This window comes from Streptomyces endophytica (genome assembly GCF_026153355.1).
In the GTDB taxonomy this organism is placed as follows: Bacteria; Actinomycetota; Actinomycetes; order Streptomycetales; family Streptomycetaceae; genus Streptomyces; species Streptomyces endophytica.
In genome coordinates this window covers 634,387-692,057 of record NZ_CP110636.1, presented here as the reverse complement: position 1 = coordinate 692,057, position 57,671 = coordinate 634,387, and the positions used below count along the sequence as shown (strand labels likewise).

The following is a 57,671-nucleotide window of genomic DNA, read 5'->3' as shown; positions in this document are numbered from 1 at the left end:
GTGGCGAACACCCCCCGCACCGAACCGGCTGCGGCCGCCCCGCCCGGGCCGTCGGCCGAGCCGCTGCCGGATTTCGCGGCGGTCGATGTGGGTGCGTTGTCCGAGCTGACGTCCCATCCGGTGCTCCGGGAAGTGGCGGGCCTGCTGCTCCGCAATTGGCTGCCGGAGGACGAGGCGGTGGCCTATTACGACGACGGCCCTTCCCATGTGGGCCTGCGGCGCTCTCCCCGCAACGATTGATTCTGGGCAATAGGTTAAAGAATTCAGCCAGTTATCGATCGGAATTGATTGCTTTTTCCGGGCTGAGCCAGACATGGAGCAGCGGGCGTCGACGGGTGTCCAGGGAACCGCGACCCAGGCAGGGGGGCGGCGTCGTGGTGCGCAGAACCGACCGGGGCACCGCGGCCCCCTTCCGGCAATTCGTGCTCAAGCTGCACAGCCGGTGCAATCTGGCCTGCACGTACTGCTACCTCTACACCGGTCCGGACCGCAGCTGGCAGAGCCGGCCGCTGACCGTCCGGCCGGACACCGTGCGCCAGACCGCCCACCGGATCGCCGAACACGTCAGCGCCCACCACCTCCCCGACATCCGCATCGATCTGCACGGTGGGGAGCCGCTGCTCACCGGGCCGGGCCCGCTCCTGGAACAGGCGCAGGCCATCCGCGCGGCGGTGCCCGCGTACTGCGCGGTGAGCTTCGGTGTCCAGACCAACGGCACCCTCCTCACCGCCGCCGGCCTGAACACCCTGGCCGACGCGGGATTCCTGGTCGGGCTCAGCCTGGACGGCGGCACCGCCGGGCTGAACCACCGCCGGGTCGACCACGCGGGCCGGCCCTCCTGGCCCGCAGCCGCCCGTGCGGCCCGGCTGCTGGCCGCCCGGCCCGACGCGTTCGCCGGCATCCTCTGCACCATCGACCCCGCCACCGACCCCGGGCAGGTCCACCGGAGCCTTCGCGCCCTGTCCCCGCCGATGCTCGACTTCCTGCTGCCGCACGCCAACTGGTCCAGCCCGCCGGCCCCGCCGCCCCGCCCCGCGGGCCCCACACCGTACGGTGACTGGCTCTGCACGGTCTTCGACCTGTGGTGGGACGAGCCGGCGCCCGGGCCCCGGATACGGCTCTTCACCGAGATCATCGGGCTGCTCCTGGGGCGGCCCAGCTCCACCGAGGCGGTCGGACTGTCGCCCGTGGTCGCCCTGGTGGTGGACACCGACGGCGCCATCGAGCAGGTGGACTCGCTCAAGTCCGCGTACGACGGCGCCGCCGCCACCGGTCTGGACGTCTTCCGGCACAGCTTCGACCAGGCCCTCGCCCACCCCGGTCTGGCGGCCCGGCAACAGGGCCTGGCCGGCCTCGGCGAGCAGTGCCGGGCCTGCCCGCTGGTGACGGTCTGCGGGGGCGGCAACTACGCCCACCGCTACCGCGACGCCGACAGCGGCTTCCGCAACCCGTCCGTCTACTGCGCCGACCTGGAGCGGCTGATCCGCCACGTCGCAAGCCGGATGAACGCCGCGCTGACACCCAACTGGCGGCGTGCCGACATGACCTGACGCACAGTCGGCGAATCGGTGCACACTTGGGTTATCGTGCCAGCCAGCTCGCGCATGCTCGACGCACCGCTTATCGCAGGGAGACGGTCGCATGGCTGATCAGACCGGTTCCGCCGGCTCCGCAGACCACGTCACGATCAGTTATGCGGGCTTCGCCAGGCCCTGGGCCGCCTGGCTCTCGCACCAGCTGGAGCAGCTGAACTACCGCACGACCCTGCTGCGCTGGGACCCCCGGGCGGACACCGCGCTGGCCGAGGAACTGTCCGGCCTGCTGCAGGCCGAGGGCCGGCTCCTGATGGTGCTGGACGACTGGTACTTCCGGCTGGGCCCCAAGACCCAGGACGAATGGACCACCGCACTGCGCGAGGTGGTGCAGCCGCACGCCGACCGGTTCGCGGCGGTGAGCGTCGCGACCCAGAGCCTGCCCGCCACGGCCTCCCTGCTGCGGCCCGCCGACCTCCGGGACCTCGACGCCCGCGAGGCCAACCGCCGGGTACTGAACCGGCTCGGCGTCACCGCCACGCTCCCGCCGGGGCACGAGCCGGGCCCCGGAGCACCGCGCTTCCCGAACGACCCGCCCGAGGTCTGGAACATTCCCCGCCGCAACAACCGCTTCACCGGCCGGGACAACGTCCTCGAAGAACTCCACAACAGGCTGGCCGGCTCCGGAGCCGCCGGTTCCGACCCGCCGCAGGAGACCCGGATCGCGCTGTACGGCATCTCCGGCGTCGGCAAGAGCCAGATCGCGGCCGAGTACGCGCACCGGTTCGGCAACGACTACGACGTGGTGTGGTGGATCAGCGCCACCCACCGCGGCGCGGCGCGCGAGCAGCTCGCCGAGCTGGCCTCCCGGCTCGGCCTGCCGGTCGGCCAGGAGATCGGCGACCGGATCAGGGCGGTGCACGAGGCACTGCGCACCGGACGCCCCTACCGCCGCTGGCTGCTGATCTTCGACAGCGCCGACGACATGGAGCAGATCGAGGACCTCGTCCCGGACGGCCGGGGCCATGTCCTGATCACCACGCTCACCCGTGACTGGTCCGGCTCCGGCAGCGCCCAGGAGATCGAGGTGCTGCCCTTCACCCGGGTCGAGAGCGTCGCCTACGCCCGGCGCCGCGCCCCGCGGCTGACGCCCAGGGACGCCGACGACCTGGCGGACGCGGTGCAGGACCTGCCCCTGCTGCTGGCGCAGACCGCGGCCTGGCTGGACGCCAACCCGATGCCGCCCAGGGAGTACATCGAACTGATCCGGCGGGGCGAGCCCAGTCTCGTCGGGATCCGCATCTCCACCGACTACCCGATGGCCTTCCAGACCAGTTGGGCCATAACCCTCAACACCCTCCGGGAACGCAGCCCGGCCGCGGTCGAACTCCTCAAACTGTTCGCCTTCTTCGCGCCGGACGCCATCCCGGTGCCCAAACTGGCCAAGGCCCGCCGCGGCGACCTGCCCGAGCACCTGGCCGATCTCGCCGCCGAACCGATCAGCTGGAACACCGCGCTCCGCCGGCTGACCGAGTCCACCGCGGTACGCCTCGACTACCAGAACTCCCAGGACTCCGACCCGGCCGTCGAAACCGCGCAGATGCACCGGCTCTACCACCGCTTCCTGCGCAGCGACATGTCCGAGGACGAACGCGACAAGCTGTCCGCGACGGCCTGCCGGGTGCTGGTCTCGGCCGATCCCCAGAACCCGTTCGACACCCGCGAGTGGGACCGCTACGCCGAGCTCATCCCGCACCTGGAGCCGGCCGGCGCGCTGGACAGCGCCGAACCCGCGGTCCAGGGCCTGGTCATCAACTGCGTCGAATACCTCCGGGTGCGCGGCGAGTACCGCATGGGCCTGCGGCTGTGCGAACAGTTCATGTTCCGCTGGAAGAACCGGCTCGCGCCCACCCACCGCACCATGCTCGTGCTGACCCACCAGCACGCCAACATGCTGCGCCGGCTGGGCCGGTACCGCGAGGCGGAGGCGGTCGGCAGCGCGATCGTGGACGAGCTGGAGACCGAACGCGGCGAGGCCGATGCCGATCTGCTGCGGGCCAAGGACGGCCTGGCCGGCACGCTGATGACCCTCGGCGCCTACGAACGGGCCTGCGCCCTCTTCGAGGAGGTCGCCGGCCGGTACACCGAGTTGCTCGGCCCGGAAGCACCGCGCGCGGTCGCCTCCCGCAACAACCTCGCCATCGCCCTGGGCCTGCTCGGGCGCTACGAGAAGGCGCTGGTCCTGCTCCGCGAGGTGGTCACGATCCGCGAGCGCGAGCTGCGCGCCCGCCACCACCTCACGCTCGGCACCGGCACCCTCTACGCCCGGATGCTGCGGCTGACCGGACGGTACCGCGACGCCCTCTCCCGCCAGGAGCTGAACGCCCGGCTGCACCGCCAGGTCATGGGACGCCACACCCCGCAGAGCCTCCGGGCCGAGCACAACCTCGCCCTGTGCATGCGCCGTATGGGCGAGACCGCGCAGGCCGAGGCACTGCTGCCGGACGTGGTCGAACGCAGCAAGCGGGTCCTGGGCGCACGGCACCCGGACACCCTCATGATGATGGCCGATCACGCCACGTTCCTGCGCGAACACGGCGACCTCGGACGGGCCCGGGACCTGGCCGAGGAGGTGGCCGAACGCTACCGCGCCCTGGTCGGGGCCAGCACCCGTACGCCCTGGGCACGCTGGGCAACGTCGGGCTCGTCCGGTCGGAATTCGGCGAGCACGCCCAGGCCCTGGCCCTCGCGGCGGAAGCGCTCGCCGGGATGACCGCGGCGGTGGGCCCGGACCACCCCTGGACCCTGGGATGCGCCCTGAACGCGGCCGCGGCCCGCAACCGCGCCGACGACGAGGAAGGCGCCGTCGAGCTCGGCCAGGACATCGTGCGGCGGGCCACGGAAGTGCTCGGCGACACCCATCCGCTGACCCTGTCCGCCAAGACCGCGCTCGCCGACGACCTGCGGGCCCTGCGCCGCGCCAGGGACGCCGCGAAACTGGAGCAGGAGGCCGTCCAGCAGCTCATCGAGACCCTGGGCGCCGAACACCCCCACACCGTCTCGGCCCGGCGCCGGCGCCGGCCGTACTGGGACTTCGAGCCCCAGCCCGTCTGACCGGAGCAGGCGGAAGGGCCCGCCCCCGAGGGGACGGGCCCTTCCGCTGCTGCCTGTCGGTCCGGTGACGCCTACGCGTCGAAGACCTCCGCGACCAGCTGGGCCTGCTCGGCCTGGTGGCGCTTGGCGGAGCCGACGGCCGGGGACGAGGAGTGCGGGCGCGAGATGCGCCGCAGCCGCTCGCCGTGCGGGACGTCGGCACCGACCGCCAGGTCGAGGTGGTCGATCAGGTTGAGGCCGAGGAACGGCCAGGCACCCTGGTTCGCCGGCTCTTCCTGCGCCCACAGGTACTTCTCGGCGTTCGGGAACTTGGCGATCTCCGCCTGGAGCTCCTTGCCGGGCAGCGGGTAGAGCCGCTCGATGCGGACGATCGCGGTGTCGTCCGCGCCCCGCTTCTGCCGCTCGGCGTCCAGGTCGTAGTAGACCTTGCCGGAGCAGAAGACGACCTTGCGGACGTTCTCGGGCTTGACCGTGGAGTCGCCGATCACCGGACGGAAGCCGCCCGAGGTGAACTCCTCCGTCTTCGACGCCGCGGCCTTCAGACGCAGCATCGACTTCGGGGTGAAGACGATGAGCGGCTTGTGGTGCGGGTTGTGCACCTGCCAGCGCAGCAGGTGGAAGTAGTTGGAGGGCAGCGTCGGCATCGCCACGGTCATGTTGTTCTGCGCGCAGAGCTGCAGGAACCGCTCGATCCGGGCCGAGGAGTGGTCCGGGCCCTGGCCCTCGTAGCCGTGCGGCAGGAGGAGGGTGACGCCGGAGGTCTGGCCCCACTTCTGCTCGGCCGAGGAGATGAACTCGTCGACGACGGTCTGCGCGCCGTTGACGAAGTCACCGAACTGGGCCTCCCACATGACCAGCGCCTCGGGGCGGGCCAGCGAGTAGCCGTACTCGAAGCCCATCGCCGCGTACTCGCTCAGCAGCGAGTCGTAGACGTTGAAGCGGGCCTGGTCCTCGGAGAGGTAGAGCAGCGGGGTGTAGTCCTCGCCGGTCTCGCGGTCGATGAGCACCGCGTGCCGCTGGCCGAACGTGCCGCGGCGGGAGTCCTGGCCGGCGAGCCGGACCGGGGTGCCCTCCATCAGCAGCGAACCGACGGCGAGGGTCTCGCCCATGCCCCAGTCGATCGCGTTGTCCTCGACCTGGGCCGCGCGGCGCTGCAGCTGGGGCAGCAGACGCGGGTGCACGGTGATGTGCTCGGGGATGTTGACCTGCGACTCGGCGATCCGCTTGACGACCTCCTGGGAGATCGCGGTGTCGACGAAGACCGGGAACTCCGCCTTGGGCTGCGGCACCTCGGGGGCGGCCGGAGCCGTCGTGGCGTCGCGGACCTCGGTGAAGACCTTCTCCAGCTGTCCCTGGAAGTCCTGGAGCGCCTGCTCCGCCTCTTCGAGGGTGATGTCGCCACGGCCGATCAGCGACTCGGTGTAGAGCTTGCGCACCGAGCGCTTCTTGTCGATCAGGTCGTACATCAGCGGCTGGGTGAAGGCCGGGTTGTCCGACTCGTTGTGGCCGCGGCGGCGGTAGCAGATGAGGTCGATGACCACGTCCTTGTTGAACGCCTGGCGGAACTCGAAGGCCAGACGGGCGACGCGGACGACGGCCTCGGGGTCGTCACCGTTCACGTGGAAGATCGGCGCCTCGATCATGCGGGCCACGTCGGTGGCGTACATGGAGGAGCGCGACGACTCCGGGGCGGCGGTGAAGCCGACCTGGTTGTTGATGACGACGTGCACCGTGCCGCCGGTGCGGTAGCCGCGCAGCTGCGACATGTTCAGCGTCTCGGCGACCACGCCCTGGCCGGCGAACGCCGCGTCACCGTGCAGCTGGATCGGCAGGACGGTGAAGTCCGTGCCGCCCTTGTTGATGATGTCCTGCTTGGCGCGCGCGACACCCTCGACGACCGGGTCCACGGCCTCCAGGTGGGAGGGGTTGGCGGTCAGCGAGACCTTGATCTGCTCGCCGTCCAGGCCGGTGAAGGTGCCCTCGGCGCCCAGGTGGTACTTCACGTCGCCGGAGCCGTGCATCGACTTCGGGTCGAGGTTGCCCTCGAACTCGCGGAAGATCTGCGCGTAGGACTTGCCGACGATGTTGGCGAGGACGTTGAGGCGGCCGCGGTGGGCCATGCCGATGACGACCTCGTCCAGCCGCGACTCGGCCGCGGAGTCGATGACCGCGTCCAGCAGCGGGATGACGGACTCGCCGCCCTCCAGCGAGAAGCGCTTCTGGCCGACGTACTTGGTCTGCAGGAACGTCTCGAACGCCTCGGCGGAGTTCAGCCGGCGCAGGATGCGCAGCTGCTCCTCGCGCTCGGGCGACTTGTGCTGACGCTCGACCCGGTCCTGGATCCACTTGCGCTGCTTGGGGTCCTGGATGTGCATGAACTCGATGCCGGTGGTGCGGCAGTACGAGTCGCGCAGCACGCCCAGGATGTCGCGCAGCTTCATCATGGACTTGCCGGAGAAGCCGCCGACCGCGAACTCCCGCTCCAGGTCCCACAGGGTGAGGCCGTGCTCGGTGATGTCCAGGTCGGGGTGCTTGCGCTGGTGGTACTCCAGCGGGTCGGTGTCGGCCATGACGTGGCCGCGGACCCGGTAGGAGTGGATCAGCTCGAAGACCCGTGCGGCCTTGGTGACGTCGTCGTCGTGCGACGCGTCGATGTCGCGCATCCAGCGGATCGGCTCGTACGGGATCCGCAGCGACTTGAAGATCTCGTCGTAGAAGTCGTTCTCGCCGAGCAGCAGCTGGCTCATGATGCGCAGGAACTCGCCGGAGGCGGCGCCCTGGATCACGCGGTGGTCATAGGTGCTGGTCAGCGTCATGACCTTGGAGATGCCCATCTTGTTCAGGGCGTCCTGCGAGGTGCCCTGGAACTCGGCGGGGTAGTCCATCGCGCCGACGCCCATGATCATCGACTGGCCGGGCATCAGGCGCGGCACGGAGTGGACCGTACCGATGCCGCCGGGGTTGGTCAGCGACGCGGTGACTCCGGTGAAGTCGTCCATCGTCAGCTTGTTGTCCCGGGCCCGGCGGACGATGTCCTCGTAGGCCTGCCAGAACTCGAAGAACGAGAGCGTCTCGGCCTTCTTGATGGCGGCGACGACCAGCTGGCGCTCGCCGTTCGGCTTCACCAGGTCGATGGCCAGGCCGAGGTTGACGTGCTCGGGCTTGACCAGGGTCGGCTTGCCGTCCTTCTGCGCGAAGGAGTAGTTCATCGACGGCATGGCCTTGAGGGCCTGCACCATCGCGTACCCGATGAGGTGGGTGAAGGAGACCTTCCCGCCCCGGGCGCGCTTGAGGTGGTTGTTGATGACGATGCGGTTGTCGAAGAGCAGCTTCACCGGGACCGCGCGGACGGACGTGGCCGTCGGCAGCTCCAGGGAGGCGTTCATGTTCTTCGCAACGGCGGCCGACGGGCCGCGCAGGGTGACGAACTCGGGACCGGCGGCCGGGGCCTCGCCGTCGGCCGCCACAGTGCGCGCGGCGCCAGCCGCTCCGGTGGAGCCGGTGCTTGCACCGGACGGCTTCGGCGCGGGCTTCGCGGCGGCGGCCTTGGCCTCGGCGGCCTTGGCCGGCGCGGGCTTGGCGGGGGCCGGGGCGCTCGCGGCCGGGGTGGCCGGCGCGGCGGCGGGCTTCGGCCCGTCCGCGGCCGGGGCCGCGGGGGACGACTGGGCCGGGGCGGCCCCGGCGGGGGCGGGGGCCTCCGCCGGCGTGCTCGGCGCGGTGGCGCCGCCCGGCTTGTAGTCGGCGAAGAAGTCCCACCAGGCTCGGTCTACCGAGTTCGGGTCCTGGAGGTACTGCTGGTAGATCTCATCGACGAGCCACTCATTGGGGCCGAAGGCAGCAGCAGGGCTCTTGCCCTGCCCCGCTTGATCGGCCTCGTTAGAGATGCTCGAAGTGTTGGGGGACTGTAGCGACACGGCGGCAACCGCCCTCTTCCGCTTCCTAAGGTGGTGGACAGCGGGAATAAAGGCTACGCCTCTTGTGACCTTTGGTGCAGTCCGGGAGGGCCACTCGTCGCGCACGTCACATTCACCGAAGGGTTTCAGGGCATGACTTGGCGGGAAACACACGAAGTTTGCCCGCGTGCGGGTAGCACTCACCGGCGTCGCACCCACGGGGTGAGTGCTCCTACCACCGACCCTACGCCAGCGACCGTCCGTACGGTCGTCAGCTCCGTGATGACTCCTGCCCCGGAAGAGTGACCCGGATTCGGCAACCCCGTGCCGATTCGGCCACGCCGATCCGGCCGCCGTGCAGGTCCACCGCCCAGCGGGCGATCGCCAGGCCCAGGCCCGTACCGCCGTCCGTCCCCGGGCCCGAGGGGCCGGGACCGCCGCGGTTGAAGCGCTCGAAGACCCGGTAGCGCTCCGACTCCGGGATGCCGGGGCCCTCGTCCTGCACCTCCAGCTCCAGGCCCCCCGGGCTCTCGCCGCGCCGGGCACGCACGGTGACCCGGCCGTGCCGGGGACTGTGCTTGATCGCGTTGTCGATGAGATTCGCCACGACCTGGTGCAGCCGCTCCGCGTCCGCGTACGCGGTCAGCTCCGGCGGCGAGACGTCGAGGTGCAGATGGACGTCCGTACGGGTGTGGGTGCCGGAGCCGGTCACCCCGGAGAGGGTGGAGGCGCCGCGGCTCATGTTGGCCTCCTTGAGCACCCCGGACAGATACGGCCAGACCTCGAAGCGCCGGGTGTGCAGCGGCACCACGCCGTTGTCCAGCCGCGACAGGTCGAGGAGGTGCTCGACCAGGCGGCCCAGCCGCTCGGTCTGCTTCAGGGCGGTCCGCATCGTCTCGGGGTCGGGCTCGCAGACGCCGTCGACGACGTTCTCCAGCACGGCCCGCAGCGCGGCGATCGGCGTGCGCAGCTCGTGCGAGACATTGGCCACCAGCTCCTTGCGGTGGGTGTCCACCGCTTCGAGGTCGGCCGCCATCCGGTTGAAGGCGTCGGCCAGGTCGCCGAACTCGTCGCGGCGGTCCGCGCGCACCCGGCGGGTGTAGTCACCGTGCGCCATCGCGCGGGTGACGTCCGTCATCTCGCCGAGCGGGGCGGTCAGGCTGTTCGCCACGAACTGGGTGATCAGCAGCGAGGCGATGATCGAGAAGATCGTGATCACCCGCAGCTCGGTCGCCGAGTGCATCGCGACGAACACGAGCAGGGTGGTGATGATCACCGAGACGCTGACCAGTGCGCCGAGCGCGGCCTTGACGGAGCGGTACGGGTCCAGCGGGCGCAGCGCCTCCCAGACCCGTTTTCCCAGCTCACGGACGGGGGTCCGCCACCACCGGCGTTTCGGCAGCGGCCAGGAACGCAGGCGCCAGGGGCTCATGCCGGCGGGGTCTCCAGGGCGTAGCCGACGCCGTGGACCGTACGGATCCGCTCGGCGCCGATCTTGCGGCGGAGTGCCTTGATGTGGCTGTCGACCGTACGGGTCCCGGAGGCGTCCGCCCAGTCCCACACCTCGGCCAGCAGCTGCTCGCGGGAGAGCACCGCGCGCGGGGTGTTCGCCAGGCAGACCAGCAGGTCGAACTCGGTCGGGGTCAGATGGACGTCGCTCCCGCGGACCCGGACCCGGCGCTGGGCGTGGTCGATCTCCAGCTCACCCAGTCGGAGGATGCCGCTGCGCGGGGTGTGCGCGGCCAGCGCGGCGCGCTCGACCCGGCGGAGCAGGACGTGCACCCGGGCGGCCAGCTCGCGCATGGAGAACGGCTTGGTCATGTAGTCGTCGGCGCCGACGCCGAGGCCGACCAGCATGTCCGTCTCGTCGTCCCGGGCGGTGAGCATCATCACCGGAACGGGGCGCTGGGCCTGGACCCGGCGGCAGACCTCCAGGCCGTCGAAGCCCGGCAGCATCACGTCCAGGACCAGCAGGTCGGGCTGCCAGGCCTCGGCGGTGTCCACCGCGGCCGGGCCGTCGGTGGCCGTCTGCACCTGGAAGCCCTCGGCGCGCAGTCTGGCCGCGATGGCTTCGACGATCGTGGGGTCGTCCTCCACCACCAGCACCCGGCGCTGGGCGCCCGGTGTGGCAGCGGCGGCGCCGCCCTGCGTTTGTCTGAGTCTGGTCCATCGCCCGCCCCTGCATGTTCCTGCGTGGTCGCGTCTTGCTGGGCAGCAGCGTACGGGCATGGTGTGACTGTCGGCTACGCACCCTTCCGAGCGAGGTGGACCACGTCGGGGACTCCTCGGACAACCGGGATCTCTTCCGTACGCACCCCCTGGAAACCGGCATTTCGCAACGCTTCCTCGAACGCCGGGGAGGGCTGCGCGGACCAGACGGCGAGTACCCCGCCCGGGGTGAGCCGGTCCCGGCAGGCGGCGAGGCCGGCGGGGGAGTAGAGGCCGTTGTTGTCCTCGGTGACGGTCCAGTCGGGGCCGTTGTCGATGTCGAGGCAGAGGGCGTCGTAGCGGACGGTATCGGCGCCGGCGGCGGAGGTCGGGTCGGTCCCCGTCCGGTCGGGGGACGCTTCGTCGGCGGGCGTCCCTTGGGCGTGCGGGCCGGCGGGGGTGCGGAGGTGGGCGACGAGGTCGGTGTGCAGGATCTCGCTGCGCGGGTCGGCCAGCGCCGCGGCCGAGATCGCGGACAGCGGGCCGGTCCGGTGCCAGTCGATGACCGCGGCCTCGCGTTCGACGACCGTGATCCGGCCCCAGCGCGGCTGCTCGGCCGCCCGGGCCAGCGAGAAGCCGACGCCCAGGCCGCCGATGAGGACGGCGGGCCGCTGCCGGCCGGCCGGCAGCTCGTGCAGCGCGGCGTCGACCAGCAGGCGCTCGGAGCGGCCGTCGGAGGTGTCCATCAGGAAGCAGCCGTTGGCGATGATCTCGTGGACGACGGGCGGGCCGCCCGGGGACCCGGCCCGTTCCCGCAGGACCACCTCGCCGTACGGGCCCTCGCGGCGGTCGAGCGTGCGTGGCGGCCCGGGGAGGTCGGACGGGGTCTGCGGCGGGGTAACGGGAGCAGCCATGCGGCCATGGTGGCCAAGAGGGGGCGTGGTGGTCCAACGGCTTATGGGGAGTCGTGGGGGCGAGGGAACGCGGCGTACGGGCGGGGTGGGGCGGCGGTCCGCGGTGGTCCCGGGGGCGGTGGCGCGGGTGGGTGGAGCGAGGCCCGATCGGGACCGGAGCGTCCCGTGACGGTTGCCTCGTGTGAGGCATCTCACTCTCACAGCTTCTTCATGGGTTGAGCGTGCAGGCTGGTCCGCGACGTTGTGCAGGGCGAGCGGACGTTGTGCACGGCGGAGCACTCACGCACGGCCCAGGAACCCCGGGCGTGGCTCGGTGGATGCGTCAGGACGGAAGGGGCCTCGGACCGTGAGCAGGCTGGGAACCGTCGGGGGAATGCAGGGGGAGCGGACGTCGGGCGGCCGGGCACCGGCCGGGAGCACCGGAGCGGACGGACCACCCGCCCTCCTGCCGGGCATCCCACGGCAGGGCACCGGCCGGGACACCGCGGCACCCGTGACCGTGGCGGATCCGGAGCCGGAGCCCGCTCCGCCGCGCGCCCGCCCGCGGCCCTGGCGGCTGCTGCTCGGCACCCCCTTCTCCGTCGGCTACGGCCTGCTGCTCGTGGCCACCTCGCTCTTCGCCGAGCACGCCGACCCGACCCTGGTCTCCCAGCTGCTCCAGGGCTCCAGCACGGACGTGGTGCACCTCGCGCAGGCCCCGCTGCTGGTGCTGGTCGCCAGCGCGCTCTGGGTCGCCGGCGGCCTGACCTCCGGTTACGCCCTCGGATTCCTGGTCGTACTGCCCGCGCTGGAACGGCGGATCGGGGGGCTGCGCACCGCCGCGGTCTTCTTCGGCGGGCATGCGCTGGCCACCCTCGCCACGGAGGTGCCGGTCGCCTTCACCGTCGCCGCCGGCGGGCTGCCGGAGAGCTCGCTGCACCGCCTCGACTACGGCATCAGCTTCGGCGTGATGACCTGCATCGGCGCGCTGGCCGGGGTGTTGCCGGCCTGGCTGCGCTGGCCGCTGCTGGGCGGCGCCGGCTGGCTCGCCGGCACCGCCCTGCTCGCCTACACCGACCCGATGACGGACTGGGGCCATCTGCTCTCGCTCCTCCTGGGCGTGGCGAGCTGGCCAGTGCTCCGCCGCTGGCTGGTCGTCCGGACCGGCCCCACCCCGCTCCTCGGCGACCTGGGCCACCCGGCCCTGCGGGCACATCCTGAACCGCGGGGAGTGTCCACGCCCTGAACGGCGGGGCGTGCCCGCACCCCGAATCGCGGGGCGCGGGCACCGCACCCTGAGCCGCGGTGCCCGCGCCCGCGCCGCACTCCGGGAGTGCGCGTCCGCGCCGAAGGAGATACGCCGCCTGCCGGGGCGCGCCTACGCACCGGCGCGCCGTGCGGCTACGGCACCGCCTGCCGCGCGGGCCCGGCCCGCCGTGGGCCAACTACGGCCGTACGGTGGACCGGTAGGTCTGCGCGATGGCGTAGGCGCAGCCGCCCAGCAGGGCGACGCCGGACAGGACGCCGCTGACGAACGGCACCCACACCACCGCGCGGGTCGCGGCCATTCCGAGTCCGGCCACGCCGAGCGCGGTGAGCGCCGTGCCCGGGACGGCGACCGAGCGCCGCTGCCAGACCGCGGCCAGCGCCATGAAGTGCAGCCCGACGATGAGCGCGATCCAGGCCACGGAGGTCTCGTCGGGGGCGCCCGCCCCGCGCAGCGCGACCCGGCCGCCGATCAGCAGCACCGCCTCGGCCGCCACCACGACCCCGAACTTCCCGCGGAACCAGTCCGCCCGGGGAGCCCCGTCCGCGTCCACCACGGGCCCGCCCCGGCGGCCCGCCAGCAGCGCCAGCGCCAGCAGGCCCGCGAAGGTGAGCACCGCGACCACGCGCAGGGTGACGCCGACGGCGGGGCTCAGTGGAGCGTGCGCGTTGGCGACCACGAAGACCGTCCCGAACAGTGCACCGATGAACACCCCGGACATCCGCTGCAACATGCCGCGAACCTAGCAGTCCTGACGTTTCGTGAGGAGCGTCCGGGCCGGCGGCGAGAGGCCGTTGCGGTGGCCGTGGCTGCTGGTCCGGTCGCGGCCGGCCCGGCCGTCGCGGCGGCGAACTGCCGCCCTACCCCAGCCACATGAGCATCGCGTCCCCCTTCTCCGCCGCCGCGCCGAAGAACGGCCGCAGGAGTGCGTAGTAATCGGTGACGTAGTCCAGCGACTCCCCCGCTCCCACACGATCGTCGGGTAGACCTCCGCCTTGGCCAGGTCCTCCGGGCCGACGCCGGCCGTCAGGCTCGACGCGGGTATCTCCGCGAGCGCCTCGGCCGCGGCCCGCACCCGCTCGGGGGTGAGGTAGCGCGGCGGGCCGTAGCCCCAGTCCTCGGCGTCCGGGACGGCTTCCTCGCCGTGCACGACGTCCACCGGGAATCCCGCGCGGCGCAGCAGGAATCCCAGCGCGTCCCAGCTCTTGTCGACGTCCAGGCAGCGCGCCCGCTCCGGCTCCGGCGCCGCCGCGGCCTCCGCCTCGCGCCGCCGGGCGACGAGCGCCAGCCCCCACTCCGGATCGCCGAGGACACGGGTGAGTTCGGCAGGTGTCACACGTGCGTACTCTCCGATCATGCTCATGTGACCGAGGCTACGGGCGACCACTGACAACGCCCCCGGCCTCGCCGCCCGGCAGAGCCCGGACCGCGGCCTGGAAGAATGGAGTCCCTTTCCGGGCGCCGCCGCGTACCGCGCCCGCCGGCCGCAGGAGTACCCGCATCGTGTCCCGAGACCGCACCGCCCGCCCGCTGCCCGACCCCGTCGCACCCGGCCGACAGAGCGCCGACCTGGGCCTGACGGCCGCCGACCGCGGCCTGACCGCCGACTGCGGCAGCTGCTTCGGGCTCTGCTGCGTCGCGCTGCCGTTCGCGCGCTCGGCGGACTTCGCGATCGACAAGGACGCCGGCCGGCCGTGCCCCAACCTCCAGGGCGACTTCCGCTGCGGCATCCACCGCGACCTGCGAAACCGCGGCTTCTCCGGCTGCACCGTCTTCGACTGCTTCGGCGCCGGGCAGAAGGTCTCCCAGGTCACCTTCGGCGGCGAGGACTGGCGGCAGGCGCCCGGTACGGCGCGGCAGATGTTCGACGTCTTCCCCGTCATGCGGCAGCTGCACGAACTCCTCTGGTACCTGTCCGAGGCGCTGACCCTGCCTGCGGCCCGCCCGGTCCACGACGACCTGCGCGCCGCGCTGGAGAAGACCGAGGCCCTCACCCGCGGCAGCGCGGAGGAGCTCGGCGCGCTGGACATGCCCGCCCACCGGGCCGAGGTCAACGTCCTGCTGCTGCGCACCAGCGAGCTCGTCCGGGCCCGGGTGCCCGGCCGGAAGAAGGAGCGGCGCGGCGCCGACCTGATGGGTGCCCGCCTCAGGGGTGCGGGGCTCCAGGGCGCCAACCTCCGCGGGGCGTACCTGATCGCCGCCGACCTCACCGGGGCGGACCTGCGGCGGGCCGACCTGATCGGCGCCGACCTGCGGGACGCCGACCTCAGCGGCGCCGATCTGACGGACGCCCTCTTCCTGACCCAGTCCCAACTGAACGCGGCCAAGGGCGATGCCGCCACCAAGCTCCCGTCCGGCCTGACCCGCCCCGGCCACTGGCGGCCCGCCGTCTGATCGCTCACAGCGAACGCGCGACGGGGAACATCTCCCCGACTCCCGGCATTGAGTGGGTAAAGCTCAACTTGCTTGCCGAAGGGGAGATCATGGCTTCGACGTCCACACCGCTCACTCTGCCCGTGCTGCCCCTCGATGACGAGGTCGTGCTCCCCGGAATGGTGGTGCCCCTGGACCTGTCCGACACGGAGGTGCGCGCCGCGGTCGAGGCCGCGCAGGCCGCCGCCTCCTCGGGCAACAAACCGCGGGTGCTCCTTGTGCCCCGGGTCGACGGGAACTACGCCGGCATCGGCACGCTCGGGCGGATCGAGCAGGTCGGGCGGCTGTCCGACGGCGATCCCGGCGCGCTGATCCGGGGCCTTGGCCGGGTGCGCATCGGCTCCGGCACGACCGGCCCCGGTGCCGCGCTGTGGGTGGAGGGCACCGCGGTGGAGGAGCAGGTTCCTGATCCGCTGCCAGGTGCCGTCACCGAACTCGTCACGGAATACAAGGCGCTGGCCACCAGCTGGCTGCGCAAGCGCGGTGCCTGGCAGGTCGTCGACCGGGTCCAGGGCATCGAGGACGTCGGGACGCTGGCGGACAACTCCGGCTACTCGCCGTTCCTGACCGTCGAGCAGAAGGTCCACCTGCTGGAGACCACCGACCCGGTCGCCCGGCTGAAGCTCGCCACCGAGGCGCTGCGCGACCACCTCGCCGAGCAGGACGTCGCCGAGTCCATCGCCAAGGACGTCCAGGAGGGCGTCGACAAGCAGCAGCGGGAATTCCTGCTGCGGCGCCAGCTGGAGGCGGTCCGCAAGGAGCTCGCCGAGCTCAACGGCGACCCCGAGGACGAGGGCGACGACTACCGCGCCCGGGTCGAGGCCGCCGATCTGCCCGAGGACGTCCGCAAGGCCGCCCTCAAGGAGGTCGACAAGCTGGAGCGGGCCAGCGACCAGAGCCCCGAGGGCTCCTGGATCCGCACCTGGCTCGACACCGTCCTCGAACTGCCCTGGAACGAACGGACCGAGGACGCCTACGACATCGCCGGCGCCAAGGAGGTCCTGGACGCCGACCACGCGGGCCTGGCGGACGTGAAGGAACGGATCACGGAATACCTGGCCGTCAGGAAGCGGCGGGCCGAGCGGGGGCTCGGCCTGATAGGCGGGCGGCGCGGCGGCGCCGTCCTCGCGCTGGTCGGGCCGCCCGGTGTCGGCAAGACCTCGTTGGGCGAGTCCGTGGCGCGCGCCATGGGCCGCAAGTTCGTCCGGGTCGCGCTCGGCGGCGTCCGGGACGAGGCGGAGATCCGCGGCCACCGCCGTACGTACGTCGGCGCGCTGCCGGGCCGGATCGTCCGGGCGATCAAGGAAGCCGGTTCGATGAACCCGGTCGTCCTGCTCGACGAGATCGACAAGGTGGGCTCCGACTTCCGGGGCGACCCGGCCGCCGCCCTCCTGGAGGTCCTGGACCCGGCGCAGAACCACACCTTCCGCGACCACTACCTGGAGGTCGAACTCGACCTGAGCGACGTGGTCTTCCTGGCCACCGCCAACGTCCTGGAAGCCATCCCCGAGCCGCTGCTCGACCGCATGGAGCTGGTCCGGCTCGACGGCTACACCGAGGACGAGAAGGTCGTCATCGCCCGGGACCACCTGCTGCCGCGCCAGCTGGAACGGGCCGGTCTGGAGCCCGGCGAGGTGACGCTGGAGGAGGACGCGCTGCGCAAGCTGGCGGGCGAGTACACCCGCGAGGCGGGCGTGCGGAATCTGGAGCGGTCGATCGCCCGGCTGCTCCGCAAGATCGCCGCCCAGCACGAACTCGGCGCGCAGGAGCTGCCGTTCGGCGTCGGCGCGGACCAGCTGCGCCCGCTGATCGGACGGCCGCACCACACCCCCGAGTCGGCCCAGGACCCGGCCGAGCGGCGGACGGCCGTGCCGGGCGTGGTGACTGGTCTCGCGGTCACCGGTGCGGGCGGTGACGTCCTCTACGTGGAGGCGTCGCTGGCCGATCCGGAAACCGGGGCCTCCGGTCTGACGCTGACCGGCCAGCTCGGTGACGTGATGAAGGAGTCCGCGCACATCGCGCTGTCGTTCCTGCGGTCGCACGGCGCGGAGTTGGAGCTTCCGGTCGGTGACCTGAAGGAGCGAGGGGTGCATCTGCACGTACCGGCCGGTGCCGTTCCCAAGGACGGGCCGAGCGCGGGCGTGACGATGACGACGGCGCTGGCCTCGCTGCTGTCGGGCCGGCAGGTCCGGCCGGACGTGGCGATGACCGGTGAGGTCTCGCTGACCGGGCGGGTGCTGCCGATCGGCGGCGTCAAGCAGAAGCTGCTCGCGGCGCACCGCGCGGGGATCACCACCGTGATCATCCCCAAGCGCAACGAGCCGGACCTGGACGACGTGCCCGCCGAGGTCCTGGCGGCCCTGGAGGTCCACCCGGTCTCGGACGTCCGCCAGGTGCTGGAGCTCGCCCTGACCCCGGCCCACAACGGCGCGGCACCGGAGGTTCCGGTCGCGGCGTGACGGAGGCGACCGGAGCGCAAGACCCCTCCCGCGGTAGGCGGGAGGGGTCCCGGGCGCGGGCGGGCGCGTCCGCCCGCCGGGCCACCGGCGGCCGCGCTAGCCGTTGGCCAGTGCCTGCAGCCGGTCCATCGCGCCGTTGAAGCGGTTGTGGTCACCGACCGTGGGGCCGGTCGAGGTGTACTGCCAGATGGTGTGGAAGCCCCAGCCGGCCGGGAGTTCGCCGACCGAGGAGCCGTAGCGCGGGACCCACAGCGGGTTGATCGCGCCGAAGGCGGACGAATTGCCGGTGCACTGCTTCCACCAGCTGGTGGAGGTGTAGATGACCGCGTCCCGGCCGGTGCGCGCCTTGTAGGTGGCGAACCAGTCCTTCATCCAGTTGACCAGGCCGGCCGCGCTGAGTCCGTAACAGGTCGCGCCGTAGGGGTTGTACTCCATGTCCAGCGCGCCGGGCAGCGTCTTGCCGTCCTTGGACCAGCCGCCGCCGTGGTCGACGAAGTAGTTGGCCTGGGCGGCGCCGCTGGAGGTGTTGGGCGTCGCGAAGTGGTAGCCGCCGCGGATCATGCCGGCGTTGTAGGAGCCGTTGTACTGCTGCGCGAAGTACGGATTGGTGTAGCTGGTGGACTCCGTCGCCTTGACATAGGCGAACCGGACGCCGCTGTTCCAGAGCGTCGACCAGGCGACGTTGCCGTTGTGGCTGCTGACGTCCACCCCCTCGACGGACGACGCGAGCGAGCCGGCCGGCGGGGTGCCGATGCCGGCCGCGGTGCCCTCGTGCTTGGCGATCTGCGAGCCGGCCCAGTCCTGGCCGGGGTGGGCCGGCTCGGGCGCGCGCCGCACGGCCGTGGCGCCGGCCGTGGCGGGCAGTGCCAGGAGCAGGGCGAGGAGGGTGAGGAGGGCCCCGGTCACGGTCGCGAGCGAGCGTGCGGGGCGATGGGGGGAGCCGGATCTGAGCACGGACATACGTGTCTCCGGAGATCTCGGTGTGACCTGAGGGGGGATGGGTGCGGATCTGAGGGGGGTGATCTGCCGGCATGGCGTGGGCGCGGCTGACACGGAGGTGCGGCGTGCGGGACGCGCGGCGGAACCTTTGGCGAACGGCCCGCCGTTTGGTGTGGCCATGCCATAAATGACGATACGCGCGTAGACCGGCGTGACAAAAGAGGGTCCCTGGGCTGCCGTTGGTCTAATCCTGCGAAATACTGGCCGAGCTGCGGCTTCGGCCGACGGGGGCGGAAACTTTCAGACCAGGAAATGCGGGAAGGGGCGCTGACGTGCACAACACCGGGGCCGACGGAGCGACGACGGACGGCGAGCCGGTCGGTGTGGACCACGTATTCCTCGCCCTGGAGCGCGAATTGGCGGTGTTCCTCCGCCGGGCCCGGGCCTCGTCCGGCGAACTGGCCCGGGAGGTGCACCCCGACCTGGAGCCGTCCGCCTACGGCCTGCTGGTCCGGCTGGCCGACGCCGGCGCGCAGCGGGCCACCGATCTCGCCGGCTTCTTCGGCGTCGGCAAGGCCACGATGAGCCGTCAGCTGCACGCCCTGGAACAGCTGGGCCTGGTCGCCCGGGCGCCGGACCCGGCCGACGGCCGCGCCGTCCTGGTGCGCCTCACCGACGAGGGCCGGGAGCGCTTCACCCGCGTCCGCAACGCCCGCCGTGCCCAGTACGCCCGGCGCCTCGCCGCCTGGGACCGCCACGAGGTGGCTGAACTCGCCCGGCTGCTGCACCGCTTGAACGCGGAGCAAGAGGGCGAGGAGGGGTGAAAGCCGCGTCGTGACCGGGGGCACCGCGAAAGGGTGATGCCGAAAGGTCCCGGACCGGCAGGAGTTGTCACGGCATGACGAAAACCACCGCGGCGTCGTCCCGGGCCTTGCCCCGCGGGTGGGCCGCGCACTCCGGATCCGCTGCCTCCGCGGCCCGCACCCGGTCGATGAGGGCCTGCGGCCCCTCCGTGCCCACCAGGCCCGCGCAGTCCGCCCAGGAGCCCGCCCCGAAGACCTCGACCCAGCGGCCCGCGCCGTCACTGAGGGCGGTCAGTGAACGCACCGCGGCCCGCGGGGTGGTGCCGGTGACCGCGCGGGCCGCCACCGCCGGATCCGCGGCCGCCGTGAAGAAACCGCCCTCCGCGTTGCGCAGCGCCTCGACGGCACGCACGTACTCCCGGCCCGCCGCGGCCCGTTCCGCCGACCCGCGGGGCAGTGCCCGTACGGCGGCGCGCCGGGCCTTGACCGCAGGTGGCAGTTGGTCCAGCCGCGGGTCCAGTACGGGGCGCACCGACCCGTCGGCGTGCTCCAGGAGGAGCACCGAATCGGACAGCACGAGGTGCTCGACGGTGTCCGCGGACCACCTTGCGGCCACGACAGTTGCCTGCGGAGTGCGGGCGTGAGAAAGGTCACAGGTGCCCCGGTGAACGGCGGCCGTCCGGGAGATGGCCTCAGCGAGCGCCTCAGCGAGCGTCATATCCCGGTGTGAAACCGACAGTTCGAGCATTGCGCCGCCGAGCCGCGCGGTGAACCACGGCACCGTGTGACGGCATCCGTAGTCCTCGTCGGGCGGGGTCACGCCGTCCAGCAGGACCAGGACTCCGCCCTGGCCGGAGGCCGGCAGGGCTACCGACGCGTAGTCCTCGTTGGGGCGTTGGGGGTCGCCCGGCTCGGTGGCGAGTTCGATGCGCATGCCGGTCAGTCTGCCGGAGGGTGCGGATTTCGCCGGGTGACCGGTCACGCGGCGCGACGGATGGCGTACGGGCAGGTCAGAGCCGTGCGGAAGGTACGGACCGGCGCTCCGGAGGCGTGCGGGCGCGCATCCTGCCAGGACGGGGACGCATCTCCAAACCCGTCCGGGGGTTGCGCGGGGTTGCGGCGAAAATCGTTGCCGCGCGGAAGTTGATGGTCAAACTCCGATTGATGTTCACTCGTTCAGGTGGCCGGGCATGTGTTGCCGAGCCACTGCGCGGGGCCGGTGGAATGGTCATTGCCCGGATCACGGGGGGCCAGGACATTCGTCGCGACGCGCAGAGCCGGACTGTTCCCCCTCGCGGAAGTATGCGCTGCTGCGGAGTGCGCGCAGGTCCGCCCGCGAGCGGAGAGCGAGCCGGGTCCGCGACGCCACACGGCGTGGGCAGGCGAGACAGGAATGCGAGCAGCGGTGCGGAAGATGCGGCTTCGGGGCGGCGCAGGGAAGCCGGGTTCACCGGCCGGTTCGGTCTCCGGACCGGTGACGGGTTCGGGTCCTGGCAAGAGCTCCGGTTCCGGTAAGGGACCGGGCGCGGCCGGCGGTGACGACCTCGCGGGGCAGCGTCCCGCACGGGTGCGCAACCGGCTGGTCGGAGCGGTGGCCGTGGTCGCCGTCGCGGTCCTCGGGGCCGGCGCCCCCGGTCTGCTCGGCACGGCGGACGACGCCAACAACAGCCAGCACCTGGTCGACCTGGCCGAACTCAACGCCCGCGCCATCGCACTGGCGCACTCCCTCGCCGACGAGCGCGACGGGATGACCGGCTACGCCGCCGCGGGCCACAACGGCCGTACGGGCACGGGCGACAACGGCACGGGCACGGGTTCCGGAAACGGCACCGTCAACGGGACCGGCAACGGCGCGGGCACCGGCACGGTCAACGGCACCGGCACCGGCGGCACGACCGGAACCGGCGGAACCGCCTCAACCGGCGGAACCGGCACGACCGGTGGAAGCGGAACAAACGGCACCACCACGGCCGGAACCGGCACCGGAAGCGGAACCGGCACCCACCTCCCCGGCGTCAACGGCACCCGGGCCCACACCGCCGCGGCCGGCGCCGCCGTCACCAGCGGCCCCGGCGCCGACAACGCCGCCGTCGCCCGCCCCCAGCGCGCCCGCGTGGACCGGCAGATCGACGACCTGCGCACCGAGGCGCAGGACGCCTCGGGCGACAGCGCGGTCTACGTGACCGCCGCCAAACTGCTCAAGACCCTCCCGCAAACCCGTCAAAAGGCGCTGGCCCGGACGGAATCGGCCGAGCAGGTCTACCGCGCGTACACCGACATCATCCAGGCACTCGGGGCGATCAGCGACGACATCGCCCGCGGGCTGCCCGCCCGGGCGGACTCCGGCGACGCCGACACCCGGGCGCTGCCCGCGCTCGCCCGCGCCACCGACCAGGCCGCCGCCACCCGCGCCCTGCTGCTCGCCGGGCTCAACGCGGGCGGCAGCCAGCCCACGCTGACCGGTCTCGCACAGGTCGCCCGGGTCCGTGAGCAGGGCGCGCTGGGCGACTTCCGGGAGAGTGCGGGCCAGGGCGCCCGGGACCGCTACGACCGCACGGTCAACGGCACGGACGTCAGCACCGCCGAGCGCTACCTGACCCGGCTCACCGACCAGCCGCGCCTGGACGCCGCCGATCTGCGGCTCAGCCGCCAGCGGGTGGAGAACGCCCTCACCACCCGGATCGGGCTGATGCGGGGCGTCGAATCGGCCATGGCCACCGCCGACGTCCAGCGTCTCGGCCAGCTGCGCGACGACGACGTCACCGAGCTGGAGATCCGGATCGGCCTGGAGGGCCTCTGCCTGCTGCTGGCCGTCGGCGCCGGCATCTGGGCCGCGCGCTCGATGACCCAGCCGCTGGCCGCGCTGCGGATCGGCGCCCGCCGGGTCGCCGCCGACCCGGCGCACGAGGACCCCATCACGTACAAGGGCCGCAACGACGAATTCGCCGCCGCCGTACGGTCGGTGAACGCGCTGCACACCCAGGTGGGCGAGCTGTCGCGGCGCACCACCGAACTGGAGGGCGAGCGCAAGCGGCTGATAAGCGGCCGGCAGCGGCTGGTCGCCGAGCGCGAGGTGCTCCAGGAGCAGGGCGAGGCCCTCAAGGAGGAGATCGCCGACCTCACCGAGCGGCTCAAGGCCGCCCACACCGGCGTACAGGGCCGGTTCGTCAACCTCGCGCTGCGCACCCTGGGCCTGGTGGAGCGCCAGCTCGGGGTCATCGAGGGGCTGGAGGAGACCGAGCAGGACCCGGAGCGGCTGGACACCCTCTTCAAGCTGGACCACTTCGCCGCGCGGATGCGCCGCAACAGCGAGAACCTCCTGGTCCTGGCGGGCGCCGAACAGCACGGCAACAACCACCCGGGCCCGGTCCCGCTGCTGGACGTGCTGCGCGCCGCGGTCAGTGAGATCGAACGCTACGAGCGGGTGCGCATCCAGTCGCTGCCGCCGCACTGCCAGGTCGCCGGCTTCGCCGCGGACGACCTGAGCCACCTGGTCGCCGAACTCCTGGAGAACGCCACCGCCTTCTCGCCGCCGGACGCCCATGTCGAGCTGTCCGGCTGGCTGCTGGAGAGCGGCGAGGTGATGCTCTCGGTCCAGGACGAGGGCATCGGGATGACCGCGGAGCGGATGGCCGAGCTCAACGAGCGGCTGACGGACGCGGAGGCGGCCTCGACCGCCGAGAACATCGACGAGGCGCTGGGCCTCGGGCTCTACGTGGTCGTACGGCTGGCCGCCCGGCACGGTGTCCGGGTCCAGCTGCGGGACGCCAAGCAGGGCGGGGTCACCGCCGTCATCGTGCTGCCCGGCTCGATCCTGCCGACCCGGCCCGGCCCGGCGTCCGCGCTGTCCGTCCCGCACGACGCGCACGGCCCGGGGCTGCCCGGCTCGGTGGCCGAGGCGAACTCCAACGCCCTTCAGACGCGGGTGGCGCGGGTGGACCCGGCGGTGGGCCGCGGCGGGGCGGCGGCCGTGCCGGCACCGGAACCGGCCGCCGATCCGGCACCCGGCCAGGACGGTCCGGCCGGCGGCCCGCAGGGCGACCTGTTCGTCGCTGCCGCGGAGCGCGCGCTCGACGCGGCCGGGATACCGGTCGGCGGAACCGCCGAGCACGCCCGGCCGCCGGAGGACGCGCCGGCCGGGCCCGCGCCGGCCGCCGCCCCGGCCGCGGAGGACCCGTACGCCATCGGCCCGGACCAGCACGCCCGCGCCGAGGCGGCCACCCCGGCCACGGACCCGGCGCCCACGAACGCCGCACCCGCGGAGGAGGCGCCTTCCCGCGCGGCGTCCGAGGACCCGGCGCCGGCGGCCGCCCCGGAGAAGCAGCGGACCAGCTTGGGGCTGCCCAAGCGCACGCCCAAGATCGTGGCGCAGCAGCAGGCGCCCACCGCCCCGCGCAAGAGCGGTGCGGCCAACGCCGAGGCGCTGCGGCGCCGGCTCGGTGGATTCCAGCAGGGGGCGCGGACCGGCCGGCGTGACGTGGCGGCCGAACTCGCGGAAGGCACGACCGAACAGACCAGCCCACAGAACGACACCGACGGAGCGGGGGCCCCGGAAGAGAGCCACATTGTCGAGGAGGCACGCGAGTGAAGGCGCAAGCGCCCACTGCTTACGGACAAGGACTGAGCAGCCAGGCCCGCAATCTCCACTGGTTGCTGAGCAACTTGGTGGAGGAGGTGCCGGGCATCGGCTCGGTCGCGGTGGTCTCCTCCGACGGCCTGCTGCTGCTCAGCTCCGACCCTGACCGGGCGGACGAGACCGCACGCCCCGGCGACGCCGGTGGGCCCCGCGGGTCCAGCGCCGACCTGGCCACCATCGTGTCCGGACTCGGCAGCCTCACCCAGGGTGCCGCGAAGCTGATGAACGGCGGGTCCGTCAAGCAGACGATGATCACGATGGACGAGGCCAGCGTGTTCGTGATGTCGATCAGCGACGGTTCGCTGCTCGGCGTGCACGCCGCACCGGACTGCGACATGAGCGCCATCGCCTATCACATGGCGCTGTTCGTCGGCCGGGCCGGCCACGTCCTCACCCCCGAACTCCGCACCGAACTCCGCAAGTCGATGGAGAGCGCCCAGTGAGTAAGTCCCCCAAACTCCCCGTGCGCGGCGGGGATCGCAAACCCTCGCGCGTGCGGCCGTATTCGCTCACCGGCGGCCGGACGCGATTCGGCCACGTGCTGCTCGTCGAGACCTTCGTGGCCGCGCTGGAAGCCCCCGAAGAGCGGCGCGAGCTCACGTCCGGCGGCTGGGGCGACCGGGTGATGCCGGAGATGCGGGCGATCGTCGAGCTCTGCCGCCGGATGCGCTCGGTGGCGGAGATCTCCGCCCTCCTCAAGATGCCGCTGGGCGTGGTCCGCGTCCTGCTCAGCGACCTCGCCGACCAGGGAAAGATTCGCGTCTACGGCACCGGGCACGGCACCGGCCGGCCCGACCGCGCGCTGCTCGAAAGGGTGCTGAGTGGACTTCACAGGCTCTGACACGATATCGGCCGGGCCGACGACGACCGCCGGTTCCGTGGGTCAGGCCGGCCCGGTGGCCACGGCCGCCGACGCGGGGCTGCAGAGCTGGCAGACGGACCGGTCGCGGGCGCCGATCGCCACCAAGATCGTGGTGGCCGGCGGCTTCGGTGTCGGCAAGACCACGTTCGTCGGTTCGGTCTCGGAGATCACCCCGCTGCAGACCGAGGCGGTGATGACCCAGGCCAGCGAGGGCACCGACGACCTGACCGCCACCCCGGAGAAGACCACGACCACGGTCGCGATGGACTTCGGGCGGATCACCCTCGACCAGGAACTGGTCCTGTACCTGTTCGGCACGCCCGGACAGCAGCGGTTCTGGTTCATGTGGGACGACCTGGTGCGCGGCGCGATCGGCGCGATCGTGATGGCCGACACCCGGCGGCTGGAGGACTGCTTCCCGGCGCTGGACTACTTCGAGAGCTGCGGACTGCCCTACATCGTCGCGGTCAACCACTTCGAGGGCACCGACAGCTACCAGGCCGAGGACGTGCGCGAGGCGCTGACCGTACCGGAACAGGTACCGATCGTGATCATGGACGCGCGCCAGCGGACCACCGTGATCCAGTCGCTGCTCGCCCTGGTCGGCCACGCCCTGGAAGCCACGCCGGAGTAACGGCCGGTCCTCCCACGGACCGGTTCTCCCACGGACCGGTTCTCCTACGGGCCCGCCCCCACGGGCCCGTCCCCTGAGGGGCCACCCCTCGTACGACCCCCACCCCTCACCCCGAACATCGCAGTAGCAGAGAAGAGCGCCGCCATGCGGAAGATACTCATCATCGGAGCCGGCCAGTCCGGTCTCCAGCTCGCCCTTGGCCTGCAGTCCAAGGGCTACGAGGTCACCCTCATGTCCAACCGCACCGCCGACGAGATCCGCTCCGGCCGGGTCATGTCGACGCAGTGCATGTTCCACACCGCCCTCCAGCACGAGCGCGACCTCGGCATCAACTTCTGGGAGAGCCAGGCCCCGCGCATCGAGGGCCTCGGCGTCTCCGTCGCCGCCCCCGGCAGCCACGAGGGACCCGACGGCACCCAGCGCGCCATCGACTGGGTCGGCACGCTCGACGGCTACGCCCAGTCCGTCGACCAGCGGGTGAAGATGGCCGGCTGGATGGAGACCTTCGCGCAGCGCGGCGGCCAGCTCGTCATCCACGGCGCCGCCGTCTCCGACCTGGACTTCTTCGCGAGCCGCTACGACCTGACGATGGTCTCGGCCGGCAAGGGCGAGCTGGTGTCCATGTTCGGCCGGGACGCCTCCCGTTCGCCGTACGACACCCCGCAGCGGGCACTGGCCGTCGCCTACGTGCACGGCATGGGCCCCCGCCCCGAGCACCCCGACTTCGAGGCGGTGCGCTGCAACGTCGTCCCCGGTGTCGGCGAGCTCTTCGTGATGCCGACGCTCACCACCTCCGGCCGCGCCGACATCCTCTTCTGGGAGGGCATCCCCGGCGGCCCGCTGGACGTCTTCGGGCAGGTCAAGGACCCCGCCGAGCACCTGGCCGTCACGCTGGACCTGATGAAGACGTTCCTGCCGTGGGAGTACGACCGCTGCACCAAGGTCGAACTGACCGACGCCAACGGCACGCTGGCCGGCCGCTACGCGCCCACCGTGCGCAACCCGATCGGCCGGCTGCCCTCCGGCGGCCTGGTCCTGGGCGTCGCCGACGTGGTCGTCGCCAACGACCCGATCACCGGCCAGGGCTCCAACTCGGCCTCCAAGTGCGCCGCCGCCTACCTCTCCTCCATCGTGGAGCGCGGTGCGGAGCCGTTCGACGAGGCGTGGATGCAGGCCACGTTCGACCGCTACTGGGACACCGCCCAGCACGTCACCAAGTGGACCAACGCGATGCTGGCCCCGCCGCCGGAGCACGTCCTGAACATCCTCGGCGCGGCCGGCCAGCTCCAGCCCGTCGCCGACCGCTTCGCCAACGGCTTCAACGACCCGTCCGACTTCGAGAACTTCTTCTTCGAACCGGACAAGGCCGCGGCGTATCTCGCTTCGCTCGGCTGATTCCCACGTTCCGCTGCGCTTTGCGGCGCCTCCCACGTACCTGTCTGTCCCGCCGCGGTTGTTGTTCGCCGTTGCGCCTGCGGCGGGCTGGGTGGTTGGTGGGTGCGGTGACGGGCCTCCGGGGCCGGTTGTGTGGACTGCTGACGCTTTACGTCCACACACCAGGCCCCTCCGGCCCGTCCCCTCCCGTGAGGGGGAAAGTTGAGGACGGTGGGGGTGCACGTAATGCCCACGTACGCGCGGGCAACGGATTACGCCCGCCCCCGACCAGCTAAGAACTCCCCCTCACGGGAGGGGCTGGACCGGAGGACGAAGTCTGGAGGGCCGGCACCGCACCCGACAACACCACGCCCGCCGCCAGGCGCAACGGCGAGACGACCCGCGGCGGGAGAGACGGGTACGTGCGGGGCGCCGCAAAGCGCGCAACGGCGACCAAGCCCCGCGGCGGGACGGCGAGGTACGTGCGGGGCGCCGCAAAGCGCGCAACGGCGAGACGACCCGCGGCGGGACGGCCAGGTACGTAGGAGGCGCGGCAAAGCGCAGCGGAACGTGGGAGGCTTACCCCTTGCTCCAGGGCCACTTGAGGCCCCTGGGCGTCACCTCGCCCTCCGAGACGTATTCGTATTTCCACCCCCGTGGCAAGCCCAGGCGCCCCACCCGTCCCGGGACCCGTCGATAGACATGCACCGTCGGGGCCGTCCGTCGTCGTTCGGCACCGGGACCTCGTAGGTCTTCGGGGGCTGGCCGGTCATGCCGACCAGGACGGGCAGCACCCGGCCGTCCAGGGCCCGCCCACGAAGGGCGTGTTCTCGCTTCGCACGCCCCCAGTCTCACATCACGGGGATCGCCGTGCAGGTCACAGCAGGTGGGTGGCGTCACTCACGACCGGCAGGATGCGGCGGGCCAGGTCGCCGACCGGGCCTTCGGAGGACTCCATCCGCAGCGCTCCCCGGGTCACCCGTGCGGTCTGCGGGTCGCGTGCCGCGGTCGCGGTGAGCAGGGCGACGAAGTGGTCGACCAGCCAGTCGCGCAGCTCGTCGAGCGGCGGCCGCTTGCCCTCGTCGAGCCAGATCAGCGAGGCGCCCTCGACGGCGGTGATCCACATCCGGACCGTCATCCGCAGCCGCAGGCCCGGTTCCGGCTCGCCCAGGTGGCGCAGGATCTGGTCGGCCGCGGCGCGCCGCACCTCGTCCACGATCGCGCTCGTACGGGAGGTCTCCACGACGCTGCCGCCCTGGAGCAGCGCGCTGAAGCCGGCGTCGTGCTCGTCGACGAACGCCAGATAGCGGTCCAGCGCACGGGACAGCCGCTGGGTGAGCGGCCCGGTCTCCGGCTCGGCGAAGCAGCGCTCCAGGATGTCCGCGGCACTGCGCAGCGCGGCCTCGTACAACTGCTGCTTGCCGCCGGGGAAGTAGCGGTAGACGAGCGGCCGCGAGACCTGGGCTGCGGTGGCCACGTCGTCCAGCGACACGTCCTCCGGCGCGTGCTGCGCGAACAGCCCGAGGGCCGCCGCGAGCAGTTGGCTGCGGCGCTGCTCGACGCTCAGCCTGCGGTAGGCGGGTCGGGGTACTGCTGGGGCGGTGCCGCTGCCGTTCATGGGCAGCAGCGTAACCGCCCCGGATTTCCACTCGTACAGGTGCTCGCCCCCGACGGTCGCCGCGGGCGGCCGCTTCAGGCCAGCAGGCCCGAGCTGCGCCACAGCCGGCGGCCCACGCCGCGCAGTACGCCGATCTCGTCGAGGAAGTCGGTCAGCCGCTGCGCGCCGGACTGCATCACCTCGCGGCGGTGGCCGCTGGCCTTCACCTGGGCCACCGCCTCCCGCTTGTCCAGCCCGACATTGCGGTACACGTCCGGATTGACGAAGGCGACGGAGAACACCCGGGCCGCCTCGCCGCAGCTGAGGCGGGTCAACTCCCGCTCCCAGCGGGGTGCGGTGGCCATCTGGCGGCGCAGTTCCTCGCGGGCGTAGCGGACGTGCCGGGCCTCCTCGACGACGTGGATCCGGGTCACCCCGCGCACCAGGCTCTGCACCCGCTCGTCCGGGAAGGTCAGCCGCTGCATCCAGTCCAGGATCTCCTCGCCGAGCAGGGTGCAGGCGAACGAACCCGGGGTGGTGGAGACCGTCTTGAGGATGCGGGCGAGGTTGTGGTTGAGCCGCGAGACCGGGTACGTGGGCGCCCCGCCGTGCTGGATCATGCGCGCGAACATCTTGGAGTGCCGGCACTCGTCGGCGATCTCGGTGAGGGCGTAGCGGACGTGGGCGCTGGTCACCGGCTTGTCGTAGATGTGCCGGACCAGCAGCTGCATCAGGATGATCTCGAACCAGATGCCCAGGGAGGCGAGCGAGGCGGCCTCGTGGCGGGCGAGGTCCTGCTGCTGCTCCAGCGACATCTTCTTCCACAGGGGCGTGCCGTAGAGCGAGACCAGCTCCGGCGGCCAGAACCACTTGCCCTCTTCGAGTGGCGCGTCCCAGTCGAGTTCGGTGTCGGGGTCGAAGGAGTGCTTGGCCGAGGAGTCGAGCAGTCGCTCGGCGACCTGTTCCCGGTCCTTGAGCAGACCGAGGGCGTCGCGGAGGACTTCGGTGTCCGTCACGGTCGGTGCGGTGGGCGCGCTCGTCATGGCTGTGGCTACCTCGCTAGTGGCGTGTTACCCGCGGTCAGCTCTTATGAGACTGCTTGTCAGCAAGCTCGTCAATCCCTCCCGCACGACTTATTGACCCGCCGGTAAGAAACGTGTGAGCCTGCCAACCACCGCCCATGACATGGCGGTTGGCGAGCGGAGGAGGCGTCCGTGTCCACCCGAGACCTGTACGTGCGCAACCCGGGCGACGACCTGTGGGCGGTGCCGGCGACCGGCGCGGCCCGCTTCAACTGGGACTACGACGACGGGCGTGACCGGCTGCTCGCGCTCTACCAGAAGGGCAAGGACAAGCAGTGGGACGCCACCCTGCGGATCGACTGGGACCTGGAGGTCGACCCCAAGGACCCGCTCGGCACCCCTGACGAGTCGATGTCCCTGTACGGCACGAAGTACTGGGACAAGATGACCGAGAAGGACCGCGGCGATCTGCGCCAGCACTACACCGCCTGGCAGTTCAGCCAATTCCTGCACGGCGAACAGGGCGCCATGGTCTGCGCGGCCCGGATCGTGGAATCCGTTCCGGACCTCGACGCGAAGTTCTATTCGGCGACCCAGACCATGGACGAGGCCCGGCACGCCGAGATCTACAGCCGGTTCCTCCAGGAGAAGATCGGGATGCTCTACCCGATCAACGACAATCTCCAGGCACTGCTCGCCGACACCCTCAGGGATTCCCGCTGGGACATGCCCTACCTCGGTATGCAGGTGCTGATCGAGGGCCTGGCACTGGCCGCCTTCGGCATGATCCGGGACACCACCGACAAGCCGCTGCCCAAGCAGATCCTGGCCTACGTCATGCAGGACGAGGCCCGTCACGTGGCCTTCGGCCGGATGGCGCTGCGCGACTACTACAAGCAGCTCACCGACGCCGAACTGCGCGAACGCGAGGAATTCGTCATCGAGGGCTGTTATTTGATGCGCGACCGGCTGCGCGGCCTCGAAGTCCTGGAGAACTTCGGCATTCCGCCCAAGGAGGCCGCCGAATACACCGAACGCTCCGAATTCCTGCACCTCTTCCGGAAACTGCTGTTCAGCCGGATCGTCCCGTGCGTCAAGGACATCGGACTGTGGGGCGAACGGCTCCAGCGCGCCTATGTGGACCTGGGCGTCTTCGAGCTGGGCGACGCCAACCTCGATCTGCTGATGGCCCAGGACGAGGAACTCGCCGAGAAACTGGACGCCGAGCGGTTCGCCGCCGAGGAGGCGGCCCGAACGGCCGAGGTCGCGGCGGCCATCGCGGAGGGCGAGGCGGCCGGCTGACCGGGGCGGCCCGCACGGCCCCGGGGCCGAGTGGCAGGATCCCGGCATGGACACGGACGACCGCCGGCGGGCCGCCCGCACCGCCCTCGAAGGGCTGGCGTACGGCGACGCCTTCGGGGAGCGCTTCTTCCGCATCTTCCGCCGGCCGGACGAGGCCCGCCGGCTGATCGCCACCCGCACGATCCCGCCCGAGCCGCACTGGCACTGGACCGACGACACCGCCATGGCGCTCGACCTGCTCGCCGTACTGGAGGAGTACGGCGAGGTGGCGGAGCGGCCGCTGGTCATGGGGGTCCCCCCTGCTCCTTAAGAGCTTGGGGGAGGTTCGCCGCCACCTACCGGGCCGACCCCGGGCGCGGCTACGGCTCCGGCATGCACGCGCTGCTGCCCCGCGTCGCCGCCACCCCGGACCAGTGGGAGGAGCTGGCGGGCCTGCTCTTCGGCGGCGAGGGCAGCCTCGGCAACGGCGCCGCCATGCGCGTGGCCCCGCTCGGCGCCTGGTTCCACGACGACCTGGACCGCGTCGTCGACCAGGCCGCGCGCTCCGCCCGGGTCACCCACGCGCACCCCGAAGGCATCGCCGGCGCGGTCGCGGTGGCGGTCGCGGCCGCGCTCTCCGCCCGCGGCGACGTGCCGTCCCTCACCGCCGTCGCCGACCGCACCCCCGACGGCCCGGTCCGCCAGGGCCTGCTCCGCGCCGCCGCCCTGCCGCCCGGCACCACCCCCGAACAGGCCGCCGCCGCACTGGGCAGCGGCCGACGCATCCGCGCCGACGACACCGTCCCGTTCGCCCTGTGGTGCGCGGCCGTGCCCGGAGCCCGGCAGGAGCAGGGCGGTACTCCCGTCCCCGGCGACCTGGAATCCGCCCTCTGGACCACCGCCGCCGGCTTCGGCGACGTGGACACCACCTGCGCCATCACGGGCGGTGTGGTGGCGGCCCGTACGGGGGTGGCGGCGCTGCCGGAGGAGTGGCGGGCGCGCCGGGAACCGCTGCCAGGAAACTGAGCACCCGCCGGGCGGGTTCGCCGTCCGTGTTCTCCGGCAGGGAATGGTGGGTGGCGCCCGCCACGGTCTCGATCCGCACGCCCGGCAGCGCCCGTGCGGCGCCGGCCGCGACCCGCCGGAGGTCGTGCGCCCGGCTGCGCCCCGCCAGCAGCACCAGCACCGGCAGCCCGGCCGCCACCGGCCCGGACAGGTCCGGCCGCGGTCCGGTCACCACCTTCGCGCCCCGGAAGGCGACCGCGCCCACCCCCATCAGCCGTACCAACTCCGGGGCCGGCGGCGCGCCCCCGGTCTCCCACGCCAGGAACCGGCGGGTGCTCCGCTCCCCGGGCCGTACGAAAAGCGGTACCGCCCGTGCCAGATAGGACGGCCGGAAGGGGCGAAACACCCGGTCGGGTCGAGCAGCACCAGCCGGTCCACCCGGCGCGGCGCCCGGGCCGCGTAACTCAGCGCGACCCAGCCGCCGTACGAGTGCCCGAGCAGCGTGGCCGAGGTCAGCCCGAGGCCGTCCCACACCCCGTCGAGCCAGGCCATCAGGTCCGCCGGCCGCCGCACCGCGCGGCCGCCGGGCACGCTCAGTCCCGGGGTGCCCATCTGGTCCACCGCGTAGACCCGGTGCGTGCCGGCGAGCGCCGGGGCGAGCGCGTACCAGACGGCCGAGGTGGTCCCGCCGCCGTGCAGCAGCACCAGCGGCGGGCCGTCGGCGGGCCCGCAGGCGTGGACGCGGGTGGTGCCGAACTCCGAGGTCAGGTCGAGCCGTTCCACGGCGCCCGGCCAGCGCGCCATGGCCTGCGCGTAGGCGGCGGGGAAGGCGGTGGGGTCGGGGGCTGCCATAGCCGTCCTCTCGGTCACCGAGCGCCCGGACCGTCGTGCCGGCCACCGTGCTCAGTGTCTCGCTGGGCAAGTATCTCGTTGAACGAGATATTAGGGTACGGTGCGGGAAAGGAAAGGCGGTCGGGCATGGCGCAGCGGCAGGAACCCGCGGGGATGGAGCTGATCCATCTGCTGCGCGAGGTGACCCTCCAACTCGACCTGGCGGGCGCGCAGTTCGCGGGCCGCAACGGTCTGCACCCCACCGACCTACGGGCGCTGATCGGCCTGCTGGACGCGGCCCGGGCCGGCGTCCCCTCGACCCCCGGCCGGCTCGGCGCGCACCTCGGCCTGAACTCCGCCGGCACCACCGCGCTCGTCGACCGCCTGGAGCGGCTCGGCCTGATCCGCCGGGTCCGGGACACGCAGGACCGGCGCCGGGTCCTGCTGGAGGTGGACGAGCGCGCGGTCGCCCTGGGCCAGTCGTTCTTCGGCCCGCTGATCGACCGCACGCTCGCCCTGCTCGACACCTTCGACCCCGGCGAACGGGCCGCGATCCGCCGGTTCCTGGACGGCGTCCGCGAGGCGGCACAGAGCCCGTAGGGAAGCCTCCGCTAGCGGCGGCCCGAGCGGGCCAGCCAGCGGCCCTCGTGGCGGGAGACCTCGATCGGGCGCCCGAAGCAGGCCGTCATCCGCTCCCCGGTCAGCACCTCGTCCACCGGCCCGCGCGCCTGCACCCGGCCGTCCCGCAGCAGCAGCGCATGGCCGATGGCCGGGGACAGCTCCTCCAGGTGATGGGTGACCGTCACCGTCGCCAACTCCGGCCGCCCGGTGGCGAGCCGGTGCAGGGCGTCGATCAGGTCCTCCCGGGACGGGAGGTCCAGCGCGTTGAACGGCTCGTCGAGCAGCAGCAGCGACGGGTCGGCCATCAGCGCCCGGGCGATCAGCAGCCGGGCCCGCTGCCCGCCCGAACACACGCCGTACGGCCGGACCGCCAGCTCCTTGCAGTCCAGCTCGGTGAGGAGAGCGTGGGCGCGCTCGCGGGTGGCGTCGTCGTACTTGCGCCACAGCGGCTGCACGGTCCCGGTCGCGCCGGTCAGCACGACCGTGTGCCCGGTGGCGTCCTGCGGAACCTTCTGGGCGCTGGAGACCAGCCCGATCACCGCCCGCAGTTCCCGCACGTCCACCGAGCCGAGCCGGTGCCCGAGCACCTCGACGCTGCCGACCGTCGGGAACATCAGCGCACCGATGAGACGCAGCACGGTGGTCTTGCCGGCCCCGTTCGCGCCGAGCAGCGCCCAGTGCTCACCGGACCGCACGGTCCAGTCGATGGCGTCGAGGATGACCTGTCCGGTGGTGTAGCGGCGGACGCCGACGCCCTCCAGGGCGGCGATCACGCGCGCCGCCCCCGGGGCCGAGGGGTCCGAAGGCTGGGTGGGAGTCATCGCCGCAGACTAGCTGTGCACACCACCTTTTTGTGCGGGCGTCCGGGGTGTGGACCGGGGGAGCGCGGGCCGGACGGGGCGGAGCCCACACTCTCAGACCAGGCCCAACAGCCCCCGCACGCGCGCGTACTTCGCGGTCAGCCGCTCCCGGGTCGCCGCGTCCAGCACGGCCAGCCGGGCCGGATCGGCGTTGTGCGCGAGGTCCGCCTCCTTGACCAGCAGCGCACCGGGCGTGGCCAGGATGCGCGCGGTGTACTCCTCGACCGGCTCGCCCGGCCGCTTGGTGACCGCCAGCACCATCGCCTTGGTCGCACCGGTCAGCGCCGCACCGGCCAGCCACTCCTCGCTCAGCGCCGCGTCCTCGACCGCGTCGTGCAGCCAGGCCGCCGCGATCTGCTCGTCGCTGCCGCCCCGTTCGCGTACGCCCGCGGCCACCGCGGCCAGGTGCTCGGCATACGGGCGGCCCGCCTTGTCGGTCTGCCCCTCGTGCGCGCGCCGGGCCAGCGCCTCCACTTCGGGCAGCGACAGGGCGGGCGGGACGGGGCAGCAGAGGGGGAGGGCGAGGGGGAGGGAGTCGGGTCAGCCATACGGCCATTGTGGCGCGGGCCCGGCCCGGCCACCGTGGTCCGCCGCCGTCACCGCCACCGCCACCGTCACCGCGCCGCCGTCACCGCGCCACCGCCATCACCGCCCGGGCGATCGGCGCCGCGTTCCCCCCGCCGCTGATGTCCGCGCGCTCGGCCGCCGCGTCCTCGACCACCACGGCCACCGCGACCGTCGGTTCGTAGGTGTCCTTGGTCCGCGCCCAGGAGATGAACCAGGCGTACGGCGTGCCCTCGTTGTGCACCCCGTGCTGGGCGGTGCCCGTCTTGCCGCCGACGGTGAGGCCCTTGACGGCGGCGCGCCGCCCGCTGCCGTGGGCGACCACGTCGATCATCATCTCCTGGAGCTGCTCGGCGGTGGCCGGGTTGATCACCTGGCGGGTGGGCGGATGCGGGCCGGCCGCGACCATCACCCCGTCCGCGTCGGTCACCTGGTCGACGAGGTACGGCTGGGTCAGCTGCCCCCCGTCGGCGACCGCCGCCGCGACCATCGCCATCTGGAGCGGGGTGGCCGCGGTGTCGTACTGCCCGATGGCCGACAGCGCGACCTGCGCCGGATCCATCCGGGTGTCGAAATGGCTGGGCGCGACCGGCGACGGAACGCGCAGCCGGCGGTCGTTGAAGCCGAACCGCCGCGCCATCGCGGCCATCCCGCGCAGCCCGACCTCGTCGCCCAGCCGCGCGAACACGGTGTTGCAGGAGGCCCGGAACGCCTCCTTCAGCGAGGCGTCCGCACAGTCCTTCGCGGCATTGCCGAGCCGGGTGGCGGTGCCCGGCAGGAGGTACGGATCCGGCGAGTCCGTCGGCGCGTCGATGTCGGTGACCCGGCCGCTCTCCAGCGCGGCGGCCGCGGTGACGACCTTGAAGGTCGACCCGGGCGGATACGTCTGCGCCAGCGCCCGGTTGAGCATCGGGCGCTCCGCGGCGGCGTTCAGACGGCGCCAGGCATCGTCGACCGCGGGCCCGTTGCCGGACAGCACCCCCGGTTCGTACGACGGGGAGCTGACCAGCGCCAGGATCCGCCCGGTGCGCGGCTCGATCGCGGCCACCGCGCCCTTCCGGCCGTCCAGCCCGGCGAACGCGGCGCGCTGCATCCGCGGATCGATGGTGGTGTGGACCTGGCCGCCGGGCTGGTGGGTCCGGGTCAGCCGGTCCCACCAGGGGAAGGTGGCGAGCCGCGGGTCGGTGCCGGCGAGCACGGGGTCCTCGGCGCGTTCCAGCAGCGAGGTCCCGTAGGTCTGCGAGGAGTAGCCGGTGACCGGTGCGTAGAGCGGCCCGTCGGCGTACGCGCGCTCGTAGCGCAGCCGGCCGCCGCTGTCCCGCGAGCCGGTGACCGGCCGGCCCGCGACGAGCACGGGGCCCCGCGGCTGCGCGTACCGGGCGATCGCCGCCCGCCGGTTGGCCGGGCTGGCGCCGTAGCGCTCCGCTTCGTAGACCTGCACCCGGGCGGCGTTGACCAGCAGCGCGAGGAGGAGCAGGAAGGAGAACGCGGCGGTGTGCCGGATACCGCGGATCAACGCCCGGCCTCCGGGGCGGGCGCGCCGCCGGCCGCGTCCCGGGCCCGCACCGGCGTCATGAACCCCACCACCCAGCTCCCGCCCCCGGCCGGCTGCCGGCCCGGCGGCCGCGGCGCCCGCGCCCGGTCGCTGACCTTCAGCAGCAGCGCGACGATGATCCAGTTGGTGACCACCGACGACCCGCCCTGGGCGAGGAACGGCATCGCCATCCCGGTCAGCGGGATCAGCCCCATCACCCCGCCCGCGATGACGAACACCTGGATCGCCGGCAGCGCCGCCAGCCCCACGGCCAGCAGGCTGCCGAACGGATCGGGCTGCCCCAGCGCGGCCCGGTAACCGCGGCCCACCAGCAGCGCGTACAGCACGAACAGCGCCGACAGCCCGGCCAGCCCGAGCTCCTCACCGCACGTCGCCAGGATGAAGTCGGACTTCATGGCGAAGCCGATCAGATACGAGTGACCCTGCCCGAGCCCGGTGCCGAACACCCCGCCCGCGGCGAACGCGAACAGCGACTGGGCGAGCTGCCCGGCCCCCTTCCCGGCCGCGATCCCGGCGAACGGATGCTGCCAGTCCTCGACCCGGGTGTGCACATGCGGCTCCAACGTCCCCACCGCGGCCGCCCCGACGGCCGCGAGCAGCAGCCCGACCGCGATCCAGCCGGTCCGCCCGGTCGCCACGTACAGCAGCACCACGAAGATCCCGAAGAACAGCAGCGAGGTGCCCAGGTCGCGTTCGAGGACCAGCACCGCCACGCTGACCAGCCAGACCGCCACGACCGGTCCCAGCACCCGCCCGGCCGGCAGCCGCAGCCGCCCCACCGTGCGGCCGGTGTGCGCCAGCGCGCCGCCGTTGGCGGCCAGGTACGCCGCGAAGAACACGGTGATCAGCACCTTGGCGAACTCACCGGGCTGCAGGGAGAAACCGGCCAGCCGGATCCAGATCTTCGCCCCGTTCACGGCGGGGAACAGGATCGGCGCGACCATCAGCAGCAGCGCGAGCGCCGCGCACACATACGCGTACCGCTGCAGCACGCGGTGGTCGCGCAGCAGCAGCACCACCGCGATGCACAGCGCCACCCCTACCGTCGACCACATCAGCTGGGCGGGCGCGGCCCGGTCCCCGGGCGTCTCCAGATCGAGCCGGAAGATCAGCACCAGCCCGAGCCCGTTGAGCAGCACGGCCGTGGGCAGCAGCAGCGGATCGGCGTACGGCGCGCGGAAGCGCACGACGAGATGCGCGAGCAGCGCCAGCCCACCGAGCCCCGCGCCGTACCGGACCGCGCCACCCGGCACCGCATGCCAACGGGCCAGGCCGACGACGACGTACCCGCAGACGCTGATCAGCACGGCGCCTACGAGGAGGGCCAGTTCGATCCCGCGCTGCTTGGCACGCGGCGGCAGGGCGGGCGAAGGGTCCGCCGGATGCCGTCCGGCGGCGACCGCCCTTGCCCTCGCCGTCATGCCTGGCAACGTAGCAAGCGGTGGCCGCTATTTCCGTTATGTCGGATGTGGCGGCCGGAGGGTCCGCACGTCCGGCCGGGGGTGCATGTCCGGTCGTCCGCTGAGGTGCCGTTGATCAGCACCAGCGGGGGTCCGCCCCCTCGCTCACGATCCCGCGCTCCGAAGACCAGGCATACGAGGCGTCGCTGAGCTTGTACCAGACCGGGTTCCCCTTGACGCGCTGCCCGTTGACCTGGCAGACGATCCCCACCACGGTCCCGTACCGCCTCGACCCGACGGGCCGGTACCGGTTGCTCGGCCCCGTCCGCACCACCAGCCCCTCCTTGGCCACCACCCGCCCCATGGGTCGGGCCGGACTGCCGGGGTTGTCGTCCGCCGCCGCCACGACCGGGGCCGCCAGGCTCACCGACCCCGCGGCGACGGCCCCTCCCAGCACCCCGGAAACGACCCAGAGTCCCACCCGGCCGACCTTCCCCCGCCATGAAGTCGAATGCCGCGAAGGCCAAAGCCGCGAGGGCCAATGCCGCGAAGGCGAATGCCGCGAAGGCGAATGCCCTGAAGGTGAGTGGAGTGAAGACGAATACCGCGAAGGTGAGTGCCACGAGTGCGAACGCTGCCGAAACATGCGCTTCCTCCCACGGAGAAATGACCCCGAGTAAGACCCCGAGTGAGACCCCGAGCAGGACCCGATCAGGACACGAGCAAGACCCGAGCAAGATTCGAGCAAGACCCCGAGAACCTCTCCCTCACGCTAAGGAGACCCCATAGCGTCCGCAACCGCTCACGCTACGTAGCGTGAATGCCTCCCCATTGCCCGTCGGCGCGACAGCAAAGCCCACGCATTCCGCCACCGACGAACACCCCCGAAATGCATCGGCCAACCACCCGCCCATCCGCTTGGCTTCCCCCATGCCGACCGAAGACCGCGAAACCGCCGGAGACCGCGACCGCGAAACCACCGCAGACCGCGAAGCCACCGAAGCCACCGAAATCACCGAAGACAGCGAAACGGTCGAAGCCAGCGAAGCGGACCAAGGCAAGGAGGCCGCCGATGCCAGGAAAACGGTCCAAGGCGAGGAGGCCGCCGAAGCCGGAGAAGCCGTCCCCGCCGGCCCGGCGAAACTGCTCCGCCGCATGTACGAGATCTTCAACACTCAGCAGGTCGACGACTTCACCCGCGCCGCATTCCACCCGGACGTCGACTGGCCGAACGTCGCCGAAGGCACGCGCCTGCACGGCATCGACGCCGTCCTCGCCTACTGGAAGCGTCAGTTCGCCGTCGCCCACCCCCTCGTACGGATGGAGGGCATGACCGCGGAGCCCGACGGCCGCATCGCCGTCCGCGTACGCCCCGGCCTCCGGGACGCCACCGGCGACCACTGGTCCGACACCCTCCTCCACCACGTCTACGCCTTCCGCGACGGCAAGGTGGCCCACATGGAAGTCCGCCGGGACACGGAGGCGTAGGGGGTGGGGACGGAAACCGGCACGAGGACGGGAACGAGGGCGGGAACGAGGACGGGGGCACCGCCTGACGCCCCCCGCCCACCCCTAAGGGAAGAATCACGGCGTCCTCAGGGTTCTCCCAGGGGCTTCCCGGGTTGTTCCGCGAACGCACCCAATGACAGTTTGTAAACTCCTCTCGAACGAACAGACCGAAAAGCAGAAGGCCGAGCTCGTCACGCTGAAGCGGACGACCGAACACACCGGTCGACGGCATGGACCCGCGCCATGACCGCCGCGAGCGAGGGGCTATGGCGTACGTCACCTCCGAGCACGCCGAGTGGAGGGTCCGCGCTGCTGCGGCCGCCCCGTGCGGCCGGGCGCGCGGGTGACCGTCCCCCTCGACGAAAGGCAGTATTAGCGTCATGACGACTCTCCGTTCCCGGATCATCGCCTGGGCCGGCCGTATGTATCTGTCGAGAACGCGCAAGAAGGGATTCGATCTGTCTCGAATGTCTTTCTTGCCCGAGTCCGTCCTGATGCCGCTGCGCCGCGAGGGGCTCGACCCCGTAGGTGATTTGGCGGCCGTCCGCGAACGCGAGCCCATCAGCAAGCTCCCGGTGCCGATAGCCGCCAACGTGTGGCTGGTGACGGGTTACGACGAGGTCAAGGCCGTGCTCGGAAAGGCCAACGCCTTCAGCTCGGACTTCACCAATCTCGTCGGCAAGGCGGGAGCCGGCGCCGAACAGAACCCGGGCGGCCTGGGATTCGCGGACCCGCCGGTCCACACCCGCCTCCGCCGCCTCCTCACGCCCGAATTCACCATGCGCCGCCTCGGCCGGCTCACCCCGCGCATCCACGAAATCGTCGAAGAACGCCTCGACGCGATGGAAGCCGCGGGCAAAAACGGCGACCCGGTCGACATCGTCCACGCCTTCGCCCTGCCCATTCCTTCCCTCGTCATCTGCGAACTCCTCGGAGTTCCCTACGAGGACCGCGAGGATTTCGAGCGCCTCAGCGCCGCCCGCTTCGACCTTTTCAGCGGAGCGAACGCGTCCTTCGGCGCCATATCCGAATCCCTTTCCTACTTCCGGGACATCGTCAAGAAGCAGCGGGAAAACCCGGGTGACGGTCTCCTCGGCATGATCGTCAAGGAACACGGCGACACGGTCAGCGACGAAGAACTCGCGGGCCTGGCCGACGGCGTCCTCACCGGCGGCTTCGAAACCACCGCCAGCATGCTGGCGCTCGGCGCCCTGGTCCTGCTCCAGGACCCGAAGCACTTCGCCGCCCTCAACGACGGCGACGACGCGGTCGACCGCTACGTCGAGGAACTCCTGCGCTATCTCACCGTCGTCCAGGTCGCCTTCCCGCGCTTCGCCCGCGAGGACCTGGAAATCGCCGGCGTCCAGATCGCCGCCGGCGACGTCGTCCTCTGCTCCCTCAGCGGCGCCGACCGCGACGGCAACCTGGGCCCGGACATGGAAATGTTCGACCCGTCCCGCAACGTCCCCTCCCACCTGGCCTTCGGCTACGGAATCCACCGCTGCGTAGGCGCCGAACTCGCCCGCATGGAACTCCGCACCGCCTACCCGGCCCTGGCCCGCCGCTTCCCCCACATGCGCCTCGCCACCACCCCCGAAACCCTCGACTTCCGCAAACTCTCCATCGTCTACGGCGTCGAATCCCTGCCGGTCTACCTCAACGGCTGACCCCCAACTCCCCACGGCCATCGGGCACTTGACGGCCAGACAAGTGCCCGCCACTGCCTTGCGGCCGCCCTGCCGGTGGAGACGCTGCACACCTCATCGGCGGCCTGCCGGCGGGAAGCACGCGAGAGAGACACGCCCCGGGCCGAGGCGCTGCCGCCCGGCGGACCGCCTGACGACACCCGACGAGGCCCGGAACCAGATGCGCGAGATGTGGATCACCAGCTGAGGCACAACGGCCGCCCGAACGTCGGGCGGCCCCGGCGCTCACAGGAGAAGCGGCTCCGGCACGGACCTGACGACGGAGCCGCATTCGGCTGATCTCCGACCGGCTGATCTCCGGCCCGCGTCGATCACCGCCCCGCGGCCGGCGGCAGAAAAGCAAAAAACCGGACCCGTGAAAACCAGGTCCGGCTCTTCATACATCTGCACTCAAGCAGATCAGCAGCCTGATCAAGCTGCTTTCCGCGGAGTGCCCCCGGCAGGATTCGAACCTGCGCACACGGCTCCGGAGGCCGTTGCTCTATCCCCTGAGCTACGGGGCGTTGCCGCTGTGTTCTGCGGCGACGGGTAGAACCCTACCAGCTCCGATGGGGTGTTCATGAACAGGTTTGGGGAGGGGGCCAAGGGCGGGTCTTTCGCTTCCGGGTGGGCGGGTCTTTCGCTTCTGGCTCCGCCCGTGGGGAGGGGCCTTAGCGCATCGGGGCGGGGTGGCGGTGATGGTCGCGGAAAGGTCCCTCACACGGGGGCGGAAGTGGGCAAAACCGGGACGGCGCCGCAGGTGGGCCCCTAGTCTCATGGTGTGCCTGGCTTGTCCGGTCGGATCCTTGTGGTGGACGACAACAAGGTGATCCGGCAGTTGATCAGGGTCAACCTTGAGCTGGAGGGCTTCGAGGTCGTGACCGCGGCTGATGGTGCCGAATGTCTGGACGTCGTGCACCACGTGAGACCGGATGTCGTGACCCTCGACGTCGTGATGCCGCGGCTCAACGGTCTGCGCACCGCGGCCCGCCTGCGGTCCGATCCGCGGACCTGGGACATCCCGATCGCCATCGTCAGCGCCTGTACGGAGGGCGAGGTGGACAACGGCGAATGGGTGGGGGTGGACGCGTTTCTCGCGAAGCCGTTCGAGCCGACGGAGCTGGTGCGGACGGTGGGGAAGCTGGTGCGTGAGGGGCGGCAGCGGGAGCGTGGGTCGGGGGCGGCTCCCGGGGGGCGGCTTGAGATCGGGCCCGAGGGTGGGGGCGGAGAGTCGGAGCACGGAGCCGGGGACGGGCCCGAGGGGGAGGGTGCGCCGGCCGGTGGGCATGTTGCTGCGGGGGAGAGTGCGCCGTCGTCTTCCCGTGGGCATGTCGGTACGGGTGGGGAGCACGGGGCGGGATAGGTGAGCCGTGCGGGTGCCTCGTTGCCCAGGAGTGACTGGCGTCCGGGCCCGCAGGGCGTACGCGCTTGGTGTCCACACAGCGAAACCGGTCGCGTCGATGACTCCGTTCTCCCATACGCTTGTCCCGTGACCCCCGCTGAGCTCTCCCGTACCGTCCTGCGCTCCGTGCGTGGTGCCGTTGAGGATCGGGAGCTCTCCGTGCCGGTGCCGGCGCGGATCGTGGTGCGGCCGCCGAAGCGGCCCGGGTCCGGGGACTACGCGTCGAGTGTTGCACTGCAGCTCGCGGGCCCCGCGGGACGGCCGGCCCGGGAGGTCGCCGAGATCCTGCGGAAGCGGCTGGCGGGGAGCCCGGGGATCGACCGGGTCGAGATCGCCGGGCCGGGATTTCTGAACTTCACGTTGGGGGACGGGGCGCCCGCCGACCTCGTGCGCCAGATCCTGACGCAGGGCGCGGCTTACGGCACCCATGCGACGCCTTACGGCACCCACGCGACGCCTTACGGCACTCATGCGACCGCTCACGGCACCGATGCGTTCGTCGCGTCTCCCTCTTCGTCCGCCACCTGTCCTTCGGGCGCTGTGGATCATTACCGCGTCTACGGATCCGGCGGTGCCCGCGACACCGTCGTTGCCGAGGCGCTGGCGCGGATCGATGCGGCGGTGGGGGCCAGCGGCGTCCACTCGCCCCTCCAGCCGCGGCCCGGCGAGCCGGGCAGTGCCTACGAGCCCGATGAGCTGGCCGTGCTGGTCGCTCGGCTCGGGAGCGACGAAGCGCGGTGGGTGCTGCTGCGGCCCGCCGCCCATGATCCGGTGCGGGTGCCCGAGCGACCGGTGCAGCGGGAGGGGAATCCGCGGTTCCTGGTGCAGTACGCGTACGCGCGGGTGCGGGCGCTGGTCCGGAACGCCGATGACCTGGGGTTCGCGTCCCGGCCCGGGCAGGTCGAAGGGAACGAGCCGACCCCCGGCCCCGCCAACCCCGCCGCCCGGCCCGCCGCCCTTCCTGACCTGCTCAGGGATCTGCACACCCTGCTCGCCACCTACCCGTCCGCCCTTGAGGTCGCCGCGCGGCTGCGGGCGCCGGATCGGGTGGTGCGGCATCTGGAGGCGACGGCGGAGGCGTTCTTCCGGTGGCACGACGTGTGTCCGCCGCTGCCCGTCGGAGAGCAGAAACCCTTGGCCGTGCACCGTGCCCGGCTGGCCCTTGCCGAGGCCGTCGGGACGGTGCTCGCCAACGGCCTGCGCCTGCTCGGCATCTCCGCACCCGAACACCTCTGAGCTTGTGAATTCTTGAGGGGAACTACCTGTTATGAGCCGTTCCGCGCATCCCGCCGGGCCCCGGCACGCCGACGTCCTTCCCGAGGGGCACTACGCCGGGCCGCCCGCCGACCTCAACACCCTTGACCCGCACGTCTGGTCGCGTACGGTCCGGCGCAATGCCGACGGCGCGGTGACCGTCGGCGGGCTGGACGTCCGTGCGCTGGCCGAGGAGTTCGGTACGCCGGCGTACTTCCTGGACGAGGAGGACTTCCGGGCGCGCAGCCGGGCCTGGCGCGACGCCTTCGGGCCGGACGCCGACGTGTTCTACGCGGGGAAGGCGTTCCTGTCCCGGGCCGTCGTGCGGTGGCTGCACGAGGAGGGCCTCAACCTCGATGTGTGTTCGGGGGGTGAGCTCGCCACCGCCCTCTCGGCGGGCATGCCGGCCGAGCGGATCGCGCTGCACGGGAACAACAAGAGCACCGAGGAGATCACCCGGGCCGTGGAGGCCGGGGTGGGGCGGATCGTGCTCGACTCGTTCCAGGAGATCGTGCGGGTCGCGCACATCGCCGAGAAGCTCGGCAAGCGGCAGCGGGTGCAGATCCGGGTGACGGTCGGTGTCGAGGCGCATACGCACGAGTTCATCGCGACCGCGCACGAGGACCAGAAGTTCGGCATCGCGCTGGCCGGCGGGCAGGCCGCGGAGGCCGTGCGGCGGGCGCTGAAGCTGGACGGGCTCGAACTGATCGGGATCCACAGCCACATCGGGTCGCAGATCTTCGACATGGCGGGCTTCGAGGTGTCCGCGCGGCGGGTGGTGCAGCTGCTGACCGAGGTGCGCGACGAGCACGGGATCGAGCTGCCGGAGATCGACCTCGGCGGCGGGCTCGGGATCGCGTACACCTCCGAGGACGATCCGCGCGAGCCGCACGAGATCGCCAAGGCGCTGAACGAGATCGTGACGAAGGAGTGCGAGGCGGCGGGGCTTGCCGTGCCGCGGCTGTCGGTCGAGCCGGGCCGGGCGATCGTGGGGCCGACGGCCTTCACGCTCTACGAGGTCGGCACGGTCAAGGAGCTGGAGGGGCTGCGGACGTACGTGTCCGTGGACGGCGGGATGTCGGACAACATCCGCACCGCCCTGTACGACGCGGAGTACAGCGTGGCCCTGGTCTCCCGGACCTCGGACGCCGAACCGATGCTGTCGCGGGTGGTCGGCAAGCACTGCGAGAGCGGGGACATCGTCGTCCGCGACGCCTTCCTGCCGGCCGACGTCGCGCCGGGTGACCTGCTCGCGGTGCCGGCGACCGGCGCGTACTGCCGGTCCATGGCGAGCAACTACAACCACGCGCTGCGGCCGCCGGTCGTGGCCGTGAAGGACAGTGCGGCCCGGGTGATCGTCCGGCGGGAGACGGAGGAAGATCTCCTGCGCCTGGATGTCGGGTAGGGCCGGATCACCGGGGTCCGGCCCCGGATGAAATAAATGTCTCGGTATCCGGACGACGGACGGAAACTGACGTCCGGTGCGTGAGACTGGTGCATGGGTCTTGTGCATGAACCGTATGAGCAAGACGGAAATCGCTGATCGATGAGAAGCAGGGGTCGAATGATGCGTACGCGTCCGCTGAAGGTGGCGCTGCTGGGCTGTGGTGTTGTCGGCTCAGAGGTGACGCGCATCATGACGACGCACGCGGACGACCTCGCGGCCCGGATCGGCGCGCCCGTCGAGCTGGCCGGGATCGCGGTCCGCCGCCCGGACCGGGTGCGCGAGGGCGTACCGGCCGAGCTGATCACCACCGACGCCACCGCGCTGGTCAAACGGGGCGACATCGACGTCGTCATCGAGGTCATCGGCGGCATCGAGCCCGCCCGGACACTGATCACCACCGCCTTCGAGCACGGCGCGAGCGTGGTCTCCGCCAACAAGGCGCTGGTGGCCGCGGACGGCGCGGCGCTGCACGCGGCGGCCGAGTCCAACGGCGCGGACCTGTACTACGAGGCCGCCGTCGCCGGCGCGATCCCGCTGGTCCGGCCGCTGCGCGAGTCGCTCGCCGGCGACAAGATCAACCGGGTCATGGGCATCGTCAACGGCACCACCAACTTCATCCTCGACCGGATGGCGTCGACCGGCGCCGGGTACAGCGAGGCGCTGGACGAGGCGACCGCCCTCGGTTACGCCGAGGCCGACCCGACCGCCGACGTGGAGGGCTTCGACGCCGCCGCCAAGGCCGCGATCCTCGCCGGGATCGCCTTCCACACCCGCGTCACCATCGACGACGTGCACCGCGAGGGCCTGACCGAGGTCACCGCCGCCGACATCGCCTCCGCCCAGCGCATGGGCTGCACGGTCAAGCTGCTGGCCATCTGTGAGCGGGCGGCGGACGGGGCGTCGGTGACCGCCCGGGTGCACCCGGCGATGATCCCGCTGACGCATCCGCTGGCCTCCGTCCGGGAGGCGTACAACGCGGTCTTCGTGGAGGCCGACGCGGCCGGCCAGCTGATGTTCTACGGGCCCGGCGCGGGCGGTGCGCCGACCGCCTCCGCGGTGCTCGGCGACCTGGTCGCGGTCTGCCGCAACAAGCTCGCCGGCGCCACCGGCCCCGGGGAGTCGGCGTACACCGCGCTGCCGGTCAGCCCGATGGGCGAGGTCGTCACGCGCTACCACATCAGTCTCGACGTGGCCGACAAGCCCGGCGTTCTCGCGCAGGTGGCAACGGTCTTCGCCGAACACGGCGTATCGATCGATACGGTCCGCCAGCAGGGCAAGGATGGCGAGGCCTCCCTCGTCGTCGTCACCCACCGGGCCGCCGACGCGGCCCTGTCGTCGACCGTCGGGGCGCTGCGCGAGCTGGACACCGTACGCGGCGTCGCCAGCATCATGCGGGTCGAAGGGGAGTAAAGGAACCCATGTCTGCCAATCCCACCGTGACCACCACCAGCCGTCAGTGGCGCGGCATCATCGAGGAATACCGCGACCGGCTGCCGGTCAGCGACACGACCGAGGTCGTCACCCTCCGCGAGGGCGGCACACCGCTGGTGCCGGCCCAGGTGCTCTCCGAGCGCACCGGCTGTGAGGTGCATCTCAAGGTCGAGGGTGCCAACCCCACCGGTTCCTTCAAGGACCGCGGCATGACGATGGCCATCACCCGCGCCAAGGAGGAGGGCGCCAAGGCGGTCATCTGCGCCTCGACCGGCAACACCTCCGCCTCGGCCGCCGCGTACGCGGTGCGGGCCGGCATGGTCTGCGCGGTGCTCGTCCCGCAGGGCAAGATCGCGCTCGGCAAGATGGGCCAGGCGCTGGTGCACGGCGCGAAGATCCTGCAGATCGATGGCAATTTCGACGACTGCCTGACGCTGGCCCGCGGCCTGTCCGACAACTACCCGGTCGCACTTGTGAACTCCGTCAACCCGGTGCGCATCGAGGGCCAGAAGACCGCCGCCTTCGAAATCGTCGACATGCTCGACGACGCGCCGGACATCCACGTGCTGCCGGTCGGCAACGCCGGCAACATCACCGCGTACTGGAAGGGCTACCAGGAGTACGCGGCCGACGGCATCGCCTCCCGCACCCCGCGGATGTGGGGCTTCCAGGCCTCCGGCTCCGCGCCGATCGTGCGCGGCGAGCCCGTCAAGGACCCGCACACCATCGCCACCGCGATCCGCATCGGCAACCCCGCCTCGTGGGCGCAGGCGGAGCGCGCACGGGACGAGTCGGGCGGCTTCATCGACGAGGTGACCGACCGTCAAATCCTGGCCGCCTACCGCCTGTTGGCCGCGCAGGAGGGCGTGTTCGTGGAGCCCGCCTCGGCCGCTTCGGTGGCCGGTCTGCTCAAGGCCGCCGAGGAGGGCAAGGTCGACCCGGGCCAGCGCATCGTCTGCACGGTCACCGGCAACGGCCTGAAGGACCCGGACTGGGCGGTCGCCGGTGCGCCGCAGCCGGTCACGGTCCCGATCGACGCGGACGCGGCGGCCGAGCGGCTCGGCCTCGCCTAGGACGCGGCCGTACGGGCCCGGCGGCCCGTACGGCGACCGGTGACCGGACGCCGCCGTCCGGTCACCACCCCGCACAGCAAACTGTGCAAAGACTGCAAAGCCCGAGGGCGCAGCCATCGGGGCACGGGAAGGCGCGCGACACGCATCGTGCGCCTCCTGTGCGCCCTATGTCGCGACAGAACCTTCCTTCGATAGGCTGGCAGCCAACTCCCCTCCCCACGGCATAACGCAGTGGTGTTCAGGGCAGGTCAGAACAGACCCCGCGAGCCGGCCGGGCACCTCGGTGCCGCGGCGCTCCGGGTCAGTACCGCAGCATCAATCAAGGAGAGTCATCGAGCGATGGCCGGTCCCGCGTTCCGCGCCGCCGCCGTCCGGGTGCGCACCCCCGCTACCAGCGCCAATCTCGGTCCCGGCTTCGATGCCCTGGGTCTTTCCCTGGGCCTGTACGACGATGTCGTGGTGCGCGTCGCCGACTCCGGGCTGCATATCGACATCGCAGGTGAGGGCGCCGACACCCTGCCGCGCGACGAGAGCCACCTGCTCGTCCGGTCGATGCGTACCGCCTTCGAGCTGCTCGGCGGACAGCCGCGCGGCCTGGAAATCGTCTGCGCCAACCGCATCCCGCACGGCCGCGGCCTGGGCTCCTCGTCGGCCGCCATCTGCGCCGGCATCGTCGCCGCCGCGCGGTGACGATAGGCGGCGAGCAGAAGCTCGACGACACCGCGCTGCTGGAGCTGGCCACCGAGATCGAGGGCCACCCCGACAACGTCGCCGCCTGTCTGCTCGGCGGCTTCACGCTCGCCTGGATGGACACCGGCACCGCACGGGCGATCCGGATGGATCCGGTCGATTCCATCGTTCCGGTGGTCTTCGTGCCCGGGAAGCCGGTGCTCACCGAGACCGCCCGCGGACTGCTGCCGCGCACCGTCCCGCACGTGGACGCCGCGGCCAACGCCGGCCGCGCCGCACTGCTCGTCGAGGCCCTGACCAGGCGCCCCGAGCTGCTGCTCGCCGCGACCGAGGACCGACTCCACCAGGAGTACCGTGCGCCGGCGATGCCGGAGAGCGTGGCCCTGGTGAACCGACTGCGCGCGGACGGCGTCCCCGCAGTCGTGTCCGGTGCGGGCCCGACGGTGCTCGCGCTGGTCGACGACGCGGCGGCCGAGAAGGTCGCGGCACTGGCGGGAGAGGGGTGGGCGGCGAACCGGCTGACCCTCGACGCGACAGGGACCGGTGTCCTGCCGCTCGCCGGGTGATCACGCAGCTGATCGACGATTGCCGGTCTTTGAGAGGGGGAATGTTTGTTGGATCCGGTAGTGTTAACCTCAAGTGAGTACGAGCCGCCGCAGTGGCGCTGTGCTTCGTGTCCCCCATCGGGACCACCTTTCTTCCGGGAGCCTCCCAAACTGCTTGGAGCAGTTGCCTGAAGCAGAAGCGAGCATGCTCCGGAATCGGCGTGACGACATGAGTCACTCTGCATCTCTTCGCGCCGGAATCATGAACTGATCTCTCCGCCACTTCCGGCGGGACCACCGCCCCGGCCCGGTCCACGAGACCTGAGGACCCAGCCGGACAGCACAACCGGTCGCCGAGCCAGACAGGCCGACGCCCGCTCCAGGGAAGGACCCTTCGTGAGCGACACCACCGATCTGATGGGCGCGCGCACCGATGGCAGTGCCACCACGCCCGCCACGGACGCTCCCGCCGCGCCTGCCACCACCCGGCGCCGCCGTTCCGGCACCGGCCTTGAGGGCATGGTCCTGGCCGAGCTGCAGCAGGTGGCCTCCGGCCTCGGTATCAAGGGCACCGCGCGGATGCGCAAGAGCCAGCTGATCGAGGTCATCAAGGAGCGCCAGGCCGGAGGCTCGGGCACGGCGGCCAAGGCCGACGCAGCCACCGAGGCCGACGCCAAGCCCAAGCGCCGTACGACCTCCAAGGCCCGCACCGGCGAGGAGGCCGCCGAGCCGGCCGCCAAGGCCGACAAGACCGAGCGCACCGCCAAGGACAAGGCGGACAAGGCCGGCGCCCAGCAGCAGATCGACATCCCCGGCCAGCCGGTCAGCGACGAGCAGCCGGCCGGTGAGCGGCGCCGTCGCCGGGCCACCGCCGCCGCGGGCGCCCCCGAGCAGGCGGGCGACCTCAAGACCGACACCAAGGTCGAGGCGAAGACCGACACCAAGACGGAGGCGCGCACCGACACCGCCACCGCCCCGCAGGAGACCGGCGAGGGCCGGCCCGCCAAGGGCGGCGAGCGCCAGGAGCGCGGCGACCGCCAGGACCGGGGCCAGAAGGGCGACCGCGGTGACCGCCGCCAGCGCGACCGCGGTGACCGTGGTGACCGCGGTGACCGCCGCAAGGGCGACGCCGGCGACGGCGGCCAGGGCGGCCAGCGCCAGGGCCGGGACCGGGACCGCCGGGACGACGACGACGACTTCGAGGGCGGCCGGCGCGGCCGTCGCGGCCGCTACCGCGACCGCCGGGGCCGCCGCGGTGGCCGCGAGGACTTCGGCAACGAGCCGCAGATCGCCGAGGACGACGTCCTGATCCCGGTCGCGGGCATCCTGGACATCCTCGACAACTACGCGTTCATCCGGACCTCGGGCTACCTGCCCGGCCCGAACGACGTCTACGTCTCGCTCGCCCAGGTCCGCAAGAACGGCCTGCGCAAGGGTGACCACGTCACCGGCGCGGTCCGGCAGCCCAAGGACGGCGAGCGGCGCGAGAAGTTCAACGCGCTGGTCCGGCTCGACACCGTCAACAGCATGGCGCCCGAACAGGGCCGCGGGCGGCCGGACTTCGGCAAGCTGACGCCCCTTTACCCGCAGGAGCGGCTGCGCCTGGAGGGTGAGTCCGGTGCGCTGACGACCCGGATCATCGACCTGGTCTCGCCCATCGGCAAGGGCCAGCGCGGTCTGATCGTGGCCCCGCCGAAGACCGGCAAGACCATGATCATGCAGGCCATCGCCAACGCGATCACCCGCAACAACCCCGAGTGCCACCTGATGGTCGTCCTCGTCGACGAGCGTCCCGAAGAGGTCACCGACATGCAGCGGTCGGTCAAGGGCGAGGTCATCTCCTCGACCTTCGACCGCCCGGCCGAGGACCACACCACCGTCGCCGAGCTCGCCATCGAGCGGGCCAAGCGCCTGGTGGAGCTGGGCCACGACGTCGTCGTCCTGCTGGACTCGATCACCCGTCTGGGCCGGGCGTACAACCTCGCCGCCCCGGCCTCGGGCCGCATCCTGTCCGGTGGTGTCGACTCCACCGCCCTCTACCCGCCGAAGAAGTTCTTCGGTGCGGCGCGCAACATCGAGGACGGCGGCTCGCTGACCATCCTGGCCACCGCGCTGGTCGAGACCGGCTCGCGGATGGACGAGGTGATCTTCGAGGAGTTCAAGGGCACCGGCAACATGGAGCTCAAGCTCGACCGGAAGCTCGCCGACAAGCGCATCTTCCCGGCGGTGGACGTGGACGCGTCCGGCACCCGTAAGGAAGAGATCCTGATGGGCAGCGACGAGCTGGCCATCGTCTGGAAGCTCCGCCGGGTGCTGCACGCCCTGGACCAGCAGCAGGCCATCGAGCTGCTGCTGGACAAGATGAAGCAGACGAAGTCCAATGCGGAGTTCCTGCTGCAGATCCAGAAGACGACGCCGACCGCGGGCAACGGCAACGACTGACGCCCCGGAGCGCTCCGGCGCCGTCCGCACCGCCCCCCTCGCCCTTACGGGTGAGGGGGGCGTTGTGCTGGGTGGCCCGAACGGCGTCCGGTGCCGGCGGCCCCGGGCCGGCGGCCCCGGGCCGGCGCCGCGGCCGGTGAGCTGTGACCCGCGCCGCGAGCGGAGAGCCGGCGAAGTGCCCGATCTGAGACGTTCCGCACAGATCGCCGCCGGAGGCAACGTTCCGGCCAGAACGGAAACCGGGACGAAAGGCCAGGTGAGGACGGCGGAGCCGGCGCACGGCCGGACACCGCCGGTGGCGATTTCTAAGAATTCGCTCATCACTTGCTGTGCAACCCTTCCCGTCAGCCTCCCGTCTGACAGGGCGCGACGGGCCGTGACAGCAAGCAGCACGGTGACGGCGAGGGGTAGCGACGCGAACAAGGACTGAGGAGCAGATGGCGGACAGCAGCGGGACCGTGACGACGGCCGAAAGCCGTGCCCGCGGCATACGTGCCACGGGCCGTCGGCGAAAGGGCCCGACCCGGCGCCGCCGGGCACTCACCATCACGCTGTGCGCGCTGGTCAGCGTCGTACTGCTCGGTGGTGCCGGACTCGGCTACGTCTACTTCAAGCTCAACGGCAATCTGAAGGGCGTCGACATCAACGCCGCCCTCGGCCACGACCGGCCCCAGAACGTCGACGACGGCTCGATGGACATCCTCGTGATGGGCTCCGACTCCCGGGCCGGCAAGAACGGCGAGTACGGCAAGGACGAGGGCGGCGCGCGGTCGGACACCGCGATGGTCGTGCACGTCTTCAAGGGCCACAAGAAGGCCAGCGTCGTCAGCATCCCCCGGGACACCCTGATCAGCCGGCCCGACTGCACCACCAAGGACGGCAAGAACGTCCCCGGTGAGCAGCGGGCGATGTTCAACACCGCCTTCGAGGTCGGCGGCCCGGCGTGCGCCGTGAAGACCGTCGAGTCGATCAGCGGGATCCGGATGGACCACTTCATCGAGGTCGACTTCACCGGCTTCAAGAAGCTCATCGACGCGCTGGGCGGCGTCGACATCACCACCACCAAGGCGATCAACGACCGCAACAGCCACCTGCACCTGCAGCCCGGCCACCACACGCTCGACGGCGAGCAGTCGCTCGGCCTGGTCCGCACCCGGCACGGCGTGCCCGGCGGTGACGGCAGCGACCTGGGCCGCATCCAGCTCCAGCAGACGTTCCTGAAGGCCCTGATGAACCAGGTCAAGAACGTCGGCGTGCTCACCAACCCCACCAAGCTCTACGACGTCGCCGACACGGCCACCAAGGCCATCACCACCGACACCGACCTCAACTCGGTCAGTGAACTGACCGGCCTGGCCAAGAGCCTGGGCTCCATCGGGTCCGAGAACATCGACATGGTGACGCTGCCGGTGACCTACGACACCGCCAACCCCGACCGCGTGGTGCCGCTGACCCGGCAGGGCAAGAAGGTCTGGGACGCGCTGCGCAACGACCGGGACATCCCGAAGTCCGCGATCAAGGGCTCGGCCGGTGACCAGGGCGGCACGGGCAAGTACGTGAAGTAGCCGGAGGGCGTGGTTCCGGGGTCCGCGCGGCCCCGGAACCGGGCGGGGAATAGTTGCGCAGGTACCCCGGTTTTGGGAGATACGGCTAGTCCTGGCAGACTGGACCGTCGGCCCCGGTTCACGTGACGCAACCCGCGACACGACCCGGTGCACTCCCGAACCTAGGAGAATCCCTTGAAGCGCGACATCCACCCGGAGTACGTCGAGACCCAGGTCAGCTGCACCTGTGGCGCGTCCTTCACCACCCGCAGCACCGTTGCCGGCGGCAGCATCCGCGCCGACATCTGCTCCGAGTGCCACCCGTTCTACACCGGTAAGCAGAAGATCCTGGACACGGGCGGTCGTGTGGCCCGCTTCGAGGCCCGCTTCGGCAAGAACGCCGGGTCCGCCAAGAAGTAGCGACCCACAAGGCGCCGGTCTCCGGTCGCCCCTGTCCAGGGGTGGCCGGACCGGCGCCTTTTTTGGCGGGGGACGCCCCCCCCGGGTAGAGACAGTCAGCCAGCCAGCAGAGGAACCCCACGATGTTCGAGGCGGTCGAAGAACTGATCGGTGAGCACGCCGATCTCGAAAAGCGGCTGGCCGACCCCGCGGTCCACGCCGACCAGCGCGAAGCCATGCGGCTCAACAAGCGCTACGCCGAGCTGACCCCGATCATCGCGACGTACCGCGACTGGAAGCAGACCGGCGAGGACATCGAGACCGCCCGTGAACTCGCGGCGGACGACCCGGACTTCGCCGACGAGGTCAAGGAGCTCGACGCCCGCCGCGAGGAGCTGACCGAGAAGCTGCGGCTGCTGCTCGTCCCGCGCGACCCGAGCGACGACAAGGACGTCATCCTTGAGGTCAAGGCCGGCGAGGGCGGCGAGGAGTCCGCGCTGTTCGCCGGCGACCTGCTGCGGATGTACCTGCGCTACGCCGAGCGGGTCGGCTGGAAGACCGAGATCCTCGACGCCAACGAGTCCGACCTCGGCGGCTACAAGGACGTCCAGGTCGCCGTGAAGACCAAGGGCGGCAACGGTGCGGTCGAGCCCGGCCAGGGCGTCTGGGCGCGGCTGAAGTACGAGGGCGGGGTGCACCGCGTCCAGCGCGTGCCCGCCACCGAGTCGCAGGGCCGGATCCACACCTCCGCGGCCGGCGTGCTGGTCACGCCCGAGGCCGAGGAGGTCGAGGTCGAGATCGTTGCCAACGACCTGCGGATCGACGTCTACCGCTCGTCCGGGCCCGGCGGCCAGTCCGTCAACACCACCGACTCCGCGGTGCGCATCACCCACCTGCCCACCGGCATCGTCGTCTCCTGCCAGAACGAGAAGAGCCAGCTCCAGAACAAGGAGCAGGCGATGCGCATCCTGCGCTCCCGGCTGCTGGCCGCCGCCCAGGAGGAGGCCGAGCGCGAGGCGTCGGACGCCCGGCGCAGCCAGGTCCGCACGGTCGACCGCTCCGAGCGCATCCGCACGTACAACTTCCCCGAAAACCGCATTTCGGACCACCGCGTCGGCTTCAAGGCGTACAACTTGGACCAGGTGCTCGACGGCGAGCTCGACCCGGTCATCCAGGCGTGCGTCGACGCCGATTCGGCCGCCAAGCTCGCCGCCGCCCAGTAAGCCCGCTCGACCCGTCCGCACGGCTGGAGGACCCCCGTGAACCTGCTGCTCGCCGAGGTGGCCCAGGCCACCCAGCGGCTGGCCGACGCCGGCGTGCCCTCACCCCGCTTCGACGCCGAGGAGCTCGCCGCACACGTGCACGGCGTCAAGCGGAGCCAGCTGCACACGGTCCCCGACGCGGACTTCGACGCCCGCTACTGGGAGGCCGTCGCCCGCCGCGAGGCCCGTGAGCCGCTCCAGCACATCACCGGCCGGGCCTTCTTCCGCTACCTCGAACTCCACGTCGGGCCAGGGGTGTTCGTGCCCCGGCCGGAGACCGAGTCGGTGGTCGGCTGGGCGATAGACGCCGTGCGGGCCATGGACGTCGTCGAGCCGCTCATCGTCGACCTGTGCACCGGCTCCGGGGCGATCGCACTCGCCCTGGCCCAGGAGGTGCCGCGCTCCCGGGTGCACGCCGTGGAGCTGTCCGAGGAGGCCCTGGCCTACGCCAGCAAGAACGTCGAGGGGTCCCGCGTCGTTCTCCATCACGGCGACGCGCTGACCGCGCTTCCCGAGCTGGACGGCCAGGTCGACCTGGTCGTCTCCAACCCGCCGTACATCCCGCTGACCGAGTGGGAGTACGTCGCACCCGAGGCACGCGACCACGACCCCGAGCTCGCGCTGTTCTCGGGCCAGGACGGCCTGGACACCATCCGCGGCATCGAGCGGACCGCACACCGCCTGCTGCGGCCCGGCGGCGTGGTCGTCATCGAGCACGCGGACACCCAGGGCGGGCAGGTGCCGTGGATCTTCACCGAGGAGCGGGGCTGGGCCGACGCGGCCGACCACCCCGACCTCAACAACAGGCCCCGTTTCGCCACCGCGCGCCGGGCGATGCCATGACGCCCACCGCCTTGATGAACCCCCCAACCGTTCGGCACCAGGAGGACCGCTAATGGCACGGCGATACGACTGCAGCGACGCGACCGACCGCGCGACCGGTCTGCGTGAGGCCGCCTCGGCCGTCCGCCGCGGTGAGCTGGTCGTGCTGCCGACCGACACCGTCTACGGCATCGGCGCGGACGCCTTCAGCGCGGAGGCCGTGGGCGACCTGCTGGAGGCCAAGGGCCGCGGCCGCGGAATGCCCTCCCCGGTCCTCGTCGGCTCGCCCAACACGCTGCACGGCCTGGTCACCGACTTCTCCGAGCTGGCCTGGGAGCTCGTCGACGCCTTCTGGCCCGGCGCGCTCACCCTCGTCGCCCGGCACCAGCCGTCGCTGACCTGGGACCTCGGCGAGACCGGCGGCACGGTCGCGGTCCGTATGCCGCTGCACCCGGTCGCGATCGAGCTGCTGACCGACGTCGGCCCGATGGCCGTCTCCAGCGCCAACCTCACCGGCCACCCCTCCCCGCAGGACTGCGACGCCGCACAGGAGATGCTGGGCGACGCGGTGTCGGTCTACCTCGACGGCGGCCCGACGCCCGCCGCCGTGCCGTCCTCGATCGTCGACGTCACCGGCAAGATCCCGGTGCTGCTGCGCGAGGGCGCGCTCGGCGCCGACGAGCTGCGCAAGGTGGTACCCGAGCTCAAGGTGGCCAATTGATGGCGCCCCTGGGGCGTGGCATAGCGGGACCAGGCGACGACACCGACCCCCCGGTACCTCCTCCGCCCCTTTTCCGGATCCTCCACGTCAGCACCGGCAACGTCTGCCGCTCGCCCATCACCGAGCGGCTGCACCGCCATGCCCTGGAGCGGCGGCTCGGCGGCGCCCACTGCGGCGGGCTGATCGTGGAGAGCGCCGGCACCTGGGGCCATGAGGGCGCCCCGATGGAGGCGCACGCCGCCACGGTGCTGACCGACTACGGCGCGGACCCGGCCGGCTTCATCGGCCGGGAACTCCTCGACGAGCACGTCATCCGCGCCGACCTGGTCCTGACCGCGACCCGCGACCACCGCGCGCAGGTCATCTCGATGGGCCACTCCGCAGGGCTGCGCACCTTCACCCTCAAGGAGTTCAACCGGCTGGTGCGGGCCATAGACCCCGCCACGCTGCCCGAACCCGACCCGGACCTGCCGGACGGCGGGCTGGTCGAGCGGGCCCGGGCGCTGGTCGGCGCGGCCGCCGCGCTGCGCGGCTGGCTGCTCGCGCCCAACCCGGAGTCCGACGAGGTCTACGACCCCTACGGCGCCCCCATCACGTTCTTCCGCTCCATCGGCGACGAGATCAACCAGGCCCTCGACCCGGTCGTCACCGCCCTCACCGGGCTCCCCGCGCGCGCCTGACCCGGTGCCGCTCCGGCGGGCCGTGGCGGGCCCCCGGGCCGGCCGCGCCCCCGGGCGGCCCGCACACCGCGCCCGATCCTGCCGCCGCGCCTACATTGGGACTACGTCCCGACGAGGCCCGGAGCACGCCATGCCCGCCACCACCGCGTCACCCCGCAGCGAGACCCCGGCCGAGCACGCGCCGGCCGCTGAGACCGGCGGCGAGGCCGCTGCCGCCACCGCCGACGAGACGCTCCAGGACCGGGCCCGGGCCGCCGCCCGCGAGGGGGTCACACACCCCGCCGGTGCCCCGGACTTCGGCGCGCTGCTGCGGCAGGACCCGGAGATCGCCGGCGTCCTGCTCGGCGAGAGCGCCCGGCAGAGCGACGGACTGCAGCTCATCGCCGCGGAGAACTTCACCTCACCGGCGGTCCTGGCGGCCCTCGGCTCCCCGCTGGGCAACAAGTACGCCGAGGGGTACCCGGGCGCGCGGCACCACGGCGGCTGCGAGATCGTCGATCTCGCCGAGCGGATCGCCGTGGAGCGCGCCAAGGCCCTTTTCGGCGCCGAACACGCCAACGTCCAGGCCCACTCCGGGTCTTCGGCCGTTCTGGCCGCCTACGCCGCCCTGCTGCGCCCCGGAGACACCGTCCTCGCCATGTCCCTGCCGCACGGCGGACACCTCACCCACGGATCGCCCGCCAACTTCTCCGGCCGCTGGTTCGACTTCGCCGGCTACGGCGTCGACGAGGAGACCGGACTGCTGGACTACGACGCGATCCGCGAGCTGGCCCGGGACCGCCGTCCCAAGGCGATCGTCTGCGGCTCGATCTCCTACCCCCGGCACCTCGACTACGCCGCCTTCCGCGACATCGCCGACGAGACCGGCGCCTACCTGATCGCGGACGTCGCGCACCCGATGGGGCTGATCGCCGGGGGAGTGGCGCCGAGCCCCGTGCCGTACGCGCACGTGGTGTGCGGCACCACCCACAAGGTGCTGCGCGGGCCGCGCGGCGGGATGCTGCTGTGCGGCGCCAAACTGGCCGAGCGGATCGACCGTGCG

Annotated in this window: 48 protein-coding genes, 1 tRNA gene and 3 pseudogenes (1 of these 52 running past the window's edge); 33 read left to right on the top strand and 19 right to left on the bottom strand. The window is 72.0% G+C overall.

What is annotated here, in order from left to right:
• The 4 genes from OJ254_RS03065 (at position 1) to OJ254_RS31870 (ending at position 4,646) form a co-directional block, all read left to right on the top strand.
• Positions 1-240 (top strand): YxD-tail cyclophane-containing RiPP peptide, encoded by a 240-nt coding sequence (locus OJ254_RS03065; RefSeq protein ID WP_265361143.1) that lies wholly within the window; start codon positions 1-3, stop codon positions 238-240.
• Positions 241-374: 134 nt separating this feature from the next.
• Positions 375-1,550 carry an FxsB family cyclophane-forming radical SAM/SPASM peptide maturase gene (locus tag OJ254_RS03060; RefSeq protein ID WP_265361141.1) on the top strand — a complete coding sequence of 392 codons (1,176 nt, stop codon included), beginning with the start codon at positions 375-377 and terminating at the stop codon, positions 1,548-1,550.
• 91 nt (positions 1,551-1,641) lie between these two features.
• Complete coding sequence (gene fxsT / locus OJ254_RS03055; protein ID WP_481004111.1) at positions 1,642-4,305, top strand: FxSxx-COOH system tetratricopeptide repeat protein; 2,664 nt, start codon at positions 1,642-1,644, stop codon at positions 4,303-4,305.
• Entirely contained in the window at positions 4,212-4,646 is a 435-nt protein-coding gene (locus OJ254_RS31870; protein ID WP_481005511.1) for a tetratricopeptide repeat protein, read from the top strand. The genes fxsT and OJ254_RS31870 overlap by 94 nt, the downstream gene beginning before the upstream one ends.
• Positions 4,647-4,717: 71 nt before the next feature.
• Here the strand turns inward: OJ254_RS31870 and OJ254_RS03050 are convergent, their stop codons facing one another.
• The 4 genes and pseudogenes from OJ254_RS03050 to OJ254_RS03035 form a co-directional block, all read right to left on the bottom strand.
• Positions 4,718-8,560, bottom strand: coding sequence for a multifunctional oxoglutarate decarboxylase/oxoglutarate dehydrogenase thiamine pyrophosphate-binding subunit/dihydrolipoyllysine-residue succinyltransferase subunit (locus OJ254_RS03050; protein WP_265361139.1), 3,843 nt, complete (start codon positions 8,558-8,560; stop codon positions 4,718-4,720).
• Between the two features lie 250 nt (positions 8,561-8,810).
• Entirely contained in the window at positions 8,811-9,971 is a 1,161-nt protein-coding gene (locus tag OJ254_RS03045; RefSeq protein ID WP_265361138.1) for a HAMP domain-containing sensor histidine kinase, read from the bottom strand.
• Positions 9,968-10,709 (bottom strand): annotated as a pseudogene (locus tag OJ254_RS03040) (response regulator transcription factor). Before OJ254_RS03040 ends, OJ254_RS03045 begins: the two are co-directional and overlap by 4 nt.
• Before the next feature lie 73 nt (positions 10,710-10,782).
• On the bottom strand, positions 10,783-11,601 hold the full coding sequence (locus tag OJ254_RS03035) for a spermidine synthase family protein (RefSeq protein WP_265361135.1): 819 nt from the start codon (positions 11,599-11,601) through the stop codon (positions 10,783-10,785).
• Between the two features lie 373 nt (positions 11,602-11,974).
• Between OJ254_RS03035 and OJ254_RS03030 the strand changes: the two genes are divergently transcribed.
• The gene (locus tag OJ254_RS03030; RefSeq protein ID WP_265365024.1) at positions 11,975-12,826 is read left to right on the top strand and encodes a rhomboid-like protein; all 852 of its coding nucleotides are present in this window, start codon (positions 11,975-11,977) and stop codon (positions 12,824-12,826) included.
• A gap of 199 nt (positions 12,827-13,025) precedes the next feature.
• Here OJ254_RS03030 and OJ254_RS03025 read toward each other — a convergent pair whose 3' ends face one another.
• A complete protein-coding gene (locus tag OJ254_RS03025; RefSeq protein WP_265361133.1) occupies positions 13,026-13,580 on the bottom strand; it encodes a hypothetical protein in 555 nt (184 codons plus the stop codon).
• Between the two features lie 9 nt (positions 13,581-13,589).
• The gene (locus OJ254_RS03020; protein ID WP_341483554.1) at positions 13,590-14,210 is read right to left on the bottom strand and encodes a YfbM family protein; all 621 of its coding nucleotides are present in this window, start codon (positions 14,208-14,210) and stop codon (positions 13,590-13,592) included.
• 206 nt (positions 14,211-14,416) lie between these two features.
• Between OJ254_RS03020 and OJ254_RS03015 the strand changes: the two genes are divergently transcribed.
• Both OJ254_RS03015 and lon read left to right on the top strand, forming a co-directional pair.
• Positions 14,417-15,241: a pentapeptide repeat-containing protein gene (locus OJ254_RS03015; protein ID WP_265365023.1), complete on the top strand. Its 825-nt coding sequence runs from the start codon at positions 14,417-14,419 to the stop codon at positions 15,239-15,241.
• 89 nt (positions 15,242-15,330) lie between these two features.
• Positions 15,331-17,739 (top strand): endopeptidase La, encoded by a 2,409-nt coding sequence (gene lon / locus OJ254_RS03010; protein ID WP_265361132.1) that lies wholly within the window; start codon positions 15,331-15,333, stop codon positions 17,737-17,739.
• 96 nt (positions 17,740-17,835) lie between these two features.
• Here lon and OJ254_RS03005 read toward each other — a convergent pair whose 3' ends face one another.
• A complete protein-coding gene (locus tag OJ254_RS03005; protein ID WP_265361131.1) occupies positions 17,836-18,699 on the bottom strand; it encodes a lysozyme in 864 nt (287 codons plus the stop codon).
• 311 nt (positions 18,700-19,010) lie between these two features.
• Here OJ254_RS03005 and OJ254_RS03000 point away from each other — a divergent pair, with 311 nt between their 5' ends.
• Positions 19,011-19,502 (top strand): MarR family winged helix-turn-helix transcriptional regulator, encoded by a 492-nt coding sequence (locus tag OJ254_RS03000; protein WP_265361130.1) that lies wholly within the window; start codon positions 19,011-19,013, stop codon positions 19,500-19,502.
• 67 nt (positions 19,503-19,569) lie between these two features.
• Here OJ254_RS03000 and OJ254_RS02995 read toward each other — a convergent pair whose 3' ends face one another.
• Positions 19,570-20,415, bottom strand: coding sequence for a hypothetical protein (locus OJ254_RS02995; RefSeq protein WP_265361129.1), 846 nt, complete (start codon positions 20,413-20,415; stop codon positions 19,570-19,572).
• Positions 20,416-20,955: 540 nt separating this feature from the next.
• Here OJ254_RS02995 and OJ254_RS02990 point away from each other — a divergent pair.
• From OJ254_RS02990 to OJ254_RS02970, 5 genes are all read left to right on the top strand, one after another.
• Positions 20,956-24,069, top strand: a complete 3,114-nt coding sequence (locus OJ254_RS02990) for a sensor histidine kinase (protein WP_423835813.1) — start codon at positions 20,956-20,958, stop codon at positions 24,067-24,069.
• Positions 24,066-24,560, top strand: a complete 495-nt coding sequence (locus OJ254_RS02985) for a roadblock/LC7 domain-containing protein (RefSeq protein ID WP_265361128.1) — start codon at positions 24,066-24,068, stop codon at positions 24,558-24,560. Before OJ254_RS02990 ends, OJ254_RS02985 begins: the two co-directional genes overlap by 4 nt.
• Complete coding sequence (locus OJ254_RS02980; protein ID WP_261955719.1) at positions 24,557-24,958, top strand: DUF742 domain-containing protein; 402 nt, start codon at positions 24,557-24,559, stop codon at positions 24,956-24,958. Before OJ254_RS02985 ends, OJ254_RS02980 begins: the two co-directional genes overlap by 4 nt.
• 37 nt (positions 24,959-24,995) lie before the next feature.
• Positions 24,996-25,613, top strand: a complete 618-nt coding sequence (locus tag OJ254_RS02975; RefSeq protein ID WP_265361127.1) for a GTP-binding protein — start codon at positions 24,996-24,998, stop codon at positions 25,611-25,613.
• Between the two features lie 144 nt (positions 25,614-25,757).
• On the top strand, positions 25,758-27,008 hold the full coding sequence (locus tag OJ254_RS02970; RefSeq protein WP_265361126.1) for a styrene monooxygenase/indole monooxygenase family protein: 1,251 nt from the start codon (positions 25,758-25,760) through the stop codon (positions 27,006-27,008).
• Between the two features lie 558 nt (positions 27,009-27,566).
• On the opposite strand, the pseudogene OJ254_RS02965 reads toward OJ254_RS02970, so the two are convergent.
• The 3 genes and pseudogenes from OJ254_RS02965 to OJ254_RS02955 all read right to left on the bottom strand — a co-directional run bounded on the left by OJ254_RS02965 (position 27,567) and on the right by OJ254_RS02955 (position 29,627).
• A pseudogene (locus OJ254_RS02965) lies at positions 27,567-27,828 on the bottom strand (hypothetical protein).
• 36 nt (positions 27,829-27,864) lie between these two features.
• Positions 27,865-28,605, bottom strand: a complete 741-nt coding sequence (locus tag OJ254_RS02960) for a TetR/AcrR family transcriptional regulator (RefSeq protein ID WP_261955715.1) — start codon at positions 28,603-28,605, stop codon at positions 27,865-27,867.
• Positions 28,606-28,679: 74 nt separating this feature from the next.
• Positions 28,680-29,627 carry an AurF N-oxygenase family protein gene (locus OJ254_RS02955; protein WP_265361125.1) on the bottom strand — a complete coding sequence of 316 codons (948 nt, stop codon included), beginning with the start codon at positions 29,625-29,627 and terminating at the stop codon, positions 28,680-28,682.
• Positions 29,628-29,798: 171 nt separating this feature from the next.
• Between OJ254_RS02955 and OJ254_RS02950 the strand changes: the two genes are divergently transcribed.
• The 3 genes from OJ254_RS02950 to OJ254_RS02945 all read left to right on the top strand — a co-directional run bounded on the left by OJ254_RS02950 (position 29,799) and on the right by OJ254_RS02945 (position 31,913).
• Positions 29,799-30,908 (top strand): ferritin-like domain-containing protein, encoded by a 1,110-nt coding sequence (locus OJ254_RS02950; protein WP_265361124.1) that lies wholly within the window; start codon positions 29,799-29,801, stop codon positions 30,906-30,908.
• A gap of 46 nt (positions 30,909-30,954) precedes the next feature.
• Positions 30,955-31,218: an ADP-ribosylglycohydrolase family protein gene (locus tag OJ254_RS30870; RefSeq protein ID WP_341483553.1), complete on the top strand. Its 264-nt coding sequence runs from the start codon at positions 30,955-30,957 to the stop codon at positions 31,216-31,218.
• A gap of 62 nt (positions 31,219-31,280) precedes the next feature.
• Positions 31,281-31,913 carry an ADP-ribosylglycohydrolase family protein gene (locus OJ254_RS02945; protein WP_341483552.1) on the top strand — a complete coding sequence of 211 codons (633 nt, stop codon included), beginning with the start codon at positions 31,281-31,283 and terminating at the stop codon, positions 31,911-31,913.
• Here the strand turns inward: OJ254_RS02945 and OJ254_RS02940 are convergent.
• Both OJ254_RS02940 and OJ254_RS02935 read right to left on the bottom strand, forming a co-directional pair.
• A complete protein-coding gene (locus OJ254_RS02940) occupies positions 31,825-32,163 on the bottom strand; it encodes a hypothetical protein (protein WP_265361123.1) in 339 nt (112 codons plus the stop codon). The genes OJ254_RS02945 and OJ254_RS02940 overlap by 89 nt on opposite strands.
• The gene (locus tag OJ254_RS02935; protein WP_265361122.1) at positions 32,163-32,744 is read right to left on the bottom strand and encodes an alpha/beta fold hydrolase; all 582 of its coding nucleotides are present in this window, start codon (positions 32,742-32,744) and stop codon (positions 32,163-32,165) included. Before OJ254_RS02935 ends, OJ254_RS02940 begins: the two co-directional genes overlap by 1 nt.
• 126 nt (positions 32,745-32,870) lie before the next feature.
• Between OJ254_RS02935 and OJ254_RS02930 the strand changes: the two genes are divergently transcribed.
• The gene (locus tag OJ254_RS02930; protein ID WP_265361121.1) at positions 32,871-33,323 is read left to right on the top strand and encodes a MarR family winged helix-turn-helix transcriptional regulator; all 453 of its coding nucleotides are present in this window, start codon (positions 32,871-32,873) and stop codon (positions 33,321-33,323) included.
• Positions 33,324-33,334: 11 nt separating this feature from the next.
• Here the strand turns inward: OJ254_RS02930 and OJ254_RS02925 are convergent, their stop codons facing one another.
• The 5 genes from OJ254_RS02925 to OJ254_RS02905 form a co-directional block, all read right to left on the bottom strand.
• Positions 33,335-34,165: an ABC transporter ATP-binding protein gene (locus OJ254_RS02925; protein ID WP_265361120.1), complete on the bottom strand. Its 831-nt coding sequence runs from the start codon at positions 34,163-34,165 to the stop codon at positions 33,335-33,337.
• Positions 34,166-34,258: 93 nt separating this feature from the next.
• Positions 34,259-34,678 (bottom strand): HD domain-containing protein, encoded by a 420-nt coding sequence (locus OJ254_RS02920; RefSeq protein WP_265361119.1) that lies wholly within the window; start codon positions 34,676-34,678, stop codon positions 34,259-34,261.
• Positions 34,679-34,832: 154 nt separating this feature from the next.
• Positions 34,833-36,284: a penicillin-binding transpeptidase domain-containing protein gene (locus OJ254_RS02915; RefSeq protein ID WP_265361118.1), complete on the bottom strand. Its 1,452-nt coding sequence runs from the start codon at positions 36,282-36,284 to the stop codon at positions 34,833-34,835.
• Entirely contained in the window at positions 36,281-37,744 is a 1,464-nt protein-coding gene (locus OJ254_RS02910) for an FtsW/RodA/SpoVE family cell cycle protein (RefSeq protein WP_265361117.1), read from the bottom strand. The genes OJ254_RS02915 and OJ254_RS02910 overlap by 4 nt, the downstream gene beginning before the upstream one ends.
• Before the next feature lie 115 nt (positions 37,745-37,859).
• Positions 37,860-38,204: a hypothetical protein gene (locus OJ254_RS02905; protein WP_265361116.1), complete on the bottom strand. Its 345-nt coding sequence runs from the start codon at positions 38,202-38,204 to the stop codon at positions 37,860-37,862.
• Between the two features lie 335 nt (positions 38,205-38,539).
• On the opposite strand from OJ254_RS02905, the gene OJ254_RS02900 reads away from it, so the two are divergent.
• Together OJ254_RS02900 and OJ254_RS02895 are read left to right on the top strand one after the other, a co-directional pair.
• Positions 38,540-39,211 carry a nuclear transport factor 2 family protein gene (locus OJ254_RS02900; protein ID WP_265361115.1) on the top strand — a complete coding sequence of 224 codons (672 nt, stop codon included), beginning with the start codon at positions 38,540-38,542 and terminating at the stop codon, positions 39,209-39,211.
• A gap of 401 nt (positions 39,212-39,612) precedes the next feature.
• The gene (locus OJ254_RS02895; protein ID WP_265361113.1) at positions 39,613-40,899 is read left to right on the top strand and encodes a cytochrome P450; all 1,287 of its coding nucleotides are present in this window, start codon (positions 39,613-39,615) and stop codon (positions 40,897-40,899) included.
• Positions 40,900-41,369: 470 nt separating this feature from the next.
• Here the strand turns inward: OJ254_RS02895 and OJ254_RS02890 are convergent.
• Positions 41,370-41,440, bottom strand: a tRNA-Arg gene (locus OJ254_RS02890).
• Positions 41,441-41,728: 288 nt separating this feature from the next.
• Here OJ254_RS02890 and OJ254_RS02885 point away from each other — a divergent pair.
• The 14 genes and pseudogenes from OJ254_RS02885 to OJ254_RS02820 form a co-directional block, all read left to right on the top strand.
• Positions 41,729-42,280, top strand: coding sequence for a response regulator (locus tag OJ254_RS02885; protein WP_423835812.1), 552 nt, complete (start codon positions 41,729-41,731; stop codon positions 42,278-42,280).
• A gap of 126 nt (positions 42,281-42,406) precedes the next feature.
• Complete coding sequence (nrtL, locus tag OJ254_RS02880) at positions 42,407-43,555, top strand: ArgS-related anticodon-binding protein NrtL (protein ID WP_265361112.1); 1,149 nt, start codon at positions 42,407-42,409, stop codon at positions 43,553-43,555.
• A gap of 31 nt (positions 43,556-43,586) precedes the next feature.
• Positions 43,587-44,978 (top strand): diaminopimelate decarboxylase, encoded by a 1,392-nt coding sequence (gene lysA / locus OJ254_RS02875; RefSeq protein ID WP_265361111.1) that lies wholly within the window; start codon positions 43,587-43,589, stop codon positions 44,976-44,978.
• A gap of 159 nt (positions 44,979-45,137) precedes the next feature.
• A complete protein-coding gene (locus tag OJ254_RS02870) occupies positions 45,138-46,430 on the top strand; it encodes a homoserine dehydrogenase (protein WP_265361110.1) in 1,293 nt (430 codons plus the stop codon).
• Between the two features lie 8 nt (positions 46,431-46,438).
• Entirely contained in the window at positions 46,439-47,524 is a 1,086-nt protein-coding gene (thrC, locus tag OJ254_RS02865; RefSeq protein WP_261955698.1) for a threonine synthase, read from the top strand.
• Positions 47,525-47,863: 339 nt separating this feature from the next.
• A pseudogene (gene thrB / locus OJ254_RS02860) lies at positions 47,864-48,780 on the top strand (homoserine kinase).
• Between the two features lie 375 nt (positions 48,781-49,155).
• Positions 49,156-51,201, top strand: coding sequence for a transcription termination factor Rho (gene rho / locus OJ254_RS02855; RefSeq protein WP_265361109.1), 2,046 nt, complete (start codon positions 49,156-49,158; stop codon positions 51,199-51,201).
• A 437-nt stretch (positions 51,202-51,638) separates the two neighbouring features.
• On the top strand, positions 51,639-52,766 hold the full coding sequence (locus OJ254_RS02850) for an LCP family protein (protein WP_265361108.1): 1,128 nt from the start codon (positions 51,639-51,641) through the stop codon (positions 52,764-52,766).
• A gap of 174 nt (positions 52,767-52,940) precedes the next feature.
• Positions 52,941-53,165, top strand: a complete 225-nt coding sequence (rpmE, locus tag OJ254_RS02845) for a 50S ribosomal protein L31 (RefSeq protein WP_030414149.1) — start codon at positions 52,941-52,943, stop codon at positions 53,163-53,165.
• 122 nt (positions 53,166-53,287) lie between these two features.
• On the top strand, positions 53,288-54,367 hold the full coding sequence (gene prfA, locus OJ254_RS02840; protein ID WP_265361106.1) for a peptide chain release factor 1: 1,080 nt from the start codon (positions 53,288-53,290) through the stop codon (positions 54,365-54,367).
• Positions 54,368-54,403: 36 nt separating this feature from the next.
• Positions 54,404-55,249, top strand: coding sequence for a peptide chain release factor N(5)-glutamine methyltransferase (prmC, locus tag OJ254_RS02835; protein ID WP_265361104.1), 846 nt, complete (start codon positions 54,404-54,406; stop codon positions 55,247-55,249).
• Positions 55,250-55,301: 52 nt separating this feature from the next.
• Entirely contained in the window at positions 55,302-55,949 is a 648-nt protein-coding gene (locus OJ254_RS02830; protein ID WP_265361102.1) for an L-threonylcarbamoyladenylate synthase, read from the top strand.
• Positions 55,946-56,629 (top strand): arsenate reductase/protein-tyrosine-phosphatase family protein, encoded by a 684-nt coding sequence (locus tag OJ254_RS02825; protein WP_423835811.1) that lies wholly within the window; start codon positions 55,946-55,948, stop codon positions 56,627-56,629. Before OJ254_RS02830 ends, OJ254_RS02825 begins: the two co-directional genes overlap by 4 nt.
• Before the next feature lie 130 nt (positions 56,630-56,759).
• Positions 56,760-57,671 carry the 5' portion of a serine hydroxymethyltransferase gene (locus OJ254_RS02820; protein ID WP_265361100.1) on the top strand. 480 nt of this gene lie beyond the right edge of the window, so the window shows 912 of its 1,392 coding nt (coding positions 1-912); the start codon lies at positions 56,760-56,762; the stop codon falls past the right edge of the window.

Excerpts from the sequence above, each read along its gene's own strand:
- fxsT (WP_481004111.1), top strand. The coding sequence starts at position 1,642 with ATGGCTGATCAGACCGGTTCCGCCGGCTCCGCAGACCACGTCACGATC.
- OJ254_RS03045 (WP_265361138.1), bottom strand. The coding sequence starts at position 9,971 with ATGAGCCCCTGGCGCCTGCGTTCCTGGCCGCTGCCGAAACGCCGGTGG.
- OJ254_RS03035 (WP_265361135.1), bottom strand. The coding sequence starts at position 11,601 with ATGGCTGCTCCCGTTACCCCGCCGCAGACCCCGTCCGACCTCCCCGGG.
- OJ254_RS03030 (WP_265365024.1), top strand. The coding sequence starts at position 11,975 with ATGCAGGGGGAGCGGACGTCGGGCGGCCGGGCACCGGCCGGGAGCACC.
- OJ254_RS03025 (WP_265361133.1), bottom strand. The coding sequence starts at position 13,580 with ATGTTGCAGCGGATGTCCGGGGTGTTCATCGGTGCACTGTTCGGGACG.
- OJ254_RS03020 (WP_341483554.1), bottom strand. The coding sequence starts at position 14,210 with ATGAGCATGATCGGAGAGTACGCACGTGTGACACCTGCCGAACTCACC.
- lon (WP_265361132.1), top strand. The coding sequence starts at position 15,331 with ATGGCTTCGACGTCCACACCGCTCACTCTGCCCGTGCTGCCCCTCGAT.
- OJ254_RS03005 (WP_265361131.1), bottom strand. The coding sequence starts at position 18,699 with ATGTCCGTGCTCAGATCCGGCTCCCCCCATCGCCCCGCACGCTCGCTC.
- OJ254_RS02995 (WP_265361129.1), bottom strand. The coding sequence starts at position 20,415 with ATGCGCATCGAACTCGCCACCGAGCCGGGCGACCCCCAACGCCCCAAC.
- OJ254_RS02970 (WP_265361126.1), top strand. The coding sequence starts at position 25,758 with ATGCGGAAGATACTCATCATCGGAGCCGGCCAGTCCGGTCTCCAGCTC.
- OJ254_RS02960 (WP_261955715.1), bottom strand. The coding sequence starts at position 28,605 with ATGAACGGCAGCGGCACCGCCCCAGCAGTACCCCGACCCGCCTACCGC.
- OJ254_RS02955 (WP_265361125.1), bottom strand. The coding sequence starts at position 29,627 with ATGACGAGCGCGCCCACCGCACCGACCGTGACGGACACCGAAGTCCTC.
- OJ254_RS30870 (WP_341483553.1), top strand. The coding sequence starts at position 30,955 with ATGGACACGGACGACCGCCGGCGGGCCGCCCGCACCGCCCTCGAAGGG.
- OJ254_RS02945 (WP_341483552.1), top strand. The coding sequence starts at position 31,281 with ATGCACGCGCTGCTGCCCCGCGTCGCCGCCACCCCGGACCAGTGGGAG.
- OJ254_RS02940 (WP_265361123.1), bottom strand. The coding sequence starts at position 32,163 with ATGGGGGTGGGCGCGGTCGCCTTCCGGGGCGCGAAGGTGGTGACCGGA.
- OJ254_RS02935 (WP_265361122.1), bottom strand. The coding sequence starts at position 32,744 with ATGGCAGCCCCCGACCCCACCGCCTTCCCCGCCGCCTACGCGCAGGCC.
- OJ254_RS02930 (WP_265361121.1), top strand. The coding sequence starts at position 32,871 with ATGGCGCAGCGGCAGGAACCCGCGGGGATGGAGCTGATCCATCTGCTG.
- OJ254_RS02925 (WP_265361120.1), bottom strand. The coding sequence starts at position 34,165 with ATGACTCCCACCCAGCCTTCGGACCCCTCGGCCCCGGGGGCGGCGCGC.
- OJ254_RS02910 (WP_265361117.1), bottom strand. The coding sequence starts at position 37,744 with ATGACGGCGAGGGCAAGGGCGGTCGCCGCCGGACGGCATCCGGCGGAC.
- OJ254_RS02895 (WP_265361113.1), top strand. The coding sequence starts at position 39,613 with ATGACGACTCTCCGTTCCCGGATCATCGCCTGGGCCGGCCGTATGTAT.
- lysA (WP_265361111.1), top strand. The coding sequence starts at position 43,587 with ATGAGCCGTTCCGCGCATCCCGCCGGGCCCCGGCACGCCGACGTCCTT.
- OJ254_RS02870 (WP_265361110.1), top strand. The coding sequence starts at position 45,138 with ATGATGCGTACGCGTCCGCTGAAGGTGGCGCTGCTGGGCTGTGGTGTT.
- thrC (WP_261955698.1), top strand. The coding sequence starts at position 46,439 with ATGTCTGCCAATCCCACCGTGACCACCACCAGCCGTCAGTGGCGCGGC.
- OJ254_RS02850 (WP_265361108.1), top strand. The coding sequence starts at position 51,639 with ATGGCGGACAGCAGCGGGACCGTGACGACGGCCGAAAGCCGTGCCCGC.
- prfA (WP_265361106.1), top strand. The coding sequence starts at position 53,288 with ATGTTCGAGGCGGTCGAAGAACTGATCGGTGAGCACGCCGATCTCGAA.
- OJ254_RS02830 (WP_265361102.1), top strand. The coding sequence starts at position 55,302 with ATGGCACGGCGATACGACTGCAGCGACGCGACCGACCGCGCGACCGGT.